The organism is Anaerotaenia torta (assembly GCF_050433395.1).
GTDB lineage: Bacteria > Bacillota > Clostridia > Lachnospirales > Lachnospiraceae > Mobilitalea > Mobilitalea torta.
The window spans coordinates 1-57,671 of sequence record NZ_JBNPXH010000001.1 but is presented as its reverse complement, the minus strand read 5'-3'; the positions used below and the strand labels follow the sequence as shown (position 1 = coordinate 57,671).

Here is a 57,671-nt window from a genome sequence, read left to right as displayed (position 1 = left end):
TGACTCCCTTGATCAGATATTTCTTCCCCTTCTCAATCACAAAGGAAGCATCCTGGAAGACCGGTTTCTTATCATAAAAGAAATTCACATGCTCCGCCTTGATCTCACGGTCAAAGCAGAACGGCATCGCTCCCGTACCGATCCTCCCTTGCGTCTCCTCCGGCTTAGCAATCTTATTATAGATACTAACGGAGGCCTTGATCTGGTTCGTAAGGGTAAATGCATCTACCCCGAAAAATCCGATCTGGCTGCAAAGCTGAAATAAGACACCTGCCAGCCCAAGTCCTATGGCTCCCTGTATCCGGTACCCAAGGTAAACCATTACAAAAACAGAGGATACGAAGCAGAAGGTGTAGATCGTGTTACGCTGGAGCTCACTGAATACATTAGCCGCATATTTTTTTCTCTCCATACGGTTGATGGTGCGCATACTCTTTTTCAGGAACTTATCCTCAATATGATTTAATTTTAATATCTCAAGTCCGTTAAAGGTATTGGACATATCCGTGGTGAATTCCTCACTCACCGCCGATACCTCCAGCTCCAGCGCCTCGGTTTTCTTCGTGAATATCCTTGCAAGCAGATACAGCAGCCCGATGAATAAAAGCATGGCAGCGGCCAGCCTGATATCCAGAATGATCAGGATAATCAGGGATATGCTTACCATCGCGACATCAATCAGAAAATTAAGCAGGCTCAGAAAGAATCTTCTTTCAAAATTATTCACATCATTGATCAGATTCGAGATATACACTTCCTTGGACTTCTGGGAATACTGCTTAAAGGGCATATGGATGATCTTATCAAAGGCCATCTTCCGCACATCCAGTATGGTATCCCTCATATATGCGATACGCATCATTCTGGAGATTATGAAGTTGAGGGGCGAGTAGATCACAAAGGCCACCGTCACAATAATAACCAGCCGGTAAGCTTCCACCGTGCCCTTCTCTATGGCATTTAATACCATAGCAAATAAGATCATTTGAACAAAATGATCGATAACAAACATAAAGGTCGCAATCAGATAGTTGATGAACTTCCCCTTACGCTTTAACAATAACTCTTTCATAAATCCTCCGTCCCACCTGTATGAAATATCATCTATCTGTCCCGGCGGCCGCCATATTCGCAGAACAGGGCATTGCGCAGCCTGTAGGTTATGGGCATCATACCGGCATCCGTCCTCTGGGTCATGAAAATAATGCTCAACCCGTCCGCCGGGCTGTTGCAGAAGCAGGTTCCCAGCCAGCCATCCCAGCCGTATTCCCCCTTGGAGCCTATCACATAGGCCTGCTGCTCATCCATCATAATACGCATCAGATTGCCATAGCTGTATCCGCGTGCACCCGGTCCCCAAAGGGCAAATGCCTTCTGCCCCTCCTCATGCAGGCGTCTGGAGGTATAATACTGATGCATCTTGGGAGAAAGAATCTGTTTCCCCTCATGGCTCCCGCCGCGGATCAGCATGGCGGCAAATTTCCCATAATCATCCGCTGTCGATACCAGCCCCGCTCCTCCGGCTTCAAAGGCAGGCTTCCGGTCCATCTTATTGATAATTCCCAGATGGTTGCCCTGATATTCCGTCAAACCGCCCTTTCCATCCCGTTGATACACCTGCACCAGCCGGTGCCTCTGATTCTCAGGGACATAAAAGCCGGTATCCTTCATTCCCAGAGGCGCAAAAAGCTCCTCTTCCAGAAACGCTCCGAACCGTTTGCCGGAAGCTGCCTCGATCACTGCGCCCAGGACATCCGCAGAGGTACCGTAGCACCAGGAGGAACCCGGCTGGAAATGAAGGGCTCCCTTGCCAATGAGATTCATTGCCTCCATAGTGCTTATGGGTGCATCTCCCAGCAATTCCCGGTCAATGAGCTCAAAAACCGCCGCGGTATCCCTTCCCGCCCTGCTGGAGGCATCGGGATATACCAGCCCCGAGGTCATGGAAAGCAGATCGGCGACCAACATCTCCCGCGCCGCGGGAACAAGCTCATCCCCCTGGGCAACCTTTTGATTCTGAAATCCCGGAAGATATTTTCCCACCGGGTCCAGCAGCTCCAGCTTTCCCTGCTGAACCAAAAGCAGCGCAGCACAGGCCGTCACCGGCTTGGTCATGGAATAAAGGCGGAAGATACTGTCTCTTTGGATGGGAAGCTGCTTCTCCTGATCCGCATAGCCTTCCTCCGCATACAGAAGCTCCTTTCCGTTCTTGAGCACAAGCAGGCTTCCTCCTGCAATCTCCCCGTGGTCTACGGCTTCCTTCAACAAACTTTTTATTTTCTCAAGTGCAGCCATCTCATTCTCTCCTATCTTAATAATTGATACTTTCCCCTCGCATGAAGCCGGGCACACCCCTGCATTCACAAAAGGCCGTTACAAAATGGATTTATCCTGCTATATACATGGGGTTTTCTTTCAATGCACCACGATATAACAGATAAAACTTGTTTTGCAACGGCCTCCCTCTTCTATAGAATCGGCTTCTCGTTTATCAGATCTCCGTGTTGGAAGCTATCGGCTTCTCGTTTACCGAATCTCTGCACCGAAAGCTGCCAGCTTCTCGTTTACCGGAGCTCAACGTCGGAAGCCACCGGTTTCTTGTTTACCGAATCTCAGCACCGGAAGCTACCGGCTTCTCAGGAACCATGAGCGCCAGGTTCCCCTCCGCGTCTTCGGCACATAGCAGCATTCCTTCCGACAGCATGCCAGCCAGAGTCACCGGCTTTAAATTCACAATAACCATGACCTTTTTGCCCACCATCTCCTCGGGAGAATAGTAAGACTTGATGCCGGACACAATCTGCTTCACCTGGGAACCGATCTTTACCTGGGAGCACAGCAGCTTCTTTGATTTTTTTACCTCTTCACAGGCGATAATCTCTCCCACCTGGAACTGCAGTTTAGCGAAATCATCATAGGTAATCTCTGCCTTTGCCTCTATATCGTTGCTCTTTTCCTCTGTCCTCTGCTCTGCTGCCGCTTCTCCTGCCGCAGTCACAGCTTCGCTCTTTTTATCTTCTGCTGAATTTAATCTCTGCATTTCTTCCACTTTAGCCATAACCTCCTTCAAATCTAATCTTGCAAACAATATCTCCGGTGTCTGGGTCACTTTGGTGCCTGACACGTATAAACCATATTGCCCCAATTCCTCTATTGTGCGGGGCTTTGCATTAAGCTGCGCGAGAATCTTCGCCGCGGTCTCCGGCATAAATGCTTCCAGCAAGCCGGTTCCGATACAGATGCTTTCCACCAGGTGGTACAGCACCGTCTCAAGGCGGGCCTTTTTCTCCTCGTCCTTCGCCAGCACCCAGGGCATGGTCTCGTCAATATATTTATTGCAGCGCTTAAACAGGGTAAAGATCTCACTGATGGCATCCGCCACACGAAGCTTCTCCATCCTGGCGGCAACCTTTCCTGAGGTCTCCCGCGCCAACGCCTTCAGCTCCTCATCCACCGGCTCATATACTCCGCCGTCCCTTACAATGCCGTCAAAATACTTATTGGACATGGATATGGTGCGGTTCACCAGGTTCCCCAGGGTATTGGCCAGGTCGGAATTGATCCGCTCCACCAGAAGCTCCCAGGAAATAACGCCGTCATTGTCAAAGGGCATCTCATGAAGTACAAAATATCTTACCGCATCCACTCCGAACAGCTTCGATAAATCATCTGCATATAGGACATTTCCTTTGGATTTACTCATCTTATCTGCCGCGCTTCCCTGCATCAGCCAGGGATGGCCGAATACCTGCTTCGGAAGGGGTACTTCCAGTGCCATGAGAATGATCGGCCAATAAATGGTATGGAATCGGATGATATCCTTGCCGATAAGGTGCAGATCCGCAGGCCAATACTTCTTAAACTGCTCCGTGCTGACGCCGTCTGCATCATAGCCGATGCCTGTGATATAGTTGCTCAGCGCATCCAGCCATACATAAACCACATGCCGGTCGTCAAAGTCTACGGGAATCCCCCACCGGAAGGAGGTACGGGATACGCACAAATCCTGCAGGCCGGGAAGGAGGAAATTGTTCATCATCTCATTCTTTCTGGATTCCGGCTGGATGAATTCCGGATGGGTGTTGATATGCTCAATCAGGCGGTCCGCATATTTGCTCAGCTTCAGGAAATACGCTTCCTCCCTGGCAGGCTGTACCTCCCGCCCGCAGTCGGGGCATTTGCCGTCCACCAGCTGGGAAGAGGTAAAGAAGGATTCACAGGGGGTACAATACATTCCTTCATAGTATCCCTTATAGATATCCCCTTTTTCATACAGCTTCTTAAAAATCTTCTGTATCTGCTTCTCATGGTCCGCATCTGTGGTACGGATGAATTTGTCATAGGAGCAGTTCATCATATCCCAGATATCCCTGATCTGTCCGGCAATCCCATCCACAAACTCCTTCGGGGAGATTCCGGCCTCCGCCGCCTTCAGCTCGATCTTCTGTCCATGCTCATCCGTTCCGGTCTGGAAAAACACATCATATCCCTCCAGGCGTTTGAAACGGGCAATGCTGTCCGCCAATATGATCTCGTAGGTATTGCCGATATGGGGCTTCCCGGAGGTATAGGCGATTGCCGTAGTAATGTAATAAGGTTTTTTACTCATTTTGCATCAATCCTTTCTATCTCTGTAATTTGCTCCGCTCGTCACGGGCAGCTGATTCCTATTTCTGACCAAGGCTTCCATTCCAGCCTCGTCCTGTTTTCTACAAAAACAAAAACCCCCATCCTTAAATTTTCTTTAAAGACGAGAGCCTCTCCCGTGGTACCACTTTAATTCGCCCCCATCTCGCAACAAGGGCCTCATTTGCTGCTTCCGCAGCGCGGCATCATAACGGTTGCCTCCGTCGCAGCCTAAGATTGCTCCTCGGTGCGCAGCTCCAAGACCATCTTCCACAGCTTTTGCAGGCCGCATGGCAAAGCATGCCGCCGGACCTTCCGGTCCCTCTCCCTTTCTCAGCAATTACAGGGTTCTCTGTCAAGTGTTCGTCTGTGTACTCTTCTTTTCGCAGCCTTTTTCTATATCCTTCCGCATTTCCTTACGACGAAGTATACCATGCGTGCCAGGTTTTGTCAAAGCATTTCCCTCCCGCTTTGCATGGATATCTTCCGCCGATATCTTCCACGTGTGGACATATGGCATATCTGCATAAGGTTTTGTGTATGCGGTTTCCTATATAGAGATTTATGTATAGGTTTCACACATGGGTTTTAATATATTCATCGATGCTGTCGATAATATATAACGGGCCTGTCATATGCAGACCATCCCAGCACCGGATGATGAAATCCGCCGCACCTGTCTTGCACAAGTAGTTATATGCTTCCTGTCCGCTCATTCCCTTTTCATCCTTATATAATTCAACGCAGGACGCAAGAAACCACACTTCACCTTTTTGCTTTGTCATATCTGCTCCTCCGGGAAGGTTATTTTGCCGGTGGTCAATTCCTCCTCCAACAGGTCATACAAAAGAGGATAGCCCAGCCGCCATACCTTTGTTTTTTCATCCTCTAAAAATTTATATAGCTGTGAGTTATACAGCAGACCGGATGCCTCCAGAAGGCTCAGCCCCCGGTTCTCCATCAGCAGACCGATGATCCCCGGCGTTATCATTGCAATAATAGAGGAAATGCTCTTATCCATTTGCGCTGCCCCCTTTCATCTCATAGGCCCTCACAAAGTGAAGCAGGGACAATGCTTTCTCGCTTTTTAAGCAGACCTGGTCAACAAGCTTGCTTGTCTTTAATGTAATAAGAGCCGCTTCCACATTAATAAATCCACTTTACTTAACAGTATAACACATTTTAACATTTTTCCAATAAGTCATGAATTTGAAGACGATGGTGAGCTCTGCCGGAACTGCTGGGCCGGGAAGACAGCATGACTGCAATCTATCAATAGAGGAAAGGGAGAAAGTACAGGAGTTCTGTCTTAATCAGATAAAATTATTTCGCACCCGTCAAGTCCTGTGGCGACGATACAATAATTTTTCGCTGATGTTAGATTTGTAAATGTCCCTGTTTTCTTATCCGCGCTAATCTGCATTACCATAATGTCATTCATGCCATCGGTATCGTACAAGGTTATATGCGCGTTCTCACTAAAAACACTGCCGGATACAGAAACGGATATTTTTTCAGAGTTCGTATAGAGCTCATAACTCGATATTTTATATGCATCAGCAATCAGCTTGCCGCTGTTGGTTAAATCATAAAAAGACTGCGGCTGTTGATCAATAATGAACAATTTATAAGCGTCATACCATTCTTGCCCCGAACCGGCCGCCTTGGGGGTGAAGACGCTGTCACCGCCCAATATATCACGGCAGGCATAAGCCATAATCCAACCGCGCAGCCCATATTGACCGCCTTTCTCGAATTGGGCAAACATATATTGCAGGGCGTTGTCACCCAAAGCCACAATTTCATCGTATTCCGTCTGATGAGCAGTGATATAAGCATAGACATTTGAAGCATATGCCGGATTCTCTGCTATAATATCAAGATTGCCTTCGATGGTTTCAATAAAATCAAAATCCTCGTTTGGCATAACAGCACCCACTGATATATTGTAATTCTCTGAAGGAATAACAAACATCTCGATTATGGCCTGCATTTCTTCTTTTGTAAAGTCGAAAGTATGCTTTACGTGCACTGTCATATCGTCTTGACGATATTCCTCAAGAGCCGTATTTAATCCTTCTATGCTATCAAAAACCCTGCCAACGGGAAGCTCTGTTAAATCATCTGTCACAACTATATCAAACAGTGTATAGCGGGTATTTCCATTTTCATCTTTCCAAACTTGAATCGTGATTTTATCGGCAGAAGATTCTGAAACATACCGCGCCCCTTTGTCAGCAAACAATGGAACATTGGCAGATTGGAAAATCAACGTGTTATCGTCAGCAACTGTAAATCTTGCGATTATACTGCCATTCTTTACGCCAGCAGTTTTTTCTTGTATTTCTGTTTCAAGATCCGCATAGATCAACAGTTCATCATCCTCAAAAGAATAACTGCATTTTGGCAGCATATAACTGCTGATTAACGACCCTCCAAGCCAAGCCGTACCATCATGGTACAGCTTCACAAACCGCAGACGTGTCATTCTCTCCTTCTCCGTTGGATTTTCCAAAAAGTATGCTTCCATCGGTGCTTCCTTTGGAATTGACCAGTCAAGAGTCTCTTGTTTCGGAGCGTTTTTATCAATGGTAAAGTCTGCCCATACCATATGTTTGCCCGTATCCCAAACCTCCGTAACAATTCGGTAATTACCTTCCTCCAGTTTTTCCGTAAACATCTCAGGCTCCAGGCTGTAATCAAAGCTCATCCCATTTTCAATCTGAAACGCCATATCTCTAAAACCGAAGCCTTCCGCAAAGGGAATCACTTTCCATACATGCCCAACCTGCTTTACAAGGGTAAACGCTTCCCCGCAGGTCAGCTCCGGCACATTCTGATTGTTCATAAGCTGAGCCAAAATCACAATGTATTCGGGGTTATACGGCGTATCATTGCACTGGAAAAATACACGGTTATAATTTTCATCCGGGAAATCGTAGGTTTCCCCTTTTACCGGATTCATTGCATCACTCCCTCGATTGACCGCAAATCCGACACTTAATACAGCTGCCAGCGTCACCGCCGCGGCGACGACCACCCGTGATGGTTTCTTGAAGTTCAGCACATTCTTGATCCGCTCTTTCACACCTCCCTCACCAAAAGCAAGAGGGCTGCCGCTGACGGTACGTTTCGTTGCCAATGATAAAAGCAGCCGCGAATAATCCTTTTTCGTTTCGCCGCCCATTTCCCTCAATACACGCTCGTCACAGGACATTTCCATATCAACACCCATCAGCAGGAATGCTGCCCATACCAACGGATTAAACCAATGCAGACACAGAATGAAATATGCCGCAAATTTTATAATATGGTCATGCCGCCGGATATGCGTCTGTTCATGCAGGATAATATAGCTTCTTTCCCGCTCGGACAAGCCAACCGGCAAATAGATACCCGGCTTGAAAATACCAAGGACAAAAGGCGAGCTTATGTTTTCTGCTTCATAGATATTTGCTCCGACGCTGACCGCCGCCCTCATTTTTCCTTTCAGAACAGCGAAAGATACGATACCATAACCAAGCATTATAAAAGCGCAGATAAGCCAAATAAAGGCGCCGGCTGCTGTCCATATCTGCAGCGGATTTACGCTTGCGGCCGGCGCGGCGGGCGGAAGAATACTGCTGACAGAGTTATTCACAAAGGATATGCCGCTATCAATACGCGGTATGGGCTGCATCGCGATATCCGACGGTATAACCTGGGCTTTGAAGGGGATCAGGCTGAACATACTCTCAATGGAGAGCGGAAATACAAGCCGGAAGCCTGCCACAGCCCATAAGCAATAGGAGATTATTTTCGGCGCTTTTTTCAGCGGCAGCCGTGCAAGGAATATGGCTGCGATAACAAATGCCCCTGTCAGGCTCATATTTAAAATTGTGAGGAAGAATTTATCCATGATTGCCGCCCTCCTCATGCTCTTCTATCAGACGTTTTAATTCTGCCGCCTGTTCCGGCGTCAGCTTCCTGCCGCTGATAAAGGAAGTGATGAATTTTGGCAGCGATCCGCCGAAGGCCTCCTCCACATAACGGCGGCTTTGACGGGCTATCTGCTCGTCGCGGGTAAGCACCACCGATACATTGGTATTTTCATTTTTAAATACGCCCTTATCGCAGAGCTTCTTCAGTACTGTGTAAGTTGTTGACTTTTTCCAATCCATTTCCCTCTCCGCGAGTACCACCAGATCAGGCGAGGTTAACGGCGCCTCCCTCCAAATCAAAGCCGCAAGTTTTTCTTCCGCAGCAGTAAGTGTTATATTCTTAGCCATGGCATTCCCTCCAATCTAAACTCATTAGACTGGTTACAGTCTATCACATTTAGACTGGATTTTCAATAGATTTCTCTTCTGATTCTGAATAATATGCACCGTGCCGGCACAAGCATTCACCCCTGTTGTTTTATCCGCTTTGGGGGAAGGGATAATCCCAATATGGATTTTATTTTCCCTTCATGCTATAATAAAATCCTGCTTTATGCTTTATTACGAAAGAAAGAATATTAAATATTTACGCATTACAAAATATATCACTGCCGCCCGGATTTAATCTAGGCAGAGCAATCAATGGAGGTTCACATGAAAGGTATTCCAAGGTTGATACACCCCGGCCGTAAGGCCCCTCGCATTACAGTCCAGCTTACAGTCCAGCTTACAGTCCTGATCATGCTGTGCATTTTCCTTGCCGGCTGCCGGAAGCCGGAAGCAAATTCCGGCGGCGATTCTGATCCGGCCCAAAAGTCTACACCGGCTGCTTCCTCTTCTCCTTCCGAAACCCCCGCACCTTCCGAGGCCCTTTACGAAGAGACATCTCCCTCGGATATGCCCTCCGATCCGCCGGAGGACTTCTCTTACATTGACGAGACCGGAACCGACCTGATCACACGAATTCGCCCTCCCAAGGGCTTTGAACGCGTTCCCTCCTCCGACGGCGAATTAGCCGCTTTTTTGCGAACGCTTCCCCTAAAAAGCGCAGAAAGTCAGCTCCTTCTTTACGATGGACGGACGAAAGGAAACCAGCAGAATCATGCCGCCCTGTTCCAGCTCAGTCTGGGTGACCGGGACTTGCAGCAGTGCGCGGATTCCATAATCCGTGTTTATGCCGAATACTATTGGTCTATCGGGGAGTACGACAAAATCGCCTTTCATCTCACCAGCGGCTTTTATATGGAGTACACAAAATGGCGGGACGGTTACCGCATCCGGGTGGACGGCAACAAGGTCAGTTGGGTGAAGAAAGCAGAATATGATGATTCCTATGAAGAATTTCTGGATTACCTGACTATGGTCTTTGCTTATGCCGGAACCCTTTCCCTGGCCTCCGAATGCGATCCGATCAGTCTGGAGGAGCTGCTGCCGGGAGATATGTTCCTCAAAGGCGGTTCGCCGGGACATTGTATCTTAGTTGTGGATATGGCTGCCGATGCGGCAGGAAATAAATGCTATCTCTTAGCCCAGGGCTACATGCCTGCCCAGGATTTTCATGTAATTAAGAATCCTCTTCACCCCGAAGATCCCTGGTATTATGCCTCTGAGCTCAGTTATCCCTTAGTCACTCCTGACTGGCAGTTTCAAGAGGGCTCCGCTGCCCGGTGGGGGGACTTCTCCCTGACGGGAGGCCAAAGCAGCGCTTCTGCATCGGAGGTTCAAAGCCTTCCGGCCTGGTCTCAAACAGGAACCTCACCAGAGCTTTCTGTTTCCGCGGATGCCCAAATATTCGCGGATTCCATCGCACCCACAACTTCCAATGCCACGGAAGATACCAGATCATCCCTTACCCTGCTGGCGGTAGGGGATAATTTGATTCATATTGAAGTCGTTAAAAGCGGGAAGCAGGCTGACGGAAGCTACAATTACGACCATCTGTATTCCAATCTGAAGGAGGAAATCTCCGCCGCCGATCTGGCCGTCGTGAACCAGGAGACTATTCTGGGCGGAGAGGATTTCCGCTACTCCGGCTATCCCAATTTCAACTCCCCCACACAGATCGGGGACGCCCTCATAAACGCCGGCTTTGATATTGTGCTCCATGCCACCAACCACACCATGGATATGGGGTTAAAGGGGCTGGAGAACACCTTTGCGTATTGGATGTCCCATCCCGAGATCACGGTGCTGGGCATCAACGAATCCGAAGAAGCCAGGAACCAGATCCCCATTATTGAGAAGAACGGCATCAAGCTGGCCATGCTTAATTATACCTACGGCCTGAACGGCCACAGCATGCCGAAGGACAAGCCCTATCTGGTCAATATCCTGAATAAAAAGAAAATGGCAAAGGATCTGGAACAGGCCGAAGCTCTGGCTGACTTTACCATCGTATTCCCCCACTGGGGTTCGGAATATGTTTATTCTCCCACCTCCATGCAGAAGGAGCTCACCGAATTTTACTATGAGCATGGTGTGGATCTGGTGATCGGAGCCCATCCCCATGTAATCGAGCCGGTGGAATGGTTTGAAACCGACGGGTCCCACCGGATGCTGGTTTATTACTCTCTCGGCAACTTTATGTCCTATCAGAAAGAAGCGCCCCGAATGCTGGGCGCTATGGCAAAGGTCACGATTACCAAGGATGGAACCGGCACATATATCAGTGATTCCAGCGTTACTCCTATCGTAACCCATTATGAAAACGGACCTGCGGATTATCACTACGCCATCTACAAGCTGGAAGACTATACCCCGGAACTGGCCCTTGTTCACGGTGTATCCGACATCGCAAAAAACGGAGCCATGGATTATCAGACCATTCTGGATCTGGCCAAAAAGGTTCTCAGCCCCTGGATCCCCTAAAAACAAATAAGGTTGGCCGAAAAGGTATGCCATAAAAGACATACGTTTCAGCCAACCTTATTCTATAACATCCTCTACCCTTTTGCTTCCCCAGCTTCTTCCTCTGGATAATACCTTCTCCAGTACTAACCTTTTCAAGAATAGCAAATATTAGTGAAAATGTCAACTCTTTTTTGATTTTTTCATAAATATTCTGTCATAGTGCACTAATTATTCCGCTCAAAACGAGGATTTTACCTCCGTTTTTCGCCATTCTTTGCATTAAACACTAGATGTAGTTATTAATTTTTGACACATACAACAAATAGACCCATCTATTCCTGATACCCTTTGGGATACTTTCTCTGCCATCGGTAGGAATCCTCGCACATTCTATGAATTCCCTTCTCTGCCTTCCAGCCAAGCTCCTCCCAGGCCCTGGTGGGATCCGCATAGGATACGGCAATATCGCCCGGCCTCCTGGATTCAATTACATAGGGCAGCTCCTTGCCGCATGCTTTTTCATAATTATGAATAATCTCCATCACACTGTAACCGACGCCGGTTCCCAGATTATAAGTAACCAGTCCGGGCTTCTTCTCCAGCTTCTCAATTGCCTTAATATGACCTAATGCCAGATCCACCACATGAATATAATCTCTGATGCCGGTCCCGTCCGGGGTATCATAATCATTGCCAAAGACATGGATCTTCTCCAGTTCTCCAATCGCAACCTTCGCCACGTAGGGTACCAGATTATTGGGTATTCCATTGGGGTCCTCCCCGATTTCTCCGCTTTCGTGGGCTCCGATGGGGTTAAAATAACGCAGGATCGCGATATTCCAGGAAGCGTCGGACCGATAAAGATCCCGGAGCATATCCTCGATCATCAGCTTGGTGCGCCCGTAGGGATTGGTTGCAGACAGGGGCATATCCTCTGTCACCGGCACCTTTTCCGGATCACCGTATACGGTAGCAGAGGAGGAAAACACCAAATTCTTTACGTTAAATTCCTGCATCACCTCAAGGAGGGTGATGGTTCCGCTTAAATTATTCCTGAAGTACTGCAATGGTATCCGGCAGGATTCTCCCACTGCCTTCAGTCCGGCAAAATGAATGACGGAATCTATCTTTTCTTTCTCAAAGATTTGTCTAAGCTTCTCCTTATCCAGAATATCTGCCTCATAAAAGGATATCTTTGCTCCGGTCAGCCGCTCCACCCTGCGCACGGATTCCGTACTGGAATTGCTCAGGTTGTCTACCGCCACCACATCATAGCCGGAATTCAGCAGCTCCAGATTGGTATGGCTGGCAATGTATCCGGCTCCTCCTGTCACTAATATCTTCATATCGAGCGTCTCCTTTTCTTCACCTGTTTTATAATATTCTATCCCATTCCCTTGTTTTTGCAACTGTTTTTTATCCGCGTGTCTTTTTGTTGCTGTAAAATCTCCATAATTACTTGCATTCCTATATAAAATCATTTATCCTAACTATAGGAAATGACATAAAACAGCGTCCTTTGGCAGGGACAAGACATGCAGGAATGCGAAAGACAAGGGAAGCAAGGGTATGGTGATTGACTTTGGACAAGCAGTTGTTTTTACAAGTCTGTGACGAGGTAATCGGACAGCGCCAGGGAATGAACGGAATCGGCACTCTGGGAGAGAAAACCGTTCATTCGGTATTAAAATCCTATCTTTCTCCGGACTCTCTGAATCACGAGATAAGGGTCGGCGGTTTTGTTGCGGATATCTGTACCGGAAATGAGATTCTGGAGATACAGACCCGTAACTTTGACAAGCTGCGGAGAAAGCTTTCTGTTTTTCTGGAGCTTTTCCCCGTAACCATTGTCTATCCTATCCCCGGTACCAAATGGATTCGATGGATTAATCCACAGACCGGTGAGATTAGTCCACGCCGGAAGTCCCCCAGAACCGGCTCCCCTTATTCTATTTTCCCGGAGCTGTATAAGATCAAGCAGCACCTGGTGCATCCTAATCTGCGGTTGAAAATCATTATTATGGATCTGGAGGAATACCGTTTCCTGGATGGCTGGAGCCAGGATAAGAAAAAGGGATCTACCCGGAGTGACCGCATTCCCACGGAGCTGGTGGACGAGATCTCCATCGGAGACCTCTGTGATTACCAGCTCTTAATACCGGAGACCCTGGAGGAGGAATTTACCGCCAGAGATTATAAAACGGCCTCCCGCCTGCCCCTTGGGCACTCCCAGACAGCCCTTCATGTCCTGAATTATGTGGGGGCTGTAGAGCGGATCGGCAAGAAAGGCCGGGCCTATCTTTACCGGCGCATCCCTCCCCCGGCTGCTTCAGAAACCCAGTGAGACAGCGTACGGTTCCCTGTTCACGGAACATGCACCATCGCTTCTATACAAAAACACAATCTAGCAAATAATATGATCGGAGGAAATCATTATGAGTGAGCTTCAGGATACGAACATGGAGGAAACAAAAGAATTAAACGCACCCATCCCGGAGGAGGTTCCTGCCGCCGAGCCCGAGCCGATTCCGTCCATGGATGATTTTAAAGAAGAAATCTCCCGTTCCTTTAAGAAAGTACAGGAGGGGGATATTCTGAAAGGGACTGTAATCGGGATCTCCGAGAGCGAAGTGATCCTTGATCTGGGCTATTATACCGAAGGCATCATCAAGCTGGAGGAACTGAGCAATGATCCCAGCTTCTCCATCAAAGCGGATGTTACTCTGGGAGAAGAAATCTCCGCAACGGTTCTTCGGGAGGACGACGGACACGGCAATATTTTATTATCCCGCAAGCAGGCGGACGATATCCTGGCATGGGATCAGCTTAAGGAAGCCATGGATAACCGCAAAATCTTCAAGGTCAAGATTGCCCAGGCTGTAAAGTCGGGTGTTACCGCATATCTTCTCGGCGTGCGTGCCTTCATCCCCGCCTCCCATCTGGCATTAACCTATGTAGAGAAGCCGGAAGAATGGGTGGGCAGGGAGCTTGATGTTATTGTAATCACCGCCTCCGCCGAAGACAGGAAGCTGGTGCTTTCCGCCAGGGAAGTAGCCCGTGACCTGGAGAAAAAGGACAGAACCAGCAAAATCTCCCGCCTCCAGGCTGGAATCGTCACCACCGGCGTGGTGGAAAAGATCGCTCCTTACGGCGCTTTTGTCAATATCGGGGAAGGGCTGACAGGCCTGCTGCATATTTCCCAGATCTGCGGAAGGAGAATCAAATCTCCCAGTGAAGTGATCAAGGAAGGCGAGACCGTCACCGTGAAGATTCTGGAAGTGAAGGACGGCAAGATCAGCCTGAGCATGAGGGCGGTAGAAGAAGCGGAGGAAGTACTGGAATCCGCCGAAGAAGTTCCTTCCACCTACTCCACCGGAGAAGAAGCAACTACCGGCCTGGCCGCACTGTTAAAAAATATTAAGCTGTAACAGCATAAAAAAGCCTAAAACAAAAGGATACCGGAGGTATTAAAGATCATAATGTATCTTTGATACCTCCGGTATCCTTAATGAATCATATAATCATAAACCCTTAATATGGCAGCAACTCCAAAATATACAGAATAAGAAAAGCAATTCCGCTGACACTGATCAGATTAAATACAAACAAAAACCAGAGAAGCGTCTGATTCTTCCTCAGCTTTCCCTCCAGCCTCTCAACCTGTCCGGTCAGCTCTGCCTGGCTCTGGGTATGGCTCTGTTTCTGAAGCTCGATCAAAAGCTCTGAAATGCGATTCACCACATTCCTGTCCAATCCCTCCAGCTGCTCCCCGGCATACACCTGATTTACCTTAATCAGCTCCAGTTCAGACAATACTTTTCCCACCGCATCCTTGCTGAGCTCATTCATCAGCTCGATTTCCTTCTCCCCCTGCTCCTTCAGATAGGTGAGATCCAGGGCCGCCTGGATATTCATAGGGGACTGCTCTGACGCTGTTCGTGTTCCCGCTTTGCTGCCGGAATACTCCGACAGCCATTTCTTATAGATCTCCAGGGTATCCTGGTATTCTGCCAGCCTTCGCTCATACGCCGCCGTAACCTCTTGGAGCTCCTCTCGTTTCTTTCCCCCAGCATCCTTTGGACTGGGTAAACTAAATGGTAAGTTCATTCTATCTCTCCTTCGTTATACCCGGAAGCCAAACAAGAATCGCTTCCTCTCCCGTTTCTCAGCGGATTCCTCTGCCATCTCCTTCGCTTCAACAGCCTGTCCTTCTTCTTCCTCAATCACCATTCCGAAGGATTCCGCCACCACCGATTTATAGGAGGTAATCAGCTCCTCCTGATAGGTTCCTATCTGCTCCTTACTAAATCGCTTGATCTCTTCATTCAGGGACAGCATCTTCTGATCCAGATATGCTACGATCTCAGAGCACTCCCTCAATTCCTTTTGGATATGTTCCGGCGCATTCCCTTCAAATTTGTAATAGATCTTATGTTCCAGACTCGCCCAGAAATCCATCGCTATGGTTCTGATCTGAATCTCAACTTTTGTCTCCACGGTGCGGTCCGTCAGAAATACGGGAATGGAGATAATCATATGGTAACTGGTGTAGCCATTCTCTTTGGGGCAGGTAATATAATCCTTCACCTTCAGCACCTTGATATCCTCCTGCCTGGAGATCAAGTCCGCGATCCGGTAAATATCGGAAGTAAAAGAGCAGATAATACGAATTCCGGCAACATCGTTGACATACTTGATGATGTTCTCAACCGACAGCTCCTTCTGGTTATGGCGAAGCTTTTTCGCAATACTCTGAGGTGTCTTTATTCTGGATGTAATATGCTCAATCGGATTATACTGATGAGCCAATTTAAATTCATTATTCAAAATTTCAAGCCTTGTATTTACCTGCTTCAGTGCTGCATCATACAACAGCAGCGCAGCACTCCATTCCTCCGCCTCATCATAAAACATGGGGAGATCCATTTCATCACAACCTTTGTATTATATAGTCTGTCTAATATTATACTCTTTTTTGTTCATATTTTGTTCATTTTTATTATAATTCTTATTGTATCACAGAATTGTGAACAATTCTTTAAGATTCCAAAAGCTTAATGAAAAATTAATTATTTTGACATACATGGGGAAAGTCCCACATTGATCTGTTACGGAGAAATTACAAATGTTAAAATTTTATAAAAAAATGTATTGACAATTCATACAATTCGTGCCTATAATAGTTGCAGACTATAAAAGAAAGTGAGGTAAAGCAAATGATCAGTAACATGAAATTTAGAACAGCGATATTAAATAACAATTTCATATGCAGTTCGTTATGTGATATTACCTCACGCATTCAAGAAGAATAGCTGTGATTCTGTATCTCTCCCCGCCCCTGCTGCCAGCGGAGGAAAAGAAAAAGAATTCGTTAAATTTTTGATTATTTGCCGTGGTATTATCATACCGCGGCTTTTTTGCATTTTCTGGAATATGTCTGCACTATTATAAAATTGACCTGATTACAAGATTGACTTAAAGATGGCGTATAGCGCTGGTATTATGTTTTTAAAAAGACATGGATCGAGCCTGTCTTCTGATTGGGAACGGAGGAGTTATGAAAAAGATTTCAAGTTATATTTTAAGGTACTGGTATGCTTATATTTTTGCGATTTTATGTATTATCATAGCAGTATCTCTCGACATGCTGTCACCGCAGGTAACAAAGCGGATTATAGATGATGTAATTGTAGGCAGGGAGCTGGGGCTTTTGCCGAGGCTGCTTCTGCTGATCCTCATCATCGGTGTAGGAAGATGTATCTTCCAATATGTAAAGGAATTGGTCTTTGACCTGGTAAGCTCAAGGATTACAGTGAATATCCGGAGGGACTTATTTAATCATATCCAGAGCCTGTCCCTGAACTTCTTTGATAAGAATAACACCGGAGAACTGATGTCCAGGGTAAAGGATGATGTTGACCGTATCTGGGCTGCCGTAGGCTTTGTCAGTATGCTGATCATTGAAGTGGTCATTCATACCTGCATCGTATTATACTGCATGTATCATCTAAGCCCCGGGCTGACGTTAATTCCCACCCTTATTCTGCCCGTAGTGGCCTGCCTCGCCTTCCTCATGGAAAAGAAGCTGGGCAATATTTATGAAGCCATCAGTGAGGAAAATGCCAAGCTGAATACCGTGGCGCAGGAGAACCTTGCGGGTGTACGTACGGTAAAGGCTTTTGCAAGGGAGAAGCATGAGATTACCAAGTTTCTCTCCCATAACAAACGTTACTATGATCTGAATATGCAGCAATCCAAGGTGTTCATCAAGCTGTATCCCTATTTTCAGTTTATCACCAAGCTGCTGCCGGTGCTTATTATCCTGTTCGGCGGCTACCAGGTGATCGAAGGGGAGATTACTCTGGGTACCCTGGGGGCCTTTGCTGAGTATTCCACCAATATTGTGTGGCCTATGGAAATGCTTGGCTGGTTATCCAATGACTTTGCTGCCGCTGTTGCATCGGTCAAGAGAATTAAGAAAATCTATGCGGAGAAGCCCATGATCAAGGAAGCGGAAACTCCGGTCGTTCTGAAAGAGGTAAAGGGCTCTGTCCGTTTTGATCAGGTCTCCTTTTCCCTTGCGGAGAAAAACATCCTGTCCGATATCAGCTTTGACCTGGCAGCGGGCAAAACCATCGGAATTATGGGCGCTACGGGAACAGGCAAGAGCTCCATTATCAACCTGCTCCAGCGTTTTTACGATACGACACAGGGCAGGATCTTCCTGGACGGCGTAGATATTCGGGAGCTGACCCTGCATCAGCTTCGCCAGAGCATCTCTCTGGTTATGCAGGATGTCTTCCTCTTCTCTGACACCATCAGTGAGAATGTGAAGCTGGGCAAGCGGAATCTGGTATGCGACAAGGCCGTTGCGGAGGCTGCAGCCAACGCCCAGGCAAGCGAATTTATCGAGCGCATGGAAGAACAATATGAAACCATCGTGGGGGAACGCGGCGTCGGGCTCTCCGGCGGGCAGAAGCAGCGAATCAGCATTGCCAGAGCCCTTGCTAAAAAGGCCCCGATTCTGGTGCTGGATGACTCCACCTCCGCCCTCGATATGGAAACCGAGCTTATGATACAGCGGTCTCTGTCCCAGATTGAGGCTACCAAGATCATCATCGCCCACCGTATCTCAGCGGTACGCAACGCGGATGAGATCATTATTCTGGACGGCGGCAGGATTGCGGAGCGCGGCACCCATGACAGCCTGTTACAAAATAAGAGCTATTACTATAACACATATATGGCGCAGTACGGAGATTATCTGGAACCCCCGGAAGACTCTGATTCTGTGTCCGACGAAAGGAAGGTGGCTACATGTCAATAAATGCCATCAAAGAAGATGAATACTTACAAAGTGTCAGCAAAAAGGTCACCCTGACCCGGCTGTTCCGCTATATGCTGGCTTATAAAGGACCGATTACTGCGGTTATCCTGATTATGCTTTCAACCGTAACCATATCCATTGTGAATCCCCTTATTATCGACCGGGCTATTGATGTCCATATCGCAGGAAAGGATGTAAAGGGTCTGCTTAAGCTCAGCATCTTTGCTCTCACACTGAATGTGACCTTTGTCGGCCTGGTAAAGCTTCGGATGTATCTTATGGCAAAGATCTCTAACAATGTTCTGCTTACCATCCGCCAGGAGCTTTACACCCATATCCAGAAGCTGAGCTTCAGCTTCTTCGACAGCCGGCCTACGGGTAAGATTCTTGCAAGAATCATCGGTGATGTCAACTCACTGAAGGATGTGCTGTCCAACAGTGTTACCACCCTGATTCCGGACTTTGTCACCCTTGTGGCCGTAGTGGTTATCATGGTGATTATTAACTGGAAGCTAGCGGTGGCCTCCCTGGTCTCCCTTCCCATTATGGCCCTGGGTCTATGGTATATCCAGACCCGTTCCCATAAAAGATGGCAGATTCACAGAAAGAAGAGCTCCAATCTCAACGCCTTTATTCATGAAGATCTTTCCGGAATGAGGATTATTCAGAGCTTTACTGCAGAGGAGGAGACGGAGGAAGCCTTTGAACAGCTGCTGAAGGAGCACCGGGATTCCTTTATCAATGCTATTGTCTTAAACGATGCCTTTGGTTCTGTCATCGACTTCAGCTGGGGTCTTGGCACCATCGCCATGTATTTCGTGGCAGTAAGAGTAATGGGCATTGACGGGGGAAATGTGGGTACCTTGATTGCATTTTCCATGTATATTAATATGTTCTGGCGCCCCATTATGAACCTGAGCAATTTCTACAACCAGCTGATCACCAATATCAGCGGAGCGGAGCGGATCTTTGACATTATGGACACCAGGCCGGAGATCGCCGATTCCCTGAATGTGGCTGAACTGCCGGAGATCCAGGGCGAAGTGGAATTCGATCATGTATCCTTTGCTTATGATGCTGACACTCCGGTCTTAAATGATGTGAGCTTCCGGATCAAGCCCGGTGAAACCATTGCTCTGGTAGGTCCCACCGGTGCCGGAAAGACCACCATCGTCAATCTGATCAGCCGCTTTTATGATATTCAGAAAGGCAATATCTACATCGACGGCTACAATATTAAGGATGTATCCATTGAAAGCTTAAGAAAACAGATGGGCATCATGACTCAGGATAATTTCCTGTTCTCCGGCACGATTGCGGATAATATCCGTTACGGCAAGCTGGATGCAACGGATGAGGAGATTATTGCCGCCGCCAAGGCAGTGAATGCCCACGACTTCATTATGAATATGGAGAAGGGCTATGAAACTGAGCTGAAGGAGCGGGGCGCAGGGTTATCCATTGGTCAGCGGCAGCTGCTGGCCTTTGCCAGAACCATGGTATCCATGCCTAAGATTCTTATTCTGGATGAAGCTACCTCAAGCATTGACACCCATACGGAACTGCTGGTGCAGCAGGGAATTGAGGCCCTGCTGAAGGGAAGAACCTCCTTTGTCATTGCACACCGGTTATCCACGATCCGCAAAGCGGACCGTATCTTTGTCATTGATGACGGGGGTATTCAAGAGGAAGGAACCTCGGATGAACTGCTGTCCATGAAGGGGCAATATTATAATTTATATATGGCTCAGTTTAAGAATTTGTCACTGTAATAAAAGATTCATATTGAAATAGGATTGTGCCCGTACCTGGCACACATAAAACAAGGCCTTCCATGACAGAATATGCATGGAAGGCCTTGTTTTGCAAAAATCATGATTCTCTTTTTCTCACTATTGTATATGTTATTATATAGGCAGCTGCTCCCAGAGCTGCGATGGCAAGAATTATCCCTCCTATATGGACTTTTCTCTCTTCCTCGGGCAGACGGACATCTTCCTCCGATGCAAAAGCCTCCTGCGAGACCTCCGTTTCTGAGCCAGCCCGTCTGCTCCGCCCCATCATGGTGTATATTGATCATGGCGTACATGTCGTTATTAATTAGTTACATGAAAGAAGCTGAGCTTCTCCGTGCCGGAAAGCTCAGCTTTTTTATGAATAACATTTTCAGGAAATCGTACGCAGTATATTTCATACTGCGTCGTCCCATTTATTTATAAATCTACAAAATTTATTATACATCGACAGCAAACGTATTGTCAAATATACATTGGAATCCATAAATTACCGTGTTGAAAATATATCCAGGAAATTATTTAATAGATAAGTGCGGATATTTACCTGCTATTAAGAAATTCGCCGTCAAAAAACACGTCAGAATTATAAGACTATCACAGCAAAGGAGTTTAACAATGGCACGAAGAGGAGAAAACATCTATAAACGCAAGGACGGACGTTGGGAAGGACGAATCCTGGGACAGGACAGAAAATATCAATATATTTATGCCAGATCATACACCGTTCTCAAGCAAAAGATGAGAAACTACCAGGAGCTTGCAAAAACCGCTCCTAAGAAGAAACTGGAATGGACAGGCAATGCCGCCGGACTATTTGAAGCCTGGCTGGAGGGAGATGTTCTGCAGCGGGTAAGACCCTCCACCTTTGAAAATTACTATCGCTGCGTGCATAAATATGTAATCCCTTTTTACAGGCAGTATGGGAAGAAGGAGATTACAGAGGATTCCGTTCTTCTTTTTTTGAAAGAGGTACGAGAAAATGCTTCCATTGCAGAATCCTCGCAAAGAAAAATACTCACAATATTTAAGATAGCCTTAAAAGAAATTCTAAAAGGAAGACCCGATTCCCATTCTATTATTACAGCTGTTAAATTGCCTCGTATTGAGTCTTCCGCTATAAATGTCTTTACAATGAAGGAACAACGGCTCATCGAGTATGCAGCCATCACTTTGGAGGATAAAAGTGCTTTGGGAATACTTTTTTGCTTTTATACCGGGATACGTCTCGGAGAGCTCTGCGCGCTAAGGTGGAACGATATTGATCTGGAGGCGGGAACCGTATCGATTACCCGTACCCTGTCCCGCGTAAGAAATCCGGAAAATAAAGACAGGAAAACCGTGCTGCATTTCGGTTCGCCTAAGAGCCGCAAATCACTCCGAACCATTCCGCTGCCTGCCTTTTTACTAAGTCTATTAAAAGAAAAAAGATTCCTTGTACCGGATGAAGCCTGCTACCTGCTGTCGGGTAAACCGATTCCCCTGGATCCGCGCAGCTTCCAGAAACTATTTAAAAGGGTTCTGAAAGCTGCCGGATTGCCGGATCGAAAATTTCATACCATCCGGCACACCTTTGCAACCCGCGCCCTTGAAATGGGAGTTGATATTAAGACGCTCAGTGAGATCCTTGGTCACTCCAATGTCTCTGTTACGCTGAATGTATATGCCCATTCTCTCATGGAACATAAGAAAACGGCCATAGAGAAGTTTAATCACATGTATCTCCAAAACATGGGTCTTACTTCTTTCGCCGTCACTTCTGCCGTCACAGCCGCATCCGGAGTGCGGTAATTCCACGGAATTCACGCTATATGACGCAGTATGAAATATACTGCGACTCTAGCACAAGCTTCTTTTTACTCTTGGTATCTCCAATCCGGCTCATTTTATTCCATGAAAGAGCAGCTGACATCTGCCGGATGATCGGAAGATACTCCTTATTCAGAACCTGGGCAAATGAGGGAGCCACAACAGGTATCTTTTTTTAGGAGGAACGTACAATGAAACGTCAGGATTCATCAAATCTTGAAAGTCTCACCTTTTGGGAGGGTGAGCGACTGCCGGGAACTCCGGTCAGAAACACCTACGGTGAAAGGGGACTCACAGAATGTTTAAGAAAATGAAATTGGCAGCAAAGCTCACTACAATTATTGCAATCGTATTAATCATTATTTTTACGGGTCTGGTAGCTGCCTCCGCCACCCTTTCCGGCCGCGCCATAGACACTGCGGTTTACGGAGAGCTGGAAGAGAATTCGAGGTATAACGGACTTCAGATCCAACAGATTTTTGACAATGCAGGTTCTGCCGCCAGGATCATACAATCCTATCTGGAAAAGGCTTATCGCTTATCCGAAGAGGCCCCTGAGACAATGATTCTTCCCACCTCTCCGGAAGTGATTGCCTTATACCAGAGTGTACTTTATCACCAGACACTGGCACCTCTGAACTATGATGTGGAGAAGTTTATGACGGAGGTAGCCAGAAATATTGTCCTAAATAACGAGGATATCCAGGGTATCGGAGTTATGTTCGAGCCTTTCAAATACCAGGAGGATATAAGAAGCTATTCCTTCTACATTGATTCTTCTACCGTGGAAAAGGACCCGGAGCCCTTTGCGGAGTATGAGGAATATTCCTCCGAACTGTACTATAAGACTGCCGCAGAATCAAAGAAGGCCATGGTAACCGATCCCTTTGATTACAACGGCATTATGATGGTGACCTATGCCAATCCGATTGTTTATAAAAATGACCTGCAGGGCGTTGTTATGGCAGATATTAATATTGACCATTTTAATAAGGTAGAAGCTGCCAGCAATCAGTATGCTTCTATGTATGCCGCTGTCTATAACAGCCAGGGTACAATTATATACGACAGCTCCAACGCCGAAAACACAGGAAAAGGCATGGCGGCTTCCATTCCCGGAGAAGCCGATCGGAACGCCATTCTGTCAAATATGGCTGCCGGTAAAGGATTTGATATAGAGATCACCGATAAAAGCGGACAGAAGACGGTCCAATTCTTCCAGCCGATTACGGTAGGAAGTGAAACCTGGTGGTCCCTGACCGCTGTCAGAGCCTCCGATATAACGCAAGCGGTTACTACCACCAGTATCTGGCTGGCGGTAATCTGTATCGGCGCCTTATTGCTCTTGATTTTCATCGTAATATTTGTACTTCGGGGCATGCTTCGTCCCATGCAGGAGGTTGTCAATGCTGCAGAGAGTATTTCCAGGGGCATGCTGGACGTAACCATCAACCATAAATCAGGGGATGAAATCGGAATTCTATCGGATGCTTTCCGGAATATGTCCGCCATTCTAAAGGAAATTGTATATGATGTCCGTTATCTGCTGGGAGAAATGTCCGAGGGTAATTTTAATATCAGAACCAACACAGAAGACAGCTATATAGGAGATTTTAAAGAATTCCTGGTATCCATGCGCAAGCTTCATGATAAGCTGAGCCATACTCTGATCCAGATTAACCAATCGGCAGACCAGGTCTCCATGGGTTCGGATCAGGTCTCTGACGGTGCGCTGGCCCTGTCCCAGGGAGCCACGGAACAGGCAGCGGCTATGGAGGAGCTGGCAGCTACAGTGGAGGAGCTTTCCCGGCAGGTGGATCATAATGCCTCCAGTTCGAGGGATGCCATAAAAATTGCTTCCCAGACCGGAGAACGGATGAGCCAGAGCAACCAGCAGATGCAGGAAATGCTTGCTGCTATGGATGAGATCAGTGCTTCCTCCAAAGAGATTAAAATTATTATGAAGACCATTGAGGATATTGCATTCCAGACAAATATTCTTGCTCTCAACGCCGCAGTAGAAGCGGCACGTGCGGGAAGTGCCGGCAAGGGCTTTGCTGTTGTAGCCGAAGAGGTCAGAAATCTGGCCAGCAAATCCTCCGAATCCTCCGGAAATACGGCTATTCTCATAGAACGCTCCCTGCGCGCGGTAGAAAACGGCATAAAGATTGCGGACGAAACTGCTGCCGCATTGCTATCTACGGTGCAAGGCTCCAAAGAGGTTATCAACACGATTGAAAAAATTTCTCAAGCCTCTATCGAGCAGGCATCCGCCATCAAGCAGGTAAGCGAAGGCTTTGAACAGATCTCCGCCGTTGTTCAGACGAATTCGGCTACCGCAGAGGAATCAGCGGCCGCCAGTGAAGAATTATCCGGCCAGGCGCGGATACTGAAGGATCTGGTATCTCAATTTAAGTACAGGGATGATTCCCGGCAGGAAGCCGCAGACATCGATCTGCCTTTGACAACGCAGAATAAATATTTATCCCTGCCTTCCTTCCGGTAACCCCGTCCCTTATCAAAGCTCCTTATCCGGTTTTTGAAATTGATATGAATACCTCTTAGAAATAAAGCAAGGATATCTCCGGTGCCCGAAAGCAACGGAGATATCCTTGATCTTTTTATATATGCTCAGCCGGACCGCGCGTTCTCCGCGCTTATCACAGCTGTTCCCGCCTATTGCAGCATAGCCAGGTTATGAAATACCTGCCGCACATGCCTTATATCATCCACCTCTCTGGAATAATATACCCGGTTAGTCAAAAGAATCGCATAGCTGTTATTCTCCGGATCAATCCAGATGGAGGTTCCGGTATATCCGGTATGTCCAAAGCTGCTTTCTGAAAAATATTCACCTGCCGTATTGTCCGGAGTATTCTTCACACACCAGCCCAGGCCCCGGTTTTCATTCAGCCCCTTCGTGTAATTCCTTGTCATCATATCCAGGGTTCTCTTATGAAGAAGCAGGGGACTGCCCTCCCGGCCCGGTGCCGACAAGGCCTCGGCAAAACGGCACATGTCCGTAATGCTGGAGAAAATACCCGCATTTCCGCTCACGCCCCCCATATGAAAGGCGTTCTCATCATGCACTTCGCCGGTTAAAAGCCTGTCCCGCCATTGGCAGTACTGGGTGGGCATAATATTCTCATAGCCGCTTTGGCGGGGGCAGTACATGGTATGCTCCATTCCAAGGGGCCTGCACACGGACTGATCAATCAGCCGGTCCAGGGATAAGCCCGTTACCTCCTCCAGAATCCGGCCCAGAACAATAAAGCCCAGGCAGGAATACTCGACACCGCCGCTTTGTCTCGGGGGCAGATTCCTGATTGCTTCCATGGCCCCTTCCCGGTCACTGCTGACCCGGTATAACAGGATATGGGCAGGAAGAATACTGGTGTGGGTCAGCAGCTCAAACATGGTGATCTTCCCGGTGGGATACCCCTTCCAGGATGTCAGGTACCGTTCCACCTGATCCGTCAATGCAATCCTGCCCTCTTCCATAAGCCGCAGAAAGGCAAGGCTCACAAACAGCTTTGTACAAGAGGCCATATCAAACAGCGTATCCCGGTTTACGGGTATCTTCGTTTCCGCTAAAGTTCCTATACTGTTTACAGCAAAGACCTCTTCCCCTCTTTTCATTGCATAGGCGGCACCGGTAAACACTCTTTTTTGAATGCTTTCCCTTAAAAAACTCTCTATCTTACCGGTCATGAAGCCACGCCCTATCTTCTTTTCTTTTCTTTGATAATATCATTGGTCTTTTTCAAGTACTTCTTAATCACATCATAGTCAGCGCTGGCAACGCAGGAGAACAGGATATCAACAATTGTCAGCATGGCAATTCTGGACCCCATGGCTCCGCTTCGGATCATAATCTCCGGTGTTGACATACTTAAAACGATATCTGCCTTTTCCGCCAGAATGCTTTTCGAGTATCTGGTAATTGCAATTACTTTTGCCTTCTGCTTTCTGGCGATTTCCAGGATATCAACAATCTCCTGGGTGTTGCCGGAATTTGATACCAGAATCGCCACATCCTCGCGGGTGAGCAGCGTGGCCATGGCATATTGCTGATGGCTGTCTTCCCAGGTAAAACAATTCATATTAATGCGAAGAAATTTATGTACCGCATCCATGCATACCAGGCTGGAGGCTCCTATTCCGAAGAAACAGATCCTTCTTGCTTTTTGAATCACCTTTACCGCCGCTGTTACCTCACTGGTATTTAAAACACTGATGGTATCCTCAATCGATTGTATATTTCTTTTTGCAATCTTTCGGATGATTACCGGAAAATCATCTCCTGGCTGGAGATCCGTATAAGGCTTCTCTTCCGTATTTTCATCATCAATATTCATTACCAGCGAGGAGGTCACGCTGATGATAAATTCCCGATAGCCTGTGAAGCCCACAGTTTTGCAAAACCTTAAAACAGAGGCCTCACTGGTACCGCTGAGGGTTGACAGGGTCTTGATTGACATCTTCGGAACCTCTCTCTGGTACTCTAAGATACAGTCAGCAACCTTCTGTTCCACAGGGGTAAGGCTGTCCTTCATCTCCCTAATTTTAATTAAAATATTATGATCTCCTATCGTCATACATTTCTCCACTTAATAATATATTATTGATGCATCTTATTTAACGAAATAGATCAAATCATCTTTAATCAGCTTAGCAAGAATTGTATTAATATTGCCATAGTAGTAGTAATTTTTCTGCACCGCATTCAACTCAGCGTCCGCCATGCTTAACTTCGGATCATAGATACGGAAGGGCGCCGCTTTCTCGATTACAGGGATGTACGCGCTCAAATCATTGGCAAGAACCATGAATTCCTCTGTAAGCTCCTTGGTTTTTTCCGCATCGTCCGTGTTAAACAGCTGATTTAACATTTCAGTTACATTATATTCCTTACCGCTTGTCGGTGCAAGCATAATTATATCCTGTCCCGGCTCAACCTTCGGCCAGCCCGCTCTGACATTGGTGAATAAGCTGCTGTAGGTTTCCCAGGGATGCGCGTAGGAGTCGGCGCCGGCAAGGAACACACAGGAAATCATCTTTTCATCCGATTTTGTAAAGTCATTCCAAACACCGAATTCCATAGGCTTAAAGTCAATATTAAAGCCAAAGTCCGTAAGCATGGTGCTCATTGCCTCTGCTGTCATCATGAAGGAGGGCCAGCTGTTGATGGTGGCAATGGAAATTACCGGAGCTTCCCCATTATCATCCAGCCATTTGCCATTCTCTTTGGTCCAGCCGATGCTTAAGAGCATTTCCTCTGCCCTTGCCGGATCATAGCCATAGTCCGTCAGTGTATCCATAAAGCCTTCATGTGTATAGGTGCCCTGCAGGGAAGGTAATAAGGGGCTGTTTTTCGTATCGCCCATGAAGCTTCCCGGCTCCGCGATGGTGATCAGCGCGCTTCTGTCCGTAGCCAGAGAAATCGCTTTCCTCACCTCGGGGATGTCCAGGGGATAATTGTTCACATTGATGGTGTAGCCAATGCTGGACATCTCGGGGATATAAATCTTTCTCATGGTGTCGGCATATTTCTTGTCTATCTGAGCGGACATATCCACATTCAGGCCGCCGTTTTCAACGGTATATTCCCCTGCCAGAATAGCAGTGGCAAATGCCTGGGAGTCACCGGGGCGCAGGCCGCGGATATTGGTGATTAACGGTGTTTTTCTATAGTGTTCATTGACCGTAAATAAGATCTCGGAGCTGTTGTGATTACCGATAACATATTGTCCCGAGAAAATAGCTTCATCAGGAGCCGGTTTGTAAGCTAAGAATTCTTCATTAGCTGCTGCCAGCTTACTGGTACCTTCTTCTGTAAAGATATATTTATTGGTTGCCGCATCAAAGCTTCTGCTATTTTCAGCGATATCCTTATATTTTTCAGCAAATCCTCCGTACACCTCATTGGGGGTCATAATCGGCTGATACAGGGATACATTTAATATCAGCTGGCTTTCTGTGCAGTAGGTGATGCGAACGGTCAGCTCATCCAACTTTTCAATGGAATCAACATAGGACCACATGGTATTTCTGCCGACGCCGCAGTATAGCTGGGTTAAAAGATCCTCCGCATCCAGCACGGAGCCGTCGCTCCATTTTAAGCCCGGTAAAAGCTTCATGGTTAAAACTTTATTGGAAAAATCATAGCTTTCCAACAGGGAGGTTTTAAAGGTTCTCTCCGGGAACGGTGTATAATAGGCAAGGTAATCATATACAAAGGGATACAGGGACCAGTTAATTCCCGCCGCATCGTAAGGATTTCCGTTAAAAGCCGGGGATGAGTCCACATCAATCAGTGTGGTCAGCATCTTTGTGGTATCCGCTTCCCCTTCCACTACCATGGACAGATCATTTTCCACGCCCGGTAATATGGCGCCGGAATCAATGGGATTGGTATCCTTATTTCCCTGATCGGTATTTCCCTTGTCCGTATTTTCTTTATTTACATTATCATTTCCGCCGTCTGGTTTTTTGCTGCAGCCGACCAGGGCCGACATTGTCATTGCAATACATAATGTTATGACTATCATTCTTTTTAACGTGAGTTTCATTTCATATCCTCCTCATAATTTGAATACCGCTAGAAGCTTGTCCGGATGATCTTTTTTGATTCCTCATCCACCGTAAACGCCTGTGCATATTTTTTTCTCGCCAGGTGTCCCCTTACTGCCATCAGATGGCTGTAGTAATCCATAAACTTGAAATCCTTGCTGTTGACCGTAAACCAATGGGTCTGAATTGCCTTTTTCCAGAGCTCAAAGCCCTCCTCTGTCACTTCAACATACACATAGGGCACGAACTCCGTTGCATCCTCCCAATTCTCAGCATAATAAGGTCCGCCTGCAAAATGATGGGGAAGCTCTCTCTCAATTCCCGGCAGTCCTGCAAAAAACTGAGCATCCCTCACAATCCGGTGGGTCAGCATATGATCCTTATGCATGCTGTACTTCCAATGGGTCAGAAGGACATTGGGCTTATACTTTCTGATCAGGTCGCAGAGAGCAAAGCGTACCTCATCATTATCCGGCAATTCACCGTCGGCATAATCAAATACAATTGCCTCTCCTCCAAGCATGGATGCAAATTCATTGGCCTCCCGGATCTTTTGTTCCCGGTATTCCGCCACCGTCATATGCGGCGGATTTCCTCTCTCTCCTCCGGTCAATGCCACGGTAATAATTTTGTGTCCCTGAAGAGCCATGGATGCGAGAACCCCTCCGCTTGTCAGCTCCGCGTCACCGATATGGCCTCCGATGGCCATAATCACTTTCTTATCCTCCATTTCTTTCACCTCCTTGATTTCTCTCCTTTTATTTATATAAATGATAAAGCTTGCCTGTTAAGAATCTCATTCTCTTTACTCCTTATTGGCGGTCTTTTTTAAAAACAGCAGCCCCGTGAAAAAAACAAAGGCGTTGATCCCAACCACCATAGCATATATTACATTTGTACCGGGGTTATTTCCGGTGAGTAAAAACGCGAATAAGCTGAAAATCAGCAGAGCACCGGAACAGACGGTGATAAACTTCACAAAATGGACCACATCCTCCATGCTGATATCTACCTTTTTTCGTCTGCTTTCCTCTTTATCTCCTCTGCGTAATGACATGCTACCATTCCTCCATTCACTTCCCTTAACTTCGGTTCCTCCGTCTCACATTGCTCCCTCCAGTAAGGACACCTTGGATGGAACTTACAGCCACCGGGCAGATTCAAGAGATCCGGCATATCCAGGGAACGCAGCGGGAGCTTTCCCGCATATTCCGCCCTCAGGGATGGATCGGCCTCCGGCACGGCTGCTACCAGGGCTTGAAAATACGGATGCATCGGGTTCGATATCGCCTCCTGGATCTTGTTGCTCTCAATCAGCCTTCCCAGATACATGACCATGATCTTTCCGTGTGCGGCGATATATCTGGCAGTTCCCAGATCATGCGTTATATATAGGAAGGAAATCCTGTATTTCTGATTCATCCTTGCCATCAGGTTCAGCAGGGAGATTCTCAGAGATACATCCACCATAGAGACCGGTTCGTCCGCCACAATTAATTTCGGCTTAACGGATAACGCCCTGGCAAGCAGAATTCTCTGCCTCTGCCCTCCGGAAAGCTGGTGGGGATATTTCTCCAGGAACATCTCCGGCGGGTTTAAGCCCACCTCATTAAAATATTCAAATAATATCTGGATTGCCTCCGTATGATTCTTCGCCAGCTTATGCCGCAGCAGGGGCAGGGTCAACGACTGTGCGATGGTCTTATTGGGGTTGAGCGCCGCATAGGAATCCTGGTGGACCATCTGGATCCCTAACCGGTATTCCTCGAATTCCCTGGAGGAGAGCTTCCGGATATTCTTTCCGTTAAATAATACCTCTCCTCTGGCCGGCTTATAGATATCCGTGATCACCTTGCCCAGTGTCGTCTTGCCGCATCCGCTCTCTCCCACAACCGCTACGATTTCACCCTCATCGATACTCAGGTTCATCCCAACCAGGGCATTTACTTTCCCCTTATGCTTCCCCTTGGCTGTAAAACAGACATCAACATCCTTTAGTTCAATCATTGGCATTTTTCTTTCACCTTCTTCCAAGCAGGGCATAATGTGAGCTGTTCATTTTCAATTTCCAGCATCTCCTTTATGAGGATCTCCTCGGATCTGCAGAGGCCGTCGCCGCATAAAAAGCATCTTGGCCCGAATCTGCAGCCTTTGGGAAGCTCCAGAAGATTCGGAGGATATCCCGGAATCGCTTTCCGGCTTGTGATATCATCCCGCAGGGAGGGCACCGCATTCATCAGCCCATAGGTATAGGGATGGGCCGGTTTTTTAAATACATCCTCCACCTTCCCATACTCCACCATCTGTCCGCAATACATGACGCCGATCCGGTCTACCACGGAGCCGATGATGGACACATCATGGGTCATAAAAATCATGGTTATTCCGGTTTCCTCATGTATCTTCCTCAAAATGTCTATAATATACCACTGGGTGATAACATCCAGTGCCGTTGTCGGCTCATCCAGGATAATAATGTCCGGTTCTAACAGCAGGCTTAAGGCAATAATGGTTCTCTGCTTCATCCCGCCGGAGAGCTGATGGGGATAGCTGTCCAGGATTCGTTCTTCCAGGCGGACCTGCCGGAGAAGTGTGGCTGCTCTCTCCAGTATCTGTTTTTTGGACATCTTTTTATTCTCATTATGTGCCATTGCTGTTTCAATAAAATGATCCTTTATCCTTAAGGTAGGATTAAGCACATTCTGGGCTGCCTGGAATACGGTTGTAATGTTCGTCCACCGAAGCCTGGAATATTCCTGGTCAGAAAGCTTTAGCAGATCCACGGTACTTCCGTCTTTTCTATGATACAGGATCTCACCGCCGGCAATTCTGCCCGGCGGGCTTATGGTTTTCAGAATACCGGATGCCAGCGTCGATTTACCGCTGCCGCTCTCTCCGATAATCCCGATAATATCGCCCCTGTAAAAATTAATGGATACCTCGTCGCAGGCACGAAGCTTTCCGCGGTTGGTTTTAAAATCAATGCATAAATTTTTTATCTCTAAGATTGGATCCATTCCTTACCTCCTCAGACTCTTAACCGTGGATTAAGCGCTTCATCAAGACCCGACGCAAACAAAAAGCATCCCAGCTGAAAGAAGACAATTCCCAGTACCGGAGCCAGAAAATATACAATTGTTCCCGACCCCATCAAGGCTCCCGTAGCGGTCAGGGACAGCTGAATCATCATTCCCCAGTGGTTGCCCTGGAACGGAACCAAGCCTAAATACATCAACCCGACGCTGGCCATAATGGCATCCTTCATAATGACGATGAAGCTGACCGCGATATAGGAAATAATGTTGGGAATAATATCATTCAGTATAATATCAATATTTCTTAAGCCAAGGATCCGGCTTGCTTCAATGAATTCCTTATGCTTAATGGTCAGAACCTGGGCACGGATTGCCTTCGCCAGGCCTGCCCAGGACCAGAGGCTGAGCAAGAGTCCGAACATGAATTCATTATTAATCCGGATGATCATGGATAAAATCATCGTTACCGGAAAGCTGGGTATGGTAATCACCACATTGGCCAGCATCATTAACACAGCATCCACCTTGCCGCCGAATAATCCTGCTATGATACCTACCGTACAGGCAATACAGATGGATATGACCCCGGCCCAAAAGGCAACCAGCAAAACATCACGCGAGCCCAGGATCAGCTGCACCAGGGTATCCTTGCCCGAATAGTCGGTCCCCAGCAGATGCTCCCAGGAGGGAGGCTTCAGACGCTGCAGATAATCCGCCTTTGGGGCTTGTAAAAACATCGGTCCGAAGATGGATATCCCCAGAAATACTAAAAGGATAATAAATCCGATCCTGGACATTTTATTGTTCCAGATCGTACTGAAAAACCCTTTCACACCGCCGGTGTTTTTCAGTTTGTAAACATTCTCTGCTTTCTTCATTTCGTTCCCCCCATGGATCAGCTTTCCCTCAGTCTCGGATTTAAGTATTTGTAGAGGAATTCTGCAATCAGACTGGATACTACAACCATCAGGATAATGACAAAGAACATACCCTGCATTAGTGTATAATCGCGCTTGGCAATGGCATTATTTAAGAAATATCCCACTCCCGGGTATAAGAACAGATTTTCAATCAGGGGTGAACCGCCGAACAGCAGGCCAAAGCTGATTGCAAGATTCGTTATCATCGGAAGTATGGCATTCTTACTGAGATAGCTTAATAATATCCTTCGGTTGGAGAGTCCTCTCACCTGTGCATATACAATGTAATCCTCGCCCAAGATACTTAAGGAGTTGGCCTTCATGGATAAAATCCAGCCGGAAACCGTTGTCAGGAAGAAGGCCATAACCGGAAGCACCGCATGCCTTAATACATCCTGTATAAAGGGCCAATTAAATCCTACGGTAACGGAGGTGCTGTATGCCCCCCTGGCAGGGAGCCATCGGAGGGTGACGGAAAACAAAAAAACCAGCAGATATGCGACCACATAGTTAGGTATTGCTCCAAGAATGGATTGATAGATAATTAATATATAATTCATAAATTTCTTTCTCTTCCACGCAATGAAAATCCCCAGGAGAATGCCGACGGAAAACGATAAGAAAAGAGACAGGGATGCAACCAGGAGCGTCCAGGGCAATGCATCCTTAATAATGCTGACAACACTTTTTTTGTAAGCAAGGCTGTTGCCCAGATTCCCTGTGACAATCCCCTTCGAATAATCCATAAAACGCTGCACCAGGGGCTTGTCCGGATCATAGTTCAATATCGCCTTAGCCCGTTCGTATGCTATATCATACTGTATGCTTTCTTTTTTCATAATCTCTGTCGCCATGATATCCACCGGATCTCCCGGCATGTTCTGTATTACTAAGAACATTACGACCAGCGATATCAGAATTGTTAGTATTGCAATCATTACCTTCTTAAGCATTCTCTCACACCTTCCAGAATTCAATATCTTATGTTGATATTGTATAACCTTTGAAACAATATGTCAATTGTTTTATTTGTTTTGAAATATATTTTCACATTATACTTTTATAAATATGTCTAATATAACCATTTTTCCTTGGTTAATGTAATGTTTTTTCGTCCGGATGAACAACTGCCTTCTTATTTGTCTTACCCTGCTTTCTTCACCGCTGGAATTGGGGCAGATAATCCCTGTGAGCCTCCAGCAATTCGTCCATAACCTGGATTGCATGCCTTTGGGAACCAACCAGCGGGTTGATCATCATGGCCAGCAGAGCCTTGTCATAGTCACCGGTTACCGCCGCTTCACAGGCGGCAATTTCAAAGGATTTAATCTGCTGGAGCAAGCCGTTTACCGCTTTGGGTAATTTTCCTGACGAAATGGGGACCGGACCGTTCTTTGTAATAATACAGCTTATTTCCGAGACCTCATCATACTCCAGATTGGCCAGCGCTCCGCGGTTTACCGTATTTACAACCTGGATATCCCTGGTATCGTTATAGATGGAGCAGATCAGATTGCAGGCAGCATCACTGTAATAGGAACCGCCCCTTTTCTCCAGCTCCTTGGGCTTTTCCTTTAGTTCCGGATTCTTATATAATTCAAATAACTCATCCTCAATCTTCTTAACCTTTTCCGCCCGGGTTCCGTTCTGCTTATAATTCTCAATGGCTTCCTCCAGATATTCCTTCGCCATGTAATAATACCGGTGATAGGAACAGGGAATCACGCCAAGCTCTTTCATAAAGCCGATATACCATTCCGTGCCCTTGATATTGCTGACCGTCTGGCTGCCCCATTGATCCATCACCTCATCCATACGGTTTACACCGTCCGCATATACTCCGGTAACAAATACCATGTGATTCAGTCCTGCAAAGGTCACAAAGACTTCCTCCGTAGGCCTCCCCAGGATTTTAGCAATGGCTTTATGCATATCAATGGGTAAATTACACAGACCGATTACTTTTTTTCTGTTGGAATATCGGTTGATTGCCTCAGTAACCATGCCTGCCGGATTCGTAAAATTAATCAGCCATGCATCCCTGCATAATTCATCCATATCTTTGCAGATATCCAGAAGCACAGGGATTGTCCGAAGCCCCTTAAACAATCCTCCGGCTCCGTTGGTCTCCTGACCCAGCATACCGTGGCTGAGGGGAATTCTCTCATCCTTGATTCTCGCATCCAGCAATCCGACCCGCAGCTGTGTTGTGACAAAATCGGCATCCTTCAGGGCTTCCCTGCGGTCCAGGGTAGTATGAATCTGCATGGGGACTCCTGCCTTCTCCGCCATACGTCTTGCGAGACTGCCTACAATCTCTAATTTATGCTTTCCTTCTTCAATGTCTGCCAGCCATAATTCCCTCACCGGCAGCTTATCATAACGTTTGATAAAGCCCTCCACCAATTCCGGCGTATAGCTGGAGCCGCCGCCGATGGTTGCAATTTTAATTCCTTCCTTCATCCTTAACCCTCCCTTTGCATGAAAAACTGAAGAAGCGCGCCCATTTTACCGGCATGATTGCCCAGGGAGCCGGCTTCTATTTTCGTATATCTTTCCAAAGGATGATAAATATCATATATCCTGGCTCTCAGATCCTTTATGAAGTCTTCCCTGATGCTGACCGCCCCGCCGATGATTATCTTCTCGGGGTCCAGGCATACTGCCGTGTTGCCGATTACAATTGCCAGGTCCTCCAGCCAGTCCTCATATAGTTCCCTGATGATCCGCTGATCCAGATGATCGAAGATATAAACTCCGTCCACCTTTTGGCCCAAAGCCTCCGACACTCTTTTGACAAGCGCAGAGGTTGCGGCTGCCGACCTGTAGTTCCCCCTGCCGTCCCTTGCTTTCCTTCCAATCAGGGTCAGCCCGAACTCTCCCGCCTTAAAGCTTCCGCCCCGGAGCAATTCCCTGTTATGTATAATTGCCCCTCCAATTCCGGTTCCAATGGTAATCATGCAGAAATCCCTGCAGTCCCTGCCGCTTCCAAGATGTAATTCCGCCAGGGCCGCACAGTTACTGTCATTTTCAACTGCCGTGGGGTATCCGGTCCGTTCATAAAGGGTTTTCTTTAAATTGTATTTTGTAAAATTAGCGCCGACACTATAATCCGTATTCAACCCGGTATCGGGATTGATAAAGCCTCCCATGCTGATTGCAATCCCTTCGATGGGCTCCTTGTTTTCCTCAACGATCCTCAGCAGCTGCGTCAGGAATTGCTCCGGGTCCCTTTGTGTGGGAACCGATTGCTGATCCTCTTCGTGAAAATCTTCCCCCATAACACTGTATTTGATAAAGGTGCCGCCGATATCCATGGTCAGATATTTTTTCAAGATAATAATCTCCTTTACTGATACAAATGATATAGTTCCTTGCGGGAGGAAAATCCGGCGGCCTCCTCCGACCACTCCGCATAGACTTCTTCCGCCTTAAAATCATGGGTCCGTATATAGTCGCTTCCTGTATTGTAATCAATCATGGGCTTTCCGGAAGGAGTATAGGCATCGAGATACCTGAACTTCCCGCCCGACATACCTTTGATCTGTTCCAGCAGATGAAGTCCATTTTTAACCGGCCGGAAGGCCTTCCTGTCGGTAACATGCAGCTGAACCCCTCTGCAGAGCTCCTTCTCATGCTTGGAGAAGCATGGGGTAAAGTAGACCGGCCTGTATACCGCTCCCTCCAGCTTCAATCCGTTCATGCGATCTGCCAGCCGGTCCGCATCCAGCCAGGGCGCTCCCACGAATTCAAAGGGCTTTGCCGTTCCCCTTCCCTCCGATATATTGGTGCCTTCAAAGATACAGGTGCCGTTATAAACAAATGCGGTATCCACAGAAGGCATATTGGGTGAGGGCGGTATCCACAACAGCCCGGTATCCTCATAATACATATCCCTTTTCCATCCCTCCATGGGAATCACCTGCAGGTCACAATGGATCTGAAACTCCTCGTTAAAGAACCGGGCGGTTTCGCCCATGGTGAGTCCGTAGCGGTGGGGCATCGGGTGAAGCCCCACAAAAGAGGTATACCCGTCCTTAATCAGATTTCCTTCTACCATTTCCCCTCCCAGCGGATTGGGCCGGTCAAAAACCACAAAGGATTTGCCATACTGAGCACAGCCCTGCATACAGTAGGACATGGTATATAAATAGGTGTACAGCCTCGAACCGACATCCTGAATATCAATGGCTAACAGGTCAATGTCCTCCAGCATTTCACGGGTCGGCCTTTTACTCTTTCCGTACAGCGTGGTAACGGGGAGACCGGATCTTTCATCCGTGTAGTCACTGACCGCCACCCCTGCCTGGATATCCCCCCGCACTCCATGCTCCGGTGAATACAAGCGGACTAAATTCACCTTTTCCCGTAAAATATCTATGGTGCTGTTCAGCTTCCCGTCCAATCCGGTAGGATTCGTAATTAACCCCACTCTTTTTCCCTCAAACAGATTCATCCCTTGCTCTAAATTATCTATTCCCAGCTTTATTCTTTCCACCTTGCTTCCTCCTGTCATATCGAGGCCAGAGCGATACGAACCGCTCCGTAAGCCGCATTATTGAAGGGCTTCTGAACCACTACCTGCGGGTAAGACTGATTCATCTGCTTTGTAAACTCTTCTAATATTTCTTTGTTTTTTAATAAGACGCTGCCTGACACGGCCAGATGGATTTCCCCATCCATCCTTCTGATAATGGGAGCGGCCAGCTCCAGCAGATTAGAGGCACATTTTTTGATAATCCCACCGGCAGCCCGGTCACCGGCTTCCTGTGCTTTTTCTATCAGCACCGATAGCCCTGCGATCTCTTTTTTATTCCGGTCCGGTTGATATACATAGCGGACCAGCTCTTCTATGGTATTGATATTAAGGTGATCAAATACTAACTCCGTCAGGATGGTGGGCTCCAATCTCCCGTCCCGGGCGCGGACAACCGCAGAAAGAATATCTCTTCCAATGGCATAGGCACTTCCCTCATCGTCAATGAGATGGCCGTACCCTCCTGTGCGGTAGGTATTTCCTTCCGGGTCCTTCCCGTAGCAGATGGAGCCGGTTCCGACAATTAATATCATTCCGTAAGGCTGCTCCAGGGCTCCGGCAAAGGCTGTTTCCATATCACCCACGACAACAGCCGGGCATCGGTAGCCGGCCAGCCTCACCTGGGCCAGTATCTGCTCCCGGACAAGGGGATTGCTGATACCGGCGGCCCCGATACAGATGGCCGAGCAGGCCTCCTTTGAAAATCCATTCTCCGTCAGGGTTTGAAAAAGATCCTGCAGGTTGGAATCAATCCGGTCCTTTCTGCCGCTGTTGTAGTTAATCCCTCCGCCCTGTGAGCAAAACAGCAAATTTTTGTTCCGATCTGCCGCCAGCACCTCCGTCTTCGTTCCGCCGCCATCCATGCCGATTACATATCCTGTCATATTCGTATCCTCCTGATGCATTCGTCACCGGTCGCTCCTGAATCTAGCGCAGTCTCACCGGAAGTATACCGGCAGCATCCGCCTGTTTGCTTAATACCTTTATTAATCCGTCAAAAACCACCGTGTTATACTCATAAGCCGCAATCTTATGTATTTTTTTCTCCAGCAGGGCCAGGTCGGTAGGATTGCGCAGGGTCACAGCAACCAGGGTCTGATCCCCGCGGCTGATTTCATTGGCCAGTTCTATCTGCCCGGAATTCAGATGACCGTTGTACAGACCGTAAACAACCTTTGAATAGTTTCTTACCTCTCTCAATATTCTCATTACATCTTCCTTAGAGGGATTTAACGGAACCTCAAGAAAATCCCCGCCCATCTGTCCGGCCATGTATTCGGCAAAGAGAACCCGCTTATCCACCGGAGAGCTTACTATTGTGGACCGGTAGGCATAGCTTCCGATGAACAGGGTATCCTTCGTTATCTCAGGCAGCTCTCCCTCCGATACCTTCGTTATTCCGGCCAGGGCCATCTCCCGAACGGCTCTCTTATGTTCTTCACAGCCGATTCTCTCCAGATTCTCTGCGGCAGAAGCCACCTGGAATTCCTTTTTGTATTTCAGTATGTTTTCCACTGCCGCATTGATGAGTTCCATGGGAAGCTCACCCGAAAGCACCGCCTCCTCAAGTCTGCACATTGATTCCCGGACCACCTCCGGCGTATGGGAAATACAGAGCATCTGGGCTCCGGCTTTCACCGCCTCCACCGCGGCATATGCCGTGCCATAATGATCCTTGATGGCTCCCATTTCCAGGCAGTCTGTTATGATGATGCCTTGAAAGCCTAATTTTTCTCTTAATAGACCGGTTAATATTGTCTTGGACAGAGTAGCCGGAACATTCTGGCTTTCCAGCCTGGGAAACAGGATGTGGGTGGTCATGACACAGGGAGCCCCTTCGTTAATGGCTCTTATAAAGGGAATCAGCTCTTCTTTCATCAGGCTGTCCATATCCTTGTCGATTACCGGAAGCCCCAGGTGGGAATCCACCGCCGTATCCCCATGGCCGGGAAAATGCTTAACGGTTGCCATGACTCCGGCATCCAGCAAGCCCCTTTGCATGTTTAAGCCAAACTCCTCCACCATATGAGGATCGCTGGAATAGGAACGCACCCCGATGACCGGGTTGTTGGGATTGGAGTTGATATCCATAACCGGAGCAAAGTCCACATTGATACCAAAGGCCTTCAGCTCCGTCCCGGTGATCAGCCCTGCCTGGTAGGCATACTCATTCTTTCCCGCAGCGCCGATCAGCATTGCTCCCGGGACATTGCTTGCTTCCTTCGGCAGCCGGGTCACCACGCCGCCCTCCTGGTCAGCCGCTATAAACGCCGGATATCCGGTGCTTTTCTCAATTCGTTGATGTAAATCCATGCAAAGCCTTCTAAGCTGCGGTACGGACTCCTGATTATAGGAAAACAGGATAATATTTGCTATTTTCTCTTTTTTAATCAGTTCCTCCAGCTCAGGAGTGACCTCCGCAGCCGCAAAGCCTGTCATAATCATCTGACCTATTTTTTCTCTAAGCGTCATTTCCTTCATGTTCTTTCCCTCTGTTTCAGAATCACCTGTTATTGGATTGCTTACAGCATTTTTCTCATTACTGCAAATTCCTGTACGGTTTCAAAGCCTGCCTTATGATAGATATTGCCTGCCGGATTATCGATTCCGGTATACAGGGACATATACTCCGCCCCTACCCTTCTCTCCTCTTCGCACAGCTTAAAGAATAATACCGTTCCAAGACTATGGCCTTCATGCTCCTTTACTACTCCTATTCCAGTAAAGTATCCCCGTCCGCTCTTCTGGCGGATCATCGGGCCTGCAAAGCCGACCACCCTGTTATTATGCGCCGCAACCAATACCGGTACGTCCGTACGGGTACATTGTGAAATTTCCTTTTCCCAGAGAGGATTCTCCAGCTTCTGAAGCATCTCCTCCACGCCGTAATGCCTGCTCTGATCAAAAAGCGCCACCTCATAGCCCTCTGCGGCAGCCCTCGCTTCCTTTTCCAGAATCGCCTCCGGTATGGTGAAGCCCTCCAGCTTCAGATACATGGCACATTCCGTTGCTCTTTCCTGGTATCCGGTCTTATGCAGCTCGTGATGCAGTCTGCTGTTTTTGAACACACCCGGAGCGTTGTTATGCTCGTGATGATCGGTTCCCTTTATATACCACGGAAGCATCATGGGATTGAAGAACAGCACCTCCGACTGTATCTTGCCTGCATCCGCGAAGCTCTTCTCCAGGGCATCCAGCAGCGCCTTGTAATTTTCCGCCGTCTCATATGCCTCCTCCAGCAATACACAGGTAAGGTATCCGCTGGTTTTCCCTAAGGGGAGGCCGTCTCCGGTACATCCGCAGGCAAACCCCACCACGCGATTATCCTCATGCATAACAAAGGTATGGTTTTCATTAAAATATGGATTCCCGGCAAATATCTCCCGGAAAGAGGCCGAATCCATTTCTTTATAACCGATCTTTACCGCCGCCGTGTTCCATAAAGCGATAACCCCTTCCTGATCCTGAACTTTAAATGTACTTATCATTATCCCCAACTCCTTTTTATATTGATATTTTTCCCATTACAACCGGCTTTCTTGCCCCCGTTACCGAAGGCACGTTATTGCATCTGCCTGCCAGAGTGCAGTCAGCCAGCAGCGCAAACGCAACCGCCTCCTTCGCGTCGCTGCTAAAGCCCAGGTCCTCCTGGACAGAGACCTCTGTTCCGAAGGTCTCCATTCTCTTATGTATCATGGATACTAATGTTTTATTATAGCTTCCTCCTCCGCCAATCACCAACTGGTCCGCCGGATGATGGGGCAGGATGTATCTCCGGTAAGAATCCGCTATGGACCATGCGGTAAAATCCGTCGCCGTTGCAATAACATCCTCCATGGCAATATCCCATTGCATCGCTTTTTGATAAATCTCCGAGATATAGCTGCTCCCGAACATTTCCCTTCCCGTTGACTTAGGCGGTTTTTCCTGAAAATAGCTGTGGCCGCATAATTCCTCTAAGAGCCTCCGGTTCACCTTGCCCCGCGCGGCAATCCTTCCGCCCTCGTCCATATGGCTTTGATTCCTTGTATAGATAGACACCAGGCCGTCAATCACCATATTTCCCGGTCCCGTATCAAAGGCAGAAACCTGGTCAATGGAGCAGTCCTTCGGAAGAACCGTAATATTTCCTATGCCGCCGAGGTTTTGTAACAGAACCGTTTTTTCCTTCTTCCGGTAAAGCAGAAACTCGGTGAATGGCACCAGGGGCGCCCCCTGACCTCCGGCGGCAATATCCGCTGTTCTAAAATCAGATACACAGGGAATTCCGGTCCGGTTGGCGATAACCGCTCCTTCTCCGATCTGGACGGTATAGCGAACGGCATATCCATCCTCCTCCCTGACCTGCGGATGATGGTATATGGTCTGTCCGTGAGATCCGATCAGATCAATATCACAGATTCTGAGCCCCGCCTTTGTTACTACGGAATAGACCGCATCCGCATACAGCTCCCCCAGAAGCGCATTGAGATAGCCAACCTTATCCACCGTTGCTTTCTGTGTATCAAAAAGCTCAAATATCTTTTGCTTTACCTGCCGGGGAAAGGGCTTGTTTTCAAATGCGCAGAGGCGGATATTCCCGTCATATACATCACCGCTTATTTCCACCAGCGCCGCGTCAATCCCGTCCACAGAGGTGCCTGACATGAGTCCTATCACTCTTCTTACCGCTTTTTTACCGATTTCTTCAAACATAGGCTATCCCTTTACTTTACTTAAGGCCTGCTTCAGGTAACCGTTATTATCCTGCAATATTCTCGCCGCCTCCTCGGACGGACAGCCGGATAAAATCATCATGATTGCCAGCTTCGAATTGTAGTTCGATTTCTCCAGAACTTCCTTTGCGGCAGCATCCTCCACTCCCGTAACTGCCTTGACAATTCTGGTGGCCCGGTCAACTAATTTGATATTGGATGCGTTGAGATCCACCATCATATTACCATATACCTTACCAAGCTTTATCATCGTGGCGGTCGTCAGCATATTTAAAACCATCTTTTGTGCCGTGCCTGCCTTCATTCTGGTGGAACCCACCACAACCTCGGGACCTGTTACCGGCGCTATGCATACATCACAGAATGACTCCAGCTTCGTATTTTTATTATTCACAACACCAATCGTAATCGCACCCATTTCCTTCGCCTGCTTTAAAGCTCCGATTACATAAGCAGCACCTCCGCTGGCTGTAATTCCTACGGCAATATCCCCTTTTACAATCCCGCATTCCAGCGCCTTATTTCTCCCATCTTCTTCGATATCCTCGCTGCCTTCCACCGCGGTTCTGAGCGCGATATCGCCGCCGGCAATATATGCCTGGATTAAAGACGGATCGGTTCCATAGGTAGGAGGGCATTCCGAGGCATCCAAAACACCCAGCCGGCCCGAGGTCCCCGCGCCAAAATAAATCATCTTCCCCCCGCTGCTTAAAGCTGCGGTGATCCGATCAACGGCCCTGGCAATTTGTGAAATCTCTTCCTTCACAGCTACCGCCACTCTGCTGTCTTCTTTATTGATCAATTCTAAAATCTGTGTTGTGGAGAGCTCGTCGATCTCTTTCGTTCCCTGATTTACCTGCTCTGTTACTAAATTCATCAAATACTCATTCATACGATTCCAAATTCCCATCCTTATTTTCGGTGTTACACTGTTGTCATTAGTTGCTTTTTATTAAAACCCTTGTGTTTATGTCTGTATTCTATACAATCTGACGAAGGATGTCAACAGTTTTTTAAAAGTTTATTTCATTTAAACTTATTTTTTTGCAATATAATTTCATCCAATGTATGCATCTTTTGTCAAAAATAACAAAAAGTGTATTTCGAATACCATCCCGGTTCCCCCCTGAGGTATTTGAAATACACTTTTTTATTTTCTTTCCGTTAAGCTATTCTTTTCTATACTAATCTCGTCCATTTTCTTCGGGATAAACCCTTCGGAGCTTCTGGTTCATATCTTCTGCCACCTTCTTCTCCCTGTTGAAGGTCGCGGCAGTGATACTAATATAAACACCTGCAATTAAGAGTATCATGGTTATGACCTGGGATATCCGCCTGTAATTCACCCATTCCCACAGGAAAGCACAGCCCAACACCACAGCATTGATATACATATAGTTTATAATAAGGCGCAGCTTCATCTGTTTTTTACTCAGCTCCTTCCTGGAGTAAAAAATCAGCCCTCCGCTGGCAGCAATGGCGGAAGAGATAATCACCTGCCAGATTATCTCGACCGTAAAATACAGCTTTGGCAGAAATATGGTCATAAAGACAGCGGTACACAGAACGCTTCCTGACAAAACATAGAAAAAGGTGTGAATTATGCTCTTTAATGTCTTCATCTCTGCTCCTCCTACATTCCCAGTTTCTTCTTCAGCTCCGGCACATATTGCCTGGATATCACCACTGTCTCACCGTTGAAAAGCAGGGCTTCAAAGCGCCCGGAATAGGCCGGGCTTATGCTCTTGATCTTGGCTGCATTCAGAATGGCGGACTTGGAGGCCCGGAAAAACCCCATATTCCGAAACTCCTCCTCTATCTCGTATAATTTCATCTTCGTTTCATACACATTCTGCTTACAGTAGAGAAACACCTTATTATCCACTCCTTCAAAATAGTATATATTGGCCGGGTCGATCATGGTGATGGCTCCATCCTTCATTCCCGCCAGCTTCTTCTGCCCCTGGCGCAGCTCTCCCACCAGCTTCTGGATCGACTCATTCCATTCCCTGCATCGGATAATAATCTGATCCTCCTCGCCCGGACCGCATTCCTCAATAATAATCCTCATAGAAATCCCCATCATCCTTTTATCTGCTCATGACATTTCTCTTTCTCTGCAATATCCCTGCAATGCTTATAAAAATTATACCACTAATCAGGAGAAATGCCATCTGAAATGTTGCGGACAGAACCTCGCCTCCTAAGACAACCGTAATCCCCATATACTCCTTATACCCGGTAATCAGCTCCTCCGGGCAGCCTGCAAAGGTCTTATCTAAAATCGCCCCGGTAAAAACCCTTCTCATGATGGAGCAGCCGTGAAGCAGGGGAAGGCATTTCAGAATCGTCTGCACCTTCTCCGGGAGCATCCCCATGGGGAGATAGATCCCCGCCAGAAAGCCCACCAGGGTTCCGGTGATGGTGCTCAGCCCTCCGAAGGCGCTTTGGCTGTGAACAAAATTAGCAATCAAAAAAACCATGCTTGCCGAGGTAAATACATTGAGCAGGATATGGAGAAAGGCTTCCCCCAGGGCTGCTGCCGGAAGGAGGCTTCCTCCGCTGAGAACGATATACGCCTCTCCCAGGGCTAAGGTGAGGGTACACATAATAACCCCCATGATAATGGCTGCAAGTACATAACTGAGGACGAATACCCCTCTGTTTACCGGCGTCACATAGAAGCTGGAAAGCTTTTTATGCGCCTCATCCTCAACCATAATCCCCACCAGGGACAGGGTTATGGTAATGGAATTAACCATCACAATTCCCGCCAGGGTTGATAGAACCACCAGCTGCTCTGCATTGACCCGATCTGCGTCAATATTGCGTTCTCCCCCGTATCTCTGCAATAAATCCACTACATTGTCCGCATTCATCTTTCCCAGAAATACCACCATGAGACCTATAATGATCAGCATGGACAGCAGGGAGTAGAATATATTGGAACGGTCCCTGGAATAAACCAGGATATTACGCTTTATCAATCGGAATATCAACATGCTCTCCCGCCTCCTTATAAGCTTCTGCCTGTTAAATTTAAAAACACATCATCCATGGTTCCCTGAACCAATTCAAAGGACTTCACGCTGTCCTTCACCCGGTTAAGGAGCTCCAGCCCCGACATGGAATCCGGTATGGTAACCCGGATATAATTGCTTCCCTGCAGGAAGGAATGCCCTTCCTCCCTCAGCCGCTCCAGAAGCTCGCTCTCATCCCCGGGCACCAGCTTCAGGATATCCTGGGCGTACTGCCGCTTCAGCTCGGAGGGGGTTCCGTCCGCGATCAGCTTCCCGGCTTCCATAATGGAGATATAATTTGCCTTTGCCGCCTCCTCCATGTAGTGGGTAGTAAGAAATACCGTCATGTCCTCTTCCCTTCTCAGCCGCTCAATGCACTCCCATACATTCTGCCTGGTCTGGGGGTCCAGCCCGGTGGTGGGCTCATCCAGGAATAATATCTCCGGGCCGTTCATCAGAGCCTTGGCGATTTCACAGCGCCTTCTCTGCCCGCCGGACAGCTTCCGGTACTGGCGGTTTTGCAGCTCTCCGATATTCAGAACCTCGCAGACATAATCCAGGCTCCTGCGGATTACCTCCCTCCGGGGATCGTATAAGGATGCCCGGGTCATAAGATTTTCCTTAACGGTGAGCCGGTCATCCAGGGTATTATCCTGAAACACCACGCCGATTTTGCTGCGGATCTTCCGGTCCTCCCTCCCAAGTCGGCAGCCGCAGAGAAACACCTCCCCTTCCTCCGGACTTAACAGGGTGCACAGCATATTAATGGTCGTGGATTTTCCTGCGCCGTTCACTCCCAGAAAACCATACAGCTCGCCCCTTTTTACCCGGAAGCTGATATCGTCCACCGCTCTCATCTCTTTAAAATACTTCTTCAGGTGCTTTACCTGAATAATATCCTCCATATTTACATCCCCTTCCCTTGATCTCTTTCCTTTTATAGCCTTCCTCCTGCACGGATCAGCTGTATGCCGTTATTATCTGATATATTACCGGACAATGCAATACCTGCACCGGTAAGATGCAATATCCGGCGGTGAAATACCAATACTCCGCTTAAGGGGAAGCCATGATGGCCGGGCTTTTTTTGAATACATTTTTAGGGATGAACTTTCCGCATTCCATATTTACAACATGCACATTACGTAGTATATTTAGAAAAAGAACAACTGCCCACAAGGTGGTTGACCGTTAAATGGATAGAAAAACCACCCTCTCAACTGCCAAGTATCAGGGTGGTTTTTTTATATATGTGTTTACATACTAAATGAGAGCACCATGTCCCATCGAGCACTTTCTTATTTGCAGTATATTCTTTTGCTTCTAATGGAATTTTAATATAGACGTATTGAAAAAAACAACCATAACCGATACAATAATAGAAGATATTATCTGTGCAGGATTTTTCACACGGAGAGGCACTGGGAAGGCCCTCGCCGCATTGAGGGGTAGATGGAGGTTGGAATGGCGAAGATATTAGTGGTTGAGGATGAGATTAAGATAGGAAGATTTCTGGAGCTGGAGCTGAAGCATGAGGGCTATGAGGTGGTGCTGGCAGCAGACGGACGGAGCGGCCTGGAGAAGGCGCTGAAGGAAAATGTGGATCTGGTGATCCTGGATATTATGCTGCCGGGCCTCAATGGGATTGAGGTATGCCGCAGAATCCGGCTGGAGTCTCAGGTGCCCATTATTATGCTTACTGCGAAGGATGATGTGACGGACAAGGTTGCCGGACTGGATACGGGTGCGGATGATTATATGACGAAGCCCTTTGCCATTGAAGAGCTGCTGGCCAGAATCCGTGTGGCGCTGAACCGGAAGAGGCAGTCCCAGGAATCGAAGGAAGACCTTCTGAAGATCGGAAAGGTGACACTGAATCTCTTGAGCCATAGCGCATATTATGATCAGGAGGAGCTGGTATTGACGAAGAAGGAATATGAGCTTCTGGAATATCTGATGCGCAATAAGAATATTGCCTTAACCAGAGAACAGCTGCTGAATAATGTATGGGATTATGAATACTTTGGTGATACCAATGTGGTGGATGTATATATCCGTTATCTCAGACAGAAGATTGATGAGAAATACGGAATTCATCTGATTTCCACGGTTCGCGGCGTGGGCTATATTATTAAGGGTTGACACTATGAGCAGAACTTTTTTGGAAGCGTTACGGACTTTTTTGCAAAGGACGATTCTTCCTTTGCGCAGAAAACGGGAGGAGTGGCTGAGTAATTTTCGTTTATCCATTACCTTTCGTATCTCATTGGCATATTTAAAATTATTATTAACGCATGGCATCTTACTTTTCGTGGGTTTCTTTCTTGTTTTTATCTCCGCGGAAAAGAGCGGCTTTGAAGAGAACGCCAAGGAGATTATCAAGCTTGTGGAAACCGGAGGAGAGGAGGCATTGACGAATCCCTACCGGGAGGAGGGGCTCACCATGAGGGTGGAGACCTCCGGGAGAGTGCTGTATGACGATATCGCCCATGAAGAGAGGGACAGTATGGAATTCCTGTTTGACGTTCATATTAACCTGAACAGCTTAGAGGATGCTGTGATCGTGAAGGAAGACAAGAGCTTTTCTGTCAACGGCAGGAATTATACAGCCAACTTCCAGTATAATCTCTCCAAGAGCTATGAGCGGTATGCCTCCATGACCTGGAAGCTGGTGCTCCTGTACCTTATCGTTACGGCCATGATTATCCGTAAGGGAAGGGGAAGTGACATCAAGCTTCTGGAGCCCATCCGGGAGATGTCTGCTATAGCCAACCGCCTGACCGTCAACAATCTCCACAGCGAGCGGCTGAATGTGGAGGGGACGAAGAACGAGCTGAAGGACTTGGCCAATGTAATTAACGCCATGCTGGATCGGATTGAAACCTCCTACGAGAGCCAGAAGCAATTTGTATCCGATGCCTCCCATGAGCTTCGGACCCCCATCGCTGTAATTCAGGGATATATTAATATGCTTAACCGCTGGGGAAGCTCCAATGAGGAGGTTCTGCAGGAATCCATAGAGGCAATTCAGAACGAGGCCAGATCCATGCAGGATCTGGTGGAAAAGCTCCTGTACCTGTCCCGGCATGATAAGAAGACATTAAAATTAATCAAAAAGCGGTTTAACATACGTCCTCTCATTGAGGACATGGTCAAGGAGACCAGGCTGGTTGCTGGCAACCGGATTATCAGCAATCCGGTTATGGAGGATGTTGTCGTATACGGCGATAAGCAGGCCTTGAAGCAGGCCCTTCGTATTTTTATAGACAATGCGGTGAAATATACAAAGGAAGAAGGAGAGATTACGATTCTCTGCCAGAAGGTCAACGGGGACTGTGTTATTACTGTGTCAGACACCGGAATTGGAATGACCCGAAAGGATATTGATCATATCTTCAACCGATTTTACCGTTCCGACCATGTGAGGAATCAGAATATCAGCGGCCACGGTCTGGGGCTTTCCCTAGCGAAGATTATTATTTTGGCCCATACGGGCAAGATTAAGGTGCGCTCCCAATTTAAGAAGGGTTCCAGCTTCATTATAACCATTCCAAAGAGAAGATTTTAAAAAGGCTAAACTCTCAATCGGCCCTCCTATTGGATGGCATCAGATGAAATCCTGGCTTAAAGCTTATCCAATCTTATCTAGCTACCTTTACTCTTAGGATTATTGTTTTTATGTAATAATACAAAAAATATAGCTGCGTTTTTCTCCCACGATATTTTTTCCTTTTTCACTTTTTGCCTTCTACATTCAATACCATATATCAGTTTTTTGTTTTTGTAAACAATTATGTAAACAAAATCTCCCCTTTTACAAAGTAGAATATCAATTACAATACTGTCTGTAATGTAATGGAAGTGAAACAGAAAGATATACCTATAAAAATCAAAACTCCCCCTGCTATACATGTTCTGTTTTTAACAGAATTCATGCATGACAGGGGGACTATTATTAAAAGAATGCCTCTTAATTACAATACGCTTTTTACAGCCTTCACAACATTTTCTGCTGTAAAGCCGAATTTCTTAAACAGGGTTCCTGCCGGAGCAGAAGCACCGAAGCCCTTCATGGTCACTGTGGTTCCGTCCAGGCCCACATACTTGCCCCAGCCGAAATCGATCGCAGCTTCCACTGCCACTCTGGCCCTGACCTTTGACGGAAGAACGCTCTGCTTGTACTCGTCCGACTGTGCCTCATATACCTCCATGGAAGGAATACTTACCACTCTTACATCGATGCCTTCCTTCGCAAGCTCTTCCTGAGCCTTGATTCCCAATTCGACCTCGGAACCGCTTGCCATAATAATGGCATCCGGAACCTCCTTCTTGGAATTGGATACAATATAGCCGCCCTTTAACGCGTCCTTGGAGGAGCCGGCCAGCTGAGGAAGATTCTGGCGTGTCAGCACCAATGCCGTGGGGGTATTGCAGGAGGTTACCGCATAATACCAGGCAGCGATACACTCCGTCGCATCCGCCGGACGGTATACCGTGAAGTTGGGCATGGCACGAAGCATGGCCAGCTGCTCGATGGGCTCATGGGTCGGGCCATCCTCGCCGACGCCGATGCTGTCATGGGTAAACACATAGGTCAAAGGAAGTCCCATTAAGGCAGAAAGTCTTGCCATAGGCTTCACATAATCACTGAATACAAAGAAGGTGGACACATAGGCTCTTAACCCGCCGTGAAGAGCCAGGCCGTTGCCGATGGCTGCCATCGCCAGCTCACGCACACCAAAGTGAAGGTTGCGGCCCGCGTAATTCTTCTTCGAAAAGTCTCCCATATCATTCAGATAAGTCTTCGTAGAGGGAGCAAGATCCGCGGCACCGCCGATGAGATTGGGAAGATGGTTCTTCAGGCGGTTCAGCACCTGACCGGACAGATTTCTTGTTGCCTCCGGCTTATCTGCAAATGTCCAGAATTCCTCATTATCAATAAGGCCCTTTGCCAGCTGTGTATCATGATACTGATCCCATAATGCCTTCTGCTCCGGAAACGCCTTGCAATAATCAGCAAATAACTGATCCCAGGCTTCCTCCGCCTTCCCGCCTTCCGCGGCAAGGGCTTTATAATTCTCATAAACCTCCTCAGGAACAAAGAACGCTTCCTGGCTCGGCCATTCTAATTTCTCCTTTAATGCCGTAACATTATCTGCGCCAAGAGGTTCGCCATGGGCGCTGGCCATGCCTTCTCTGGGACTGCCATGACCGATCTTCGTCTTCACGGTAATCATGGAAGGCCTGGATAAGTCTTCCTTGGCGGCCTTAATTGCAGCACCGATCTCCGCCAGATTATTGCCGTCCTCAACCACCAGGGTCTGGAAGCCGTACGCTTCAAAACGCTTCTTCACATCCTCAGTAAAAGCGATATCCGTGCTTCCTTCGATGGAAATCTGATTGCTGTCATACAGAACAATTAATTTGCCCAGTCCGAGGGTTCCTGCCAGAGACATTGCCTCGGAGGTAATTCCCTCCATCATGCAGCCGTCGCCGCCCAGGACATAGGTATAGTGATCCACCACCGGATAGCCTTCCTTATTGAATACCGCCGCCAGATGAGCCTCGCCCATTGCCATGCCCACTGCCATAGCCATTCCGGCACCAAGGGGGCCTGTGGTCGCTTCAACGCCAACCGTATGACCGTACTCCGGATGTCCGGGAGTCAGGGAGCCATCCTGACGGAACTGTGCCAGATCTTCTTTTGTCAGGCCGTAGCCGAATAAATGCAATAAAGAGTATAACAGCATGGAGCCATGACCGCCGGACAGGATGAAACGGTCCCTGTTCGCCCATTGCGGGTTGGACGGATTATGCTTCATGTGCTTCGCCCATAATTCATAGGCCATGGCCGCCGCTCCCAGCGGTAAGCCCGGATGTCCCGAATTTGCCTTCTGTACACCGTCAGCAGATAGGATTCTGATGGCGTTGACTGACCTTGTATCAATGTTGCTCATTGTAGATCCTCCTTATAATCAATCTATAGATAGAGCCTATTCCCCGAAAACCGCCCTGTAATCCTGCTTGAACTTCTCAATTCCGGCATCCGTCAGGGGATGCTTTGCGCACTGGGCGATTACGCTATAGGGAACCGTGGCAATATCCGCACCGGCCAGAGCACATTCTGTAATATGCACTGTGCTGCGGATGCTGGCGGCAATAATCTCTGTCTTGATATCATAGATTTCAAATATTTCGGAAATAGTTCTGACTAAGTCGACGCCCGGTGTTGAGATGTCGTCCAGACGGCCTACGAAGGGAGATACATAGGTAGCGCCTGCTCTGGCTGCCAGTAATGCCTGATTTGCCGAGAAGATCAGAGTTACATTGGTCTTAATTCCTTCGGAAGCAAGAACCTTGGTTGCCTTTAATCCTTCCAGAGTCATAGGAATTTTAACTACCATGTTCCGATGAATCTTGGCAATCTCTCTTCCTTCCTTAATCATATCCTCCGCCTTTTCCGTGGTTGCTTTCACTTCGCCGCTGATGGGGCCGTCAACAATGCTTGTAATTTCCTTAATTACCTCCGCAAAGTCTCTTCCTTCCTTTGCAATTAAGGACGGATTGGTTGTTACTCCGCAGATGACACCCAGGTCATTCGCTTTTCTGATTTCTTCTACATTCGCCGTATCGAGAAACAGTTTCATAAAATATACCTCCCAAAAGATGTAACAGCGTCCGCCGATCCTGATCCGGAAGCACCGGAAGGAGAATCGGCCCCGCTTGTCCAAAGTGTGCATAATAAGCTTACTATACAATAATTCTATTTTCAATGCAATTGGCAATATATACACACATTATTTGAAAAAAACCAAATTTCTATCCACTTAGTCAATCTCTGAAATACGGAAATACCTGACCTCAAACTGCTCTGCGGGCATGGGCTTTGCAAAATAATAACCCTGTATAATATCACACCCTACCTTGCATAAAAACTCAACCTGTTCCCTGGTTTCAATACACTCCGCAACTACCTTCATATGCAGATCCTTCGCCATGGTAATGGTGTTGCGTATGACACAAAGCCCCCGCTCCACCTCCTCGGTAATGCGGAACAATTCGCCGTCCAGCTTCACCGTATCCAGAGGCAGATCCTTCAACGAGTTCAGTGAGGAATAGCCTGCGCCAAAATCATCCATGGACACCAAAAAGCCGTATTCCTTCAAACGGATCACCGTATTGATCAACATCTGCTTATTCTGCAAAAAGGCGCTCTCCGTCAACTCCAATTCAATCAGGTTGCGGGGAATTCCATAGCTGTCCACAATCTCCGCTATAATCTCTGCCAGATGGGCATTGGCAAAATGCAGCCTGGATATATTCACAGATACCGGAACCGGATCATATCCCTTATCCAGCCAATCCGCCAGCAGTTCACACACCTTCTTCAGCATATAATAATCCAGTTCAATAATAAATCCGTTCTTTTCAAAAAGCGGGATAAAATTGCTGGGAGAAATGGGCACACCGCCCTCGCTATGCCAGCGTACCAGCGCTTCGGCACCATAGATCGTCTCTTCCCTGGCCAGATATTTGGGCTGAAGATATACATGGAATTCTTCATTTTTCAGAGCATCGTTCATGGATTTCTCAATTTCCTCTTCCGACAGCAGCCTCTCCCTGTCCGCATCGTCAAAGAAGGAAATCATGCTCTCCGAGCTTCCCTTGATATTGTTCTTTGCAATCTGTGCAAATTCACCCATCCGGTCAATGGAATCCTTGCGCTCCGTAACCTGGTATATGCCGTAGAAAACTCTCACCATCTCAGTGTAGCGGAGCCGGTGAATACGGTCATTTAATTCCATAATTCTTAATTTCAGTTCCTCTTTATCGGAAAAAGCCATAAGAATATAAAACTGGTCCGCCGCATACCGGGTAAAGGGCTCTCTGGGCCGAATCCATTTTTTAATCACATTGTAGATATCCTTTAATACCTCATCACCCTTATGATAGCCGTAAGCGTCATTGATAATCTTAAAGCGGTTAATATCAAAATTAACCAGGGCATAATTATTCTTATTGAATTGCTTGCTGTTCAGCACCTTGCTCATCTTGATCCGGAATTTATACCAATTGTCCCCGCCGGTCACCGGATCCAGATACAAGGCCCGCACCACCTTCCGGTCGGAGCTCTTCTGATTGATGATCATTACCAGGAACATGAACAGGGTGGCGGCAATCAGCAGCCATATCATATTAGTCAGCTGCAAAAGCTCCCTGGCAAAGCCCTTCATGGTAAATCTTCCTCCCGCCAGTACAGACCAGCCATTGGTGCCAAGAGGAGTCTGTGTCCAGATCAAAACCGTGGGACGATAGATTTTTCTTTCCTGATAAAGTGACTGCAGATTGTCATCCAGCGTGTCTCGGACAATTTCTTCAAAGGTCCTGTTTTCAGACATCATGGCGTCGTAATTAAAGTTCTGAATATCAGATCCCTTCACATATCCAACCAGGTTCTTCTCCTGATCGACCAGGTAAATGGCATGTCCCTCCTCCATCTGGGAGGCAAAGGCTTCCTTGCTTAACTCCGCGCTCTTTTGGATGCCGATCAATCCTACACTGATACCGTCCCTGACAACCGGGACTGTGTACAGCAGCACCGGAATCTGATCCTTTGTATAGCCGGAAGAGATCTGCATCTCTTTCTCTCCCTGCATGGCGCCCACAAAATACGCCTCTTCCGACAGGTCGATTGCCTCTCCCCGGGAGTTCCAGCCCTTACCATCAGAACCGGCTACCACGATGTCCATATATTCCAGATCCGCACCAATCAGAGGTAATAATCTTTCCAGGGTGTTTTCATTCGGATCCTGCCCGTTGGCAAGATAACATGCGGATATATGCAGGATCTTAGCGGTATGCTCCATTTCCTTCTGAATAAGCGCCGCCGTATTCTCAGCCATATGAAAATATGATTCGGACTGCAGCTTATAGCTGTATCCCATCATCTGTGATATATGAAACAGGCCTATGGTAAAGGATACCACCATGCCGAAAATAGCAAATATAATAAGAGGGATCGTCCTGTCCTTAGGCAAAGCAAACCTCATGATAGTTCTCCTCGCAGGTATATTATAGTCATTATAATCTTTTGTAATTATGTCTTTATTTGTGAAAATAGTTTTTATAAAATTGCTTTTTGTGAAGTCATTTCTATAAAACATTGTTTTTTACAAAGAAACCTACAAAGTCTATAATACACTATTTTATATAAGGTTGTCAAAATTAATATCGCTTTTAGGTCAAGAAATTTGTATGTTATTTGAATTAATTTATACCCATTTCAAAATAAGATTGAAAAGAGAGTTCATGTATAATATGATAATTATTAAGGATTTGAATTACTTTGAACAGGGGGAACAAAGGATGGCGATATATTATCTCGTAAGGCATGGTCAGCCCGATTACAGCCCATGTGATGAACGGGGATATATAGGACATGGGATGGTAATGAGAACTATAACCTATGCGGAGCATTTAAGCCTGGTGAAATTATTGAATGCGACTATACGATAGGACAGCCCGATTGTATCTATTCCTTTTATTAATATTAGCTGATCTAAAAATATTATAACCTGTGTTATCCATATATAAGATATGGCTTATATATTAGAGTACGATTGGAGAATAAAATGATTTACTTAAAGAGCTTTACTTTTCCTAATGCTGATACAGAGTTTAACTTTTTTATGAGTATACAAAGAACTTGCTACGATTCATTTTATCCGTTCCGGATTTTATCAAAGAATGACCTGGACAGGCTGGACTTTGATACTGTGACCATATTATATGGAGGGAATGGTTCGGGAAAATCTACCGCCCTCAATGTCATTGCAGAAAAGGCCGGGCTTCGGCGGGATTCGGTTTATAATAAATCTAATTTTTTTCCGGATTACGTAAAGATGTGCGGTATGAACATGGAAGAAGAGATTACGGGTAACAGCCGAATTATTACAAGCGATGATGTATTTGACTATATGCTGAATATCCGTAACCTGAACGAAGGGATTGACCTGAAGCGGGAAGAGTTGTTTGATGAATATCTGGATGTAAAATATTCACACTTTCAGTTAAAATCAATGGCTGATTATGAGCAACTGAAAAGAATGAATAATTCCAGACGGAAAACCCAGTCCCGCTTTGTGCGGGGAGAATTGATGGACAATGTCCGTGAATACTCCAATGGCGAGAGCGCCTTTCTTTACTTCACGGAAAAGATCCAGGAAAACGGGCTTTATTTATTGGACGAGCCGGAAAACAGTCTTTCACCAAAACGTCAAATGGAATTACTAAGCTTTCTTGAAGAATCGGCCCGTTTTTTTGGGTGCCAATTTATTATTTCAACCCATTCACCGTTCCTGCTCTCTATGAGGGGAGCCAGAATATATAATCTGGATAAAAATCCGGCCCGGATCGAACGGTGGACCGATTTAGAGAACGTACGCGCTTATTATGATTTTATTAAAATACATGAAAAAGAGTTTAAATCGCTTTAGAAGCTGCGGTCTGAAAGAAGTTGAGAAAACACCTCTCCAAGAGAGGTACTAATTAAAAGATCGGCACGGCTGTCATAGGGTGTAACCGTTTTGTTGACCAGAACCAGTTTATTTCCGTGATAATAGTTAATTAAACCTGCCGCCGGATATACGCTGAGGGAGGTTCCTCCAATTATTAAAAGATCCGCATAGGCCATCAGTCTGACCGCAGTCTCCCAGACCTCTTCCTTCAGCGGCTCCTCATAAAGAACCACCTCAGGCTTGATCACGCCGCCGCAGTCGCAGTGTGGTATTCCTTCCGTCCGCAGGATATCATCCATATCATAAAACCTATTACAATCCATGCAGTGATTGCGGTGAACGGATCCGTGCAGCTCCATGACCTTACTGCTTCCTGCCTTCTGGTGCAGACCGTCAATATTCTGCGTGATTATCCCTGCCAGCTTTCCCTCTTTCTCTAATTCAGCAAGCTTAATATGGGTTATATTCGGCTTAACATCCTGATAAAGCATCTTATCCCGGTAGAATTCATAAAACTCTGCGGTATGCTTTAAAAAGAAACGATGACTTAATATAGTCTCCGGAGAATATGCATATTTCATATGATACAGCCCATCCACACTCCTAAAGTCCGGGATACCGCTCTCCGTGGAAACTCCGGCTCCGCCAAAAAACACAATTCGGCTGCTTTCCTGCACCCAGGTCTTCATTACCTGTATCTTATCCTGAAGCATAAGCCACGACCCGTCCTTCCATCCGTTTTCATAAATGGTATCTGCTTCTATTTTATTATTTTTTTTCTTTCACTGTCAATAAAAATAGATTGAAAATAAAGAATCAAAAAAGAGTAAAAAAAAATGACTGTCAACAGTCACCTTTTATATGAGACATCCGGGATTCGAACCCGGGACACCATGATTAAAAGTCATGTGCTCTACCGGCTGAGCTAATATCCCATGCGGATAATAATTATCCTTTACTTTCGCTTAACACCAGCAAGCCGCAAGTGCTTGTCCCATGTTATAACAAAATGCCCAGAGCCGGAATTGAACCAGCGACACGAGGATTTTCAGTCCTCTGCTCTACCAACTGAGCTATCTGGGCAAGGTCAGTTTCGTGCACTCGAAAGATACTACTTTTTCTTTCCGGTTACGAAAATTATTCAATTGTGGTAAAAAGAATTGCGGGGATAGGATTTGAACCTATGACCTTCGGGTTATGAGCCCGACGAGCTTCCAGACTGCTCCACCCCGCGGCACCTATTAAATTAAATTAAATAAATATGGCTTACGCCAATGGATGGAGAAGGATTCGAACCTTCGAAAGCGTCGCTAACAGATTTACAGTCTGCCCCCTTTGGCCACTCGGGAACCCATCCAAAATGATAAATACAACATTATTCTGTTGTAAAGCCGATGATCGGACTCGAACCGATAACCTGCTGATTACAAGTCAGCTGCTCTGCCAATTGAGCCACATCGGCATTAAAAACTACCAGTAGAGCATCGAATCCAATCTAATTGCTCTGTTCCATACCAGATTTAGTATGAAGTGGGACCTATAGGGCTCGAACCTATGACCCTCTGCTTGTAAGGCAGATGCTCTCCCAGCTGAGCTAAGATCCCATGGGATTATTATATGCCGGATCAGCAATTTCATCCTGACAATAATTATATAATACTCGGTATTTATTTCATCGTCAAGCTTTCTTTTCAAAAACTTGAACGACCCAGAAGGGACTCGAACCCTCGACCTCCGCCGTGACAGGGCGGCGCTCTAACCAACTGAGCCACTGGGCCTTAATTGAAACCACACACGAAAATGATACATCCTTTTGAACAAACCCTTTTCAGGTCAAGCCCTCGACCGATTAGTAACAGTCAGCTCCATACGTTACCGCACTTCCACCTCTGTCCTATCTACCTCGTCTTCTTCAAGGGGTCTTACTAGCTTACGCTATGGGATATCTTATCTTGAGGGGGGCTTCACGCTTAGATGCCTTCAGCGTTTATCCCTTCCAAACTTGGCTACTCGGCCGTGCCATTGGTAT

Annotated in this window: 46 protein-coding genes, 7 tRNA genes and 1 rRNA gene (1 of these 54 running past the window's edge); 11 read left to right on the top strand and 43 right to left on the bottom strand. The window is 47.1% G+C overall.

The window, feature by feature from the left end; translation table 11 throughout:
• The 7 genes from HNQ56_RS00270 to HNQ56_RS00240 form a co-directional block, all read right to left on the bottom strand.
• Window positions 1-1,072: the 5' portion of an ATP-binding cassette domain-containing protein gene (locus HNQ56_RS00270; RefSeq protein ID WP_429141617.1), read on the bottom strand. The gene continues 578 nt to the left of window position 1, outside the view; only the first 1,072 of its 1,650 coding nucleotides appear in the window; its start codon is at window positions 1,070-1,072; the stop codon falls past the left edge of the window.
• 32 nt (window positions 1,073-1,104) lie between these two features.
• Window positions 1,105-2,295, bottom strand: coding sequence for a serine hydrolase domain-containing protein (locus tag HNQ56_RS00265; RefSeq protein WP_429141615.1), 1,191 nt, complete (start codon window positions 2,293-2,295; stop codon window positions 1,105-1,107).
• Between the two features lie 307 nt (window positions 2,296-2,602).
• Window positions 2,603-4,609 carry a methionine--tRNA ligase gene (gene metG, locus HNQ56_RS00260; RefSeq protein WP_429141613.1) on the bottom strand — a complete coding sequence of 669 codons (2,007 nt, stop codon included), beginning with the start codon at window positions 4,607-4,609 and terminating at the stop codon, window positions 2,603-2,605.
• A 592-nt stretch (window positions 4,610-5,201) separates the two neighbouring features.
• Window positions 5,202-5,411, bottom strand: a complete 210-nt coding sequence (locus HNQ56_RS00255) for a DUF3791 domain-containing protein (protein ID WP_429141611.1) — start codon at window positions 5,409-5,411, stop codon at window positions 5,202-5,204.
• A complete protein-coding gene (locus HNQ56_RS00250) occupies window positions 5,408-5,647 on the bottom strand; it encodes a hypothetical protein (RefSeq protein WP_429141610.1) in 240 nt (79 codons plus the stop codon). Before HNQ56_RS00250 ends, HNQ56_RS00255 begins: the two co-directional genes overlap by 4 nt.
• Before the next feature lie 288 nt (window positions 5,648-5,935).
• Window positions 5,936-8,524 carry a M56 family metallopeptidase gene (locus HNQ56_RS00245; RefSeq protein ID WP_429141608.1) on the bottom strand — a complete coding sequence of 863 codons (2,589 nt, stop codon included), beginning with the start codon at window positions 8,522-8,524 and terminating at the stop codon, window positions 5,936-5,938.
• Entirely contained in the window at window positions 8,517-8,894 is a 378-nt protein-coding gene (locus HNQ56_RS00240) for a BlaI/MecI/CopY family transcriptional regulator (protein WP_429141606.1), read from the bottom strand. Before HNQ56_RS00240 ends, HNQ56_RS00245 begins: the two co-directional genes overlap by 8 nt.
• 306 nt (window positions 8,895-9,200) lie before the next feature.
• Here HNQ56_RS00240 and HNQ56_RS00235 point away from each other — a divergent pair, with 306 nt between their 5' ends.
• On the top strand, window positions 9,201-11,414 hold the full coding sequence (locus HNQ56_RS00235) for a DUF4846 domain-containing protein (RefSeq protein WP_429141604.1): 2,214 nt from the start codon (window positions 9,201-9,203) through the stop codon (window positions 11,412-11,414).
• Window positions 11,415-11,728: 314 nt separating this feature from the next.
• On the opposite strand, the gene galE is transcribed toward HNQ56_RS00235, so the two are convergent.
• A complete protein-coding gene (gene galE / locus HNQ56_RS00230) occupies window positions 11,729-12,742 on the bottom strand; it encodes a UDP-glucose 4-epimerase GalE (protein WP_429141602.1) in 1,014 nt (337 codons plus the stop codon).
• Between the two features lie 236 nt (window positions 12,743-12,978).
• Here galE and HNQ56_RS00225 point away from each other — a divergent pair, with 236 nt between their 5' ends.
• Complete coding sequence (locus tag HNQ56_RS00225) at window positions 12,979-13,740, top strand: DUF8091 domain-containing protein (protein WP_429141600.1); 762 nt, start codon at window positions 12,979-12,981, stop codon at window positions 13,738-13,740.
• A gap of 91 nt (window positions 13,741-13,831) precedes the next feature.
• Entirely contained in the window at window positions 13,832-14,824 is a 993-nt protein-coding gene (locus HNQ56_RS00220; RefSeq protein WP_429141598.1) for a S1 RNA-binding domain-containing protein, read from the top strand.
• 103 nt (window positions 14,825-14,927) lie between these two features.
• On the opposite strand, the gene HNQ56_RS00215 is transcribed toward HNQ56_RS00220, so the two are convergent.
• Window positions 14,928-15,503 carry a hypothetical protein gene (locus HNQ56_RS00215; protein WP_429141596.1) on the bottom strand — a complete coding sequence of 192 codons (576 nt, stop codon included), beginning with the start codon at window positions 15,501-15,503 and terminating at the stop codon, window positions 14,928-14,930.
• Window positions 15,504-15,518: 15 nt separating this feature from the next.
• Window positions 15,519-16,322, bottom strand: coding sequence for a GTP pyrophosphokinase (locus HNQ56_RS00210; protein ID WP_429141594.1), 804 nt, complete (start codon window positions 16,320-16,322; stop codon window positions 15,519-15,521).
• 631 nt (window positions 16,323-16,953) lie between these two features.
• Between HNQ56_RS00210 and HNQ56_RS00205 the strand changes: the two genes are divergently transcribed.
• The 4 genes from HNQ56_RS00205 (at window position 16,954) to HNQ56_RS00190 (ending at window position 24,831) form a co-directional block, all read left to right on the top strand.
• Complete coding sequence (locus tag HNQ56_RS00205; RefSeq protein ID WP_429141592.1) at window positions 16,954-18,723, top strand: ABC transporter ATP-binding protein; 1,770 nt, start codon at window positions 16,954-16,956, stop codon at window positions 18,721-18,723.
• On the top strand, window positions 18,714-20,495 hold the full coding sequence (locus HNQ56_RS00200) for an ABC transporter ATP-binding protein (RefSeq protein ID WP_429141590.1): 1,782 nt from the start codon (window positions 18,714-18,716) through the stop codon (window positions 20,493-20,495). Before HNQ56_RS00205 ends, HNQ56_RS00200 begins: the two co-directional genes overlap by 10 nt.
• Before the next feature lie 639 nt (window positions 20,496-21,134).
• Window positions 21,135-22,307, top strand: coding sequence for a tyrosine-type recombinase/integrase (locus HNQ56_RS00195; protein ID WP_429141588.1), 1,173 nt, complete (start codon window positions 21,135-21,137; stop codon window positions 22,305-22,307).
• A gap of 316 nt (window positions 22,308-22,623) precedes the next feature.
• Window positions 22,624-24,831, top strand: coding sequence for a methyl-accepting chemotaxis protein (locus HNQ56_RS00190; protein WP_429141586.1), 2,208 nt, complete (start codon window positions 22,624-22,626; stop codon window positions 24,829-24,831).
• A gap of 170 nt (window positions 24,832-25,001) precedes the next feature.
• On the opposite strand, the gene HNQ56_RS00185 is transcribed toward HNQ56_RS00190, so the two are convergent.
• From HNQ56_RS00185 to HNQ56_RS00085, 21 genes are all read right to left on the bottom strand, one after another.
• Window positions 25,002-26,036, bottom strand: a complete 1,035-nt coding sequence (locus HNQ56_RS00185; RefSeq protein WP_429141584.1) for a serine hydrolase domain-containing protein — start codon at window positions 26,034-26,036, stop codon at window positions 25,002-25,004.
• A gap of 11 nt (window positions 26,037-26,047) precedes the next feature.
• On the bottom strand, window positions 26,048-26,923 hold the full coding sequence (locus HNQ56_RS00180; protein ID WP_429141582.1) for a MurR/RpiR family transcriptional regulator: 876 nt from the start codon (window positions 26,921-26,923) through the stop codon (window positions 26,048-26,050).
• A gap of 36 nt (window positions 26,924-26,959) precedes the next feature.
• Window positions 26,960-28,897 carry an ABC transporter substrate-binding protein gene (locus tag HNQ56_RS00175; RefSeq protein ID WP_429141580.1) on the bottom strand — a complete coding sequence of 646 codons (1,938 nt, stop codon included), beginning with the start codon at window positions 28,895-28,897 and terminating at the stop codon, window positions 26,960-26,962.
• Window positions 28,898-28,926: 29 nt separating this feature from the next.
• Entirely contained in the window at window positions 28,927-29,628 is a 702-nt protein-coding gene (locus tag HNQ56_RS00170) for a PIG-L deacetylase family protein (RefSeq protein WP_429141579.1), read from the bottom strand.
• Window positions 29,629-29,703: 75 nt separating this feature from the next.
• Window positions 29,704-29,955, bottom strand: coding sequence for a hypothetical protein (locus HNQ56_RS00165; protein WP_429141577.1), 252 nt, complete (start codon window positions 29,953-29,955; stop codon window positions 29,704-29,706).
• Complete coding sequence (locus HNQ56_RS00160; protein WP_429141575.1) at window positions 29,907-30,911, bottom strand: ABC transporter ATP-binding protein; 1,005 nt, start codon at window positions 30,909-30,911, stop codon at window positions 29,907-29,909. The genes HNQ56_RS00165 and HNQ56_RS00160 overlap by 49 nt, the downstream gene beginning before the upstream one ends.
• Window positions 30,902-31,915, bottom strand: a complete 1,014-nt coding sequence (locus HNQ56_RS00155; protein ID WP_429141573.1) for an ABC transporter ATP-binding protein — start codon at window positions 31,913-31,915, stop codon at window positions 30,902-30,904. Before HNQ56_RS00155 ends, HNQ56_RS00160 begins: the two co-directional genes overlap by 10 nt.
• Before the next feature lie 11 nt (window positions 31,916-31,926).
• Window positions 31,927-32,811 carry an ABC transporter permease gene (locus HNQ56_RS00150; RefSeq protein WP_429141572.1) on the bottom strand — a complete coding sequence of 295 codons (885 nt, stop codon included), beginning with the start codon at window positions 32,809-32,811 and terminating at the stop codon, window positions 31,927-31,929.
• Between the two features lie 17 nt (window positions 32,812-32,828).
• Window positions 32,829-33,806 carry an ABC transporter permease gene (locus HNQ56_RS00145; RefSeq protein ID WP_429141570.1) on the bottom strand — a complete coding sequence of 326 codons (978 nt, stop codon included), beginning with the start codon at window positions 33,804-33,806 and terminating at the stop codon, window positions 32,829-32,831.
• Between the two features lie 205 nt (window positions 33,807-34,011).
• Window positions 34,012-35,316, bottom strand: coding sequence for a 6-phospho-beta-glucosidase (locus tag HNQ56_RS00140; RefSeq protein ID WP_429141568.1), 1,305 nt, complete (start codon window positions 35,314-35,316; stop codon window positions 34,012-34,014).
• A gap of 2 nt (window positions 35,317-35,318) precedes the next feature.
• On the bottom strand, window positions 35,319-36,188 hold the full coding sequence (locus tag HNQ56_RS00135; protein WP_429141566.1) for an ROK family protein: 870 nt from the start codon (window positions 36,186-36,188) through the stop codon (window positions 35,319-35,321).
• A 14-nt stretch (window positions 36,189-36,202) separates the two neighbouring features.
• A complete protein-coding gene (locus tag HNQ56_RS00130) occupies window positions 36,203-37,351 on the bottom strand; it encodes an exo-beta-N-acetylmuramidase NamZ family protein (RefSeq protein WP_429141564.1) in 1,149 nt (382 codons plus the stop codon).
• 14 nt (window positions 37,352-37,365) lie between these two features.
• A complete protein-coding gene (locus HNQ56_RS00125; protein WP_429141562.1) occupies window positions 37,366-38,274 on the bottom strand; it encodes a BadF/BadG/BcrA/BcrD ATPase family protein in 909 nt (302 codons plus the stop codon).
• Window positions 38,275-38,317: 43 nt separating this feature from the next.
• Window positions 38,318-39,862 (bottom strand): glycoside hydrolase family 3 protein, encoded by a 1,545-nt coding sequence (locus HNQ56_RS00120; RefSeq protein WP_429141560.1) that lies wholly within the window; start codon window positions 39,860-39,862, stop codon window positions 38,318-38,320.
• Between the two features lie 50 nt (window positions 39,863-39,912).
• Window positions 39,913-40,878: a GNAT family N-acetyltransferase gene (locus tag HNQ56_RS00115; protein WP_429141558.1), complete on the bottom strand. Its 966-nt coding sequence runs from the start codon at window positions 40,876-40,878 to the stop codon at window positions 39,913-39,915.
• A 16-nt stretch (window positions 40,879-40,894) separates the two neighbouring features.
• Entirely contained in the window at window positions 40,895-42,085 is a 1,191-nt protein-coding gene (locus HNQ56_RS00110) for an anhydro-N-acetylmuramic acid kinase (protein ID WP_429141557.1), read from the bottom strand.
• Window positions 42,086-42,088: 3 nt separating this feature from the next.
• Complete coding sequence (gene murQ, locus HNQ56_RS00105; protein ID WP_429141555.1) at window positions 42,089-42,982, bottom strand: N-acetylmuramic acid 6-phosphate etherase; 894 nt, start codon at window positions 42,980-42,982, stop codon at window positions 42,089-42,091.
• Between the two features lie 307 nt (window positions 42,983-43,289).
• Complete coding sequence (locus HNQ56_RS00100; protein ID WP_429141553.1) at window positions 43,290-43,727, bottom strand: DUF3021 family protein; 438 nt, start codon at window positions 43,725-43,727, stop codon at window positions 43,290-43,292.
• An 11-nt stretch (window positions 43,728-43,738) separates the two neighbouring features.
• The gene (locus tag HNQ56_RS00095; RefSeq protein WP_429141551.1) at window positions 43,739-44,176 is read right to left on the bottom strand and encodes a LytTR family DNA-binding domain-containing protein; all 438 of its coding nucleotides are present in this window, start codon (window positions 44,174-44,176) and stop codon (window positions 43,739-43,741) included.
• A 19-nt stretch (window positions 44,177-44,195) separates the two neighbouring features.
• A complete protein-coding gene (locus HNQ56_RS00090) occupies window positions 44,196-45,107 on the bottom strand; it encodes an ABC transporter permease (RefSeq protein ID WP_429141549.1) in 912 nt (303 codons plus the stop codon).
• 14 nt (window positions 45,108-45,121) lie between these two features.
• Window positions 45,122-46,030, bottom strand: coding sequence for an ABC transporter ATP-binding protein (locus tag HNQ56_RS00085; RefSeq protein ID WP_429141547.1), 909 nt, complete (start codon window positions 46,028-46,030; stop codon window positions 45,122-45,124).
• A 559-nt stretch (window positions 46,031-46,589) separates the two neighbouring features.
• On the opposite strand from HNQ56_RS00085, the gene HNQ56_RS00080 reads away from it, so the two are divergent.
• Both HNQ56_RS00080 and HNQ56_RS00075 read left to right on the top strand, forming a co-directional pair.
• Complete coding sequence (locus HNQ56_RS00080; RefSeq protein ID WP_429141545.1) at window positions 46,590-47,267, top strand: response regulator transcription factor; 678 nt, start codon at window positions 46,590-46,592, stop codon at window positions 47,265-47,267.
• Between the two features lie 4 nt (window positions 47,268-47,271).
• Window positions 47,272-48,693, top strand: a complete 1,422-nt coding sequence (locus HNQ56_RS00075; RefSeq protein WP_429141544.1) for a sensor histidine kinase — start codon at window positions 47,272-47,274, stop codon at window positions 48,691-48,693.
• Between the two features lie 406 nt (window positions 48,694-49,099).
• Here the strand turns inward: HNQ56_RS00075 and tkt are convergent, their stop codons facing one another.
• The 3 genes from tkt to HNQ56_RS00060 all read right to left on the bottom strand — a co-directional run bounded on the left by tkt (window position 49,100) and on the right by HNQ56_RS00060 (window position 54,175).
• Complete coding sequence (tkt, locus tag HNQ56_RS00070; RefSeq protein WP_429141542.1) at window positions 49,100-51,082, bottom strand: transketolase; 1,983 nt, start codon at window positions 51,080-51,082, stop codon at window positions 49,100-49,102.
• A gap of 36 nt (window positions 51,083-51,118) precedes the next feature.
• Window positions 51,119-51,772 (bottom strand): fructose-6-phosphate aldolase, encoded by a 654-nt coding sequence (gene fsa, locus HNQ56_RS00065; protein WP_429141540.1) that lies wholly within the window; start codon window positions 51,770-51,772, stop codon window positions 51,119-51,121.
• A 180-nt stretch (window positions 51,773-51,952) separates the two neighbouring features.
• A complete protein-coding gene (locus tag HNQ56_RS00060) occupies window positions 51,953-54,175 on the bottom strand; it encodes a putative bifunctional diguanylate cyclase/phosphodiesterase (RefSeq protein ID WP_429141538.1) in 2,223 nt (740 codons plus the stop codon).
• 316 nt (window positions 54,176-54,491) lie between these two features.
• On the opposite strand from HNQ56_RS00060, the gene HNQ56_RS00055 reads away from it, so the two are divergent.
• Together HNQ56_RS00055 and HNQ56_RS00050 are read left to right on the top strand one after the other, a co-directional pair.
• Complete coding sequence (locus HNQ56_RS00055; RefSeq protein ID WP_429141536.1) at window positions 54,492-54,641, top strand: hypothetical protein; 150 nt, start codon at window positions 54,492-54,494, stop codon at window positions 54,639-54,641.
• A gap of 173 nt (window positions 54,642-54,814) precedes the next feature.
• On the top strand, window positions 54,815-55,621 hold the full coding sequence (locus HNQ56_RS00050; RefSeq protein ID WP_429141534.1) for an AAA family ATPase: 807 nt from the start codon (window positions 54,815-54,817) through the stop codon (window positions 55,619-55,621).
• Here the strand turns inward: HNQ56_RS00050 and HNQ56_RS00045 are convergent.
• The 9 genes from HNQ56_RS00045 to HNQ56_RS00005 form a co-directional block, all read right to left on the bottom strand.
• Window positions 55,618-56,355 carry an NAD-dependent protein deacylase gene (locus HNQ56_RS00045; protein WP_429141532.1) on the bottom strand — a complete coding sequence of 246 codons (738 nt, stop codon included), beginning with the start codon at window positions 56,353-56,355 and terminating at the stop codon, window positions 55,618-55,620. The genes HNQ56_RS00050 and HNQ56_RS00045 overlap by 4 nt on opposite strands.
• Before the next feature lie 149 nt (window positions 56,356-56,504).
• Window positions 56,505-56,577: transfer RNA gene (locus HNQ56_RS00040), tRNA-Lys, on the bottom strand.
• A gap of 75 nt (window positions 56,578-56,652) precedes the next feature.
• Window positions 56,653-56,725: transfer RNA gene (locus tag HNQ56_RS00035), tRNA-Phe, on the bottom strand.
• A gap of 77 nt (window positions 56,726-56,802) precedes the next feature.
• A tRNA-Met gene (locus HNQ56_RS00030) sits at window positions 56,803-56,876 on the bottom strand.
• A 41-nt stretch (window positions 56,877-56,917) separates the two neighbouring features.
• Window positions 56,918-56,999: transfer RNA gene (locus HNQ56_RS00025), tRNA-Tyr, on the bottom strand.
• A gap of 32 nt (window positions 57,000-57,031) precedes the next feature.
• A tRNA-Thr gene (locus HNQ56_RS00020) sits at window positions 57,032-57,104 on the bottom strand.
• A gap of 69 nt (window positions 57,105-57,173) precedes the next feature.
• A tRNA-Val gene (locus tag HNQ56_RS00015) sits at window positions 57,174-57,246 on the bottom strand.
• Between the two features lie 100 nt (window positions 57,247-57,346).
• Window positions 57,347-57,420, bottom strand: a tRNA-Asp gene (locus HNQ56_RS00010).
• A 51-nt stretch (window positions 57,421-57,471) separates the two neighbouring features.
• Window positions 57,472-57,671: ribosomal RNA gene (locus HNQ56_RS00005) — 23S ribosomal RNA — on the bottom strand; the annotation flags it as partial.

Bases quoted from the DNA above. Each gene is read 5' to 3' on its own strand.
- HNQ56_RS00220 (WP_429141598.1), top strand. From the start codon at position 13,832: ATGAGTGAGCTTCAGGATACGAACATGGAGGAAACAAAAGAATTAAAC.
- HNQ56_RS00250 (WP_429141610.1), bottom strand. From the start codon at position 5,647: ATGGATAAGAGCATTTCCTCTATTATTGCAATGATAACGCCGGGGATC.
- HNQ56_RS00200 (WP_429141590.1), top strand. From the start codon at position 18,714: ATGTCAATAAATGCCATCAAAGAAGATGAATACTTACAAAGTGTCAGC.
- HNQ56_RS00210 (WP_429141594.1), bottom strand. From the start codon at position 16,322: ATGGATCTCCCCATGTTTTATGATGAGGCGGAGGAATGGAGTGCTGCG.
- HNQ56_RS00140 (WP_429141568.1), bottom strand. From the start codon at position 35,316: ATGAAGGAAGGAATTAAAATTGCAACCATCGGCGGCGGCTCCAGCTAT.
- HNQ56_RS00160 (WP_429141575.1), bottom strand. From the start codon at position 30,911: ATGCCAATGATTGAACTAAAGGATGTTGATGTCTGTTTTACAGCCAAG.
- HNQ56_RS00190 (WP_429141586.1), top strand. From the start codon at position 22,624: ATGTTTAAGAAAATGAAATTGGCAGCAAAGCTCACTACAATTATTGCA.
- HNQ56_RS00145 (WP_429141570.1), bottom strand. From the start codon at position 33,806: ATGCTTAAGAAGGTAATGATTGCAATACTAACAATTCTGATATCGCTG.
- HNQ56_RS00180 (WP_429141582.1), bottom strand. From the start codon at position 26,923: ATGACGATAGGAGATCATAATATTTTAATTAAAATTAGGGAGATGAAG.
- HNQ56_RS00055 (WP_429141536.1), top strand. From the start codon at position 54,492: ATGGCGATATATTATCTCGTAAGGCATGGTCAGCCCGATTACAGCCCA.
- metG (WP_429141613.1), bottom strand. From the start codon at position 4,609: ATGAGTAAAAAACCTTATTACATTACTACGGCAATCGCCTATACCTCC.
- HNQ56_RS00170 (WP_429141579.1), bottom strand. From the start codon at position 29,628: ATGGAGGATAAGAAAGTGATTATGGCCATCGGAGGCCATATCGGTGAC.
- HNQ56_RS00050 (WP_429141534.1), top strand. From the start codon at position 54,815: ATGAGTATACAAAGAACTTGCTACGATTCATTTTATCCGTTCCGGATT.
- HNQ56_RS00235 (WP_429141604.1), top strand. From the start codon at position 9,201: ATGAAAGGTATTCCAAGGTTGATACACCCCGGCCGTAAGGCCCCTCGC.
- fsa (WP_429141540.1), bottom strand. From the start codon at position 51,772: ATGAAACTGTTTCTCGATACGGCGAATGTAGAAGAAATCAGAAAAGCG.
- HNQ56_RS00045 (WP_429141532.1), bottom strand. From the start codon at position 56,355: ATGCTTCAGGATAAGATACAGGTAATGAAGACCTGGGTGCAGGAAAGC.
- HNQ56_RS00075 (WP_429141544.1), top strand. From the start codon at position 47,272: ATGAGCAGAACTTTTTTGGAAGCGTTACGGACTTTTTTGCAAAGGACG.
- HNQ56_RS00195 (WP_429141588.1), top strand. From the start codon at position 21,135: ATGGCACGAAGAGGAGAAAACATCTATAAACGCAAGGACGGACGTTGG.
- HNQ56_RS00155 (WP_429141573.1), bottom strand. From the start codon at position 31,915: ATGGATCCAATCTTAGAGATAAAAAATTTATGCATTGATTTTAAAACC.
- HNQ56_RS00240 (WP_429141606.1), bottom strand. From the start codon at position 8,894: ATGGCTAAGAATATAACACTTACTGCTGCGGAAGAAAAACTTGCGGCT.
- galE (WP_429141602.1), bottom strand. From the start codon at position 12,742: ATGAAGATATTAGTGACAGGAGGAGCCGGATACATTGCCAGCCATACC.
- HNQ56_RS00100 (WP_429141553.1), bottom strand. From the start codon at position 43,727: ATGAAGACATTAAAGAGCATAATTCACACCTTTTTCTATGTTTTGTCA.
- murQ (WP_429141555.1), bottom strand. From the start codon at position 42,982: ATGAATTTAGTAACAGAGCAGGTAAATCAGGGAACGAAAGAGATCGAC.
- HNQ56_RS00150 (WP_429141572.1), bottom strand. From the start codon at position 32,811: ATGAAGAAAGCAGAGAATGTTTACAAACTGAAAAACACCGGCGGTGTG.
- HNQ56_RS00255 (WP_429141611.1), bottom strand. From the start codon at position 5,411: ATGACAAAGCAAAAAGGTGAAGTGTGGTTTCTTGCGTCCTGCGTTGAA.
- tkt (WP_429141542.1), bottom strand. From the start codon at position 51,082: ATGAGCAACATTGATACAAGGTCAGTCAACGCCATCAGAATCCTATCT.
- HNQ56_RS00110 (WP_429141557.1), bottom strand. From the start codon at position 42,085: ATGTTTGAAGAAATCGGTAAAAAAGCGGTAAGAAGAGTGATAGGACTC.
- HNQ56_RS00215 (WP_429141596.1), bottom strand. From the start codon at position 15,503: ATGAACTTACCATTTAGTTTACCCAGTCCAAAGGATGCTGGGGGAAAG.
- HNQ56_RS00245 (WP_429141608.1), bottom strand. From the start codon at position 8,524: ATGGATAAATTCTTCCTCACAATTTTAAATATGAGCCTGACAGGGGCA.
- HNQ56_RS00090 (WP_429141549.1), bottom strand. From the start codon at position 45,107: ATGTTGATATTCCGATTGATAAAGCGTAATATCCTGGTTTATTCCAGG.
- HNQ56_RS00115 (WP_429141558.1), bottom strand. From the start codon at position 40,878: ATGATAAGTACATTTAAAGTTCAGGATCAGGAAGGGGTTATCGCTTTA.
- HNQ56_RS00060 (WP_429141538.1), bottom strand. From the start codon at position 54,175: ATGAGGTTTGCTTTGCCTAAGGACAGGACGATCCCTCTTATTATATTT.
- HNQ56_RS00265 (WP_429141615.1), bottom strand. From the start codon at position 2,295: ATGGCTGCACTTGAGAAAATAAAAAGTTTGTTGAAGGAAGCCGTAGAC.
- HNQ56_RS00080 (WP_429141545.1), top strand. From the start codon at position 46,590: ATGGCGAAGATATTAGTGGTTGAGGATGAGATTAAGATAGGAAGATTT.
- HNQ56_RS00085 (WP_429141547.1), bottom strand. From the start codon at position 46,030: ATGGAGGATATTATTCAGGTAAAGCACCTGAAGAAGTATTTTAAAGAG.
- HNQ56_RS00205 (WP_429141592.1), top strand. From the start codon at position 16,954: ATGAAAAAGATTTCAAGTTATATTTTAAGGTACTGGTATGCTTATATT.
- HNQ56_RS00120 (WP_429141560.1), bottom strand. From the start codon at position 39,862: ATGACGCTTAGAGAAAAAATAGGTCAGATGATTATGACAGGCTTTGCG.
- HNQ56_RS00165 (WP_429141577.1), bottom strand. From the start codon at position 29,955: ATGTCATTACGCAGAGGAGATAAAGAGGAAAGCAGACGAAAAAAGGTA.
- HNQ56_RS00125 (WP_429141562.1), bottom strand. From the start codon at position 38,274: ATGACAGGATATGTAATCGGCATGGATGGCGGCGGAACGAAGACGGAG.
- HNQ56_RS00185 (WP_429141584.1), bottom strand. From the start codon at position 26,036: ATGACCGGTAAGATAGAGAGTTTTTTAAGGGAAAGCATTCAAAAAAGA.
- HNQ56_RS00175 (WP_429141580.1), bottom strand. From the start codon at position 28,897: ATGAAACTCACGTTAAAAAGAATGATAGTCATAACATTATGTATTGCA.
- HNQ56_RS00095 (WP_429141551.1), bottom strand. From the start codon at position 44,176: ATGAGGATTATTATTGAGGAATGCGGTCCGGGCGAGGAGGATCAGATT.